Source organism: Comamonas sp. F1-6 (assembly GCF_039581415.1).
GTDB lineage: Bacteria > Pseudomonadota > Gammaproteobacteria > Burkholderiales > Burkholderiaceae_C > Comamonas > Comamonas thiooxydans.
In genome coordinates this window covers 1-56,024 of sequence record NZ_JBCPWN010000003.1, presented here as the reverse complement: position 1 = coordinate 56,024, position 56,024 = coordinate 1, and the positions used below count along the sequence as shown (strand labels likewise).

Annotated in this window: 54 protein-coding genes, 1 pseudogene and 1 riboswitch (1 of these 56 running past the window's edge); of the genes and pseudogenes, 22 read left to right on the top strand and 33 right to left on the bottom strand. The window is 62.0% G+C overall.

From position 1 onward, the window contains the following. A protein-coding gene (locus AAIL66_RS04180) for an adenosylcobalamin-dependent ribonucleoside-diphosphate reductase (RefSeq protein ID WP_045838977.1) crosses the window boundary here: on the top strand, positions 1-902 show its 3' end. 1,492 nt of this gene lie to the left of the window's left edge; the window shows 902 of its 2,394 coding nt (coding positions 1,493-2,394); the start codon falls outside the window, past its left edge; its stop codon occupies positions 900-902. Positions 903-1,132: 230 nt separating this feature from the next. Then, complete coding sequence (locus AAIL66_RS04175) at positions 1,133-1,780, top strand: dihydrofolate reductase family protein (RefSeq protein ID WP_045838978.1); 648 nt, start codon at positions 1,133-1,135, stop codon at positions 1,778-1,780. Positions 1,781-1,917: 137 nt separating this feature from the next. Here the strand turns inward: AAIL66_RS04175 and AAIL66_RS04170 are convergent, their stop codons facing one another. From AAIL66_RS04170 to bla, 9 genes and pseudogenes are all read right to left on the bottom strand, one after another. Then, positions 1,918-2,283 carry a hypothetical protein gene (locus AAIL66_RS04170; RefSeq protein ID WP_343496072.1) on the bottom strand — a complete coding sequence of 122 codons (366 nt, stop codon included), beginning with the start codon at positions 2,281-2,283 and terminating at the stop codon, positions 1,918-1,920. A gap of 359 nt (positions 2,284-2,642) precedes the next feature. Continuing rightward, on the bottom strand, positions 2,643-4,073 hold the full coding sequence (locus tag AAIL66_RS04165) for a chloride channel protein (protein WP_034352091.1): 1,431 nt from the start codon (positions 4,071-4,073) through the stop codon (positions 2,643-2,645). Positions 4,074-4,323: 250 nt separating this feature from the next. Further along, on the bottom strand, positions 4,324-4,680 hold the full coding sequence (locus tag AAIL66_RS04160) for a DUF3325 domain-containing protein (protein ID WP_045838979.1): 357 nt from the start codon (positions 4,678-4,680) through the stop codon (positions 4,324-4,326). After that, positions 4,677-4,994, bottom strand: coding sequence for a hypothetical protein (locus AAIL66_RS04155; protein ID WP_233425131.1), 318 nt, complete (start codon positions 4,992-4,994; stop codon positions 4,677-4,679). The genes AAIL66_RS04160 and AAIL66_RS04155 overlap by 4 nt, the downstream gene beginning before the upstream one ends. Then, entirely contained in the window at positions 4,991-6,631 is a 1,641-nt protein-coding gene (locus AAIL66_RS04150; protein WP_343496071.1) for a PepSY-associated TM helix domain-containing protein, read from the bottom strand. Before AAIL66_RS04150 ends, AAIL66_RS04155 begins: the two co-directional genes overlap by 4 nt. Positions 6,632-6,641: 10 nt before the next feature. Next, positions 6,642-9,229: pseudogene (locus AAIL66_RS04145) on the bottom strand (TonB-dependent siderophore receptor). 90 nt (positions 9,230-9,319) lie between these two features. After that, on the bottom strand, positions 9,320-10,303 hold the full coding sequence (locus AAIL66_RS04140) for a FecR domain-containing protein (protein ID WP_343496070.1): 984 nt from the start codon (positions 10,301-10,303) through the stop codon (positions 9,320-9,322). Beyond that, positions 10,300-10,767 carry a sigma-70 family RNA polymerase sigma factor gene (locus AAIL66_RS04135; protein WP_343496069.1) on the bottom strand — a complete coding sequence of 156 codons (468 nt, stop codon included), beginning with the start codon at positions 10,765-10,767 and terminating at the stop codon, positions 10,300-10,302. Before AAIL66_RS04135 ends, AAIL66_RS04140 begins: the two co-directional genes overlap by 4 nt. A gap of 480 nt (positions 10,768-11,247) precedes the next feature. Next, positions 11,248-12,138: a class A beta-lactamase gene (gene bla / locus AAIL66_RS04130; protein WP_233425132.1), complete on the bottom strand. Its 891-nt coding sequence runs from the start codon at positions 12,136-12,138 to the stop codon at positions 11,248-11,250. A gap of 128 nt (positions 12,139-12,266) precedes the next feature. On the opposite strand from bla, the gene AAIL66_RS04125 reads away from it, so the two are divergent. Further along, on the top strand, positions 12,267-13,130 hold the full coding sequence (locus tag AAIL66_RS04125; protein ID WP_003067957.1) for a LysR family transcriptional regulator: 864 nt from the start codon (positions 12,267-12,269) through the stop codon (positions 13,128-13,130). A gap of 139 nt (positions 13,131-13,269) precedes the next feature. Beyond that, positions 13,270-13,986 carry a glutathione S-transferase gene (locus AAIL66_RS04120; RefSeq protein WP_045838985.1) on the top strand — a complete coding sequence of 239 codons (717 nt, stop codon included), beginning with the start codon at positions 13,270-13,272 and terminating at the stop codon, positions 13,984-13,986. Positions 13,987-14,103: 117 nt separating this feature from the next. Here the strand turns inward: AAIL66_RS04120 and AAIL66_RS04115 are convergent, their stop codons facing one another. From AAIL66_RS04115 to AAIL66_RS04085, 7 genes are all read right to left on the bottom strand, one after another. Then, on the bottom strand, positions 14,104-14,607 hold the full coding sequence (locus AAIL66_RS04115) for a disulfide bond formation protein B (RefSeq protein ID WP_172415194.1): 504 nt from the start codon (positions 14,605-14,607) through the stop codon (positions 14,104-14,106). A 163-nt stretch (positions 14,608-14,770) separates the two neighbouring features. Continuing rightward, complete coding sequence (locus AAIL66_RS04110; RefSeq protein ID WP_003055644.1) at positions 14,771-15,898, bottom strand: sulfate ABC transporter ATP-binding protein; 1,128 nt, start codon at positions 15,896-15,898, stop codon at positions 14,771-14,773. A gap of 29 nt (positions 15,899-15,927) precedes the next feature. Further along, positions 15,928-16,968, bottom strand: coding sequence for a sulfate ABC transporter permease subunit CysW (gene cysW / locus AAIL66_RS04105; protein WP_034379617.1), 1,041 nt, complete (start codon positions 16,966-16,968; stop codon positions 15,928-15,930). Further along, complete coding sequence (gene cysT, locus AAIL66_RS04100; protein WP_034352054.1) at positions 16,968-17,825, bottom strand: sulfate ABC transporter permease subunit CysT; 858 nt, start codon at positions 17,823-17,825, stop codon at positions 16,968-16,970. Before cysT ends, cysW begins: the two co-directional genes overlap by 1 nt. A 167-nt stretch (positions 17,826-17,992) precedes the next feature. Further along, positions 17,993-18,994: a 30S ribosomal protein S9 gene (gene rpsI, locus AAIL66_RS04095; RefSeq protein ID WP_045838987.1), complete on the bottom strand. Its 1,002-nt coding sequence runs from the start codon at positions 18,992-18,994 to the stop codon at positions 17,993-17,995. A 219-nt stretch (positions 18,995-19,213) separates the two neighbouring features. Further along, positions 19,214-19,801 (bottom strand): alpha/beta hydrolase, encoded by a 588-nt coding sequence (locus tag AAIL66_RS04090; RefSeq protein ID WP_034352047.1) that lies wholly within the window; start codon positions 19,799-19,801, stop codon positions 19,214-19,216. Between the two features lie 141 nt (positions 19,802-19,942). After that, positions 19,943-20,884 carry a LysR family transcriptional regulator gene (locus tag AAIL66_RS04085; RefSeq protein ID WP_003067965.1) on the bottom strand — a complete coding sequence of 314 codons (942 nt, stop codon included), beginning with the start codon at positions 20,882-20,884 and terminating at the stop codon, positions 19,943-19,945. A gap of 194 nt (positions 20,885-21,078) precedes the next feature. On the opposite strand from AAIL66_RS04085, the gene AAIL66_RS04080 reads away from it, so the two are divergent. Together AAIL66_RS04080 and AAIL66_RS04075 are read left to right on the top strand one after the other, a co-directional pair. Further along, entirely contained in the window at positions 21,079-21,696 is a 618-nt protein-coding gene (locus tag AAIL66_RS04080) for an FMN-dependent NADH-azoreductase (RefSeq protein ID WP_003067966.1), read from the top strand. A 230-nt stretch (positions 21,697-21,926) separates the two neighbouring features. Next, positions 21,927-22,328, top strand: coding sequence for a hypothetical protein (locus tag AAIL66_RS04075; protein ID WP_059440181.1), 402 nt, complete (start codon positions 21,927-21,929; stop codon positions 22,326-22,328). Between the two features lie 41 nt (positions 22,329-22,369). Here the strand turns inward: AAIL66_RS04075 and AAIL66_RS04070 are convergent, their stop codons facing one another. The 6 genes from AAIL66_RS04070 to AAIL66_RS04045 all read right to left on the bottom strand — a co-directional run bounded on the left by AAIL66_RS04070 (position 22,370) and on the right by AAIL66_RS04045 (position 28,439). Then, a complete protein-coding gene (locus AAIL66_RS04070) occupies positions 22,370-23,167 on the bottom strand; it encodes an SDR family oxidoreductase (protein ID WP_063661040.1) in 798 nt (265 codons plus the stop codon). 145 nt (positions 23,168-23,312) lie between these two features. Beyond that, positions 23,313-24,311, bottom strand: a complete 999-nt coding sequence (locus tag AAIL66_RS04065; protein WP_343496068.1) for an ABC transporter substrate-binding protein — start codon at positions 24,309-24,311, stop codon at positions 23,313-23,315. A 22-nt stretch (positions 24,312-24,333) separates the two neighbouring features. Beyond that, positions 24,334-25,122, bottom strand: a complete 789-nt coding sequence (locus AAIL66_RS04060; protein WP_343496067.1) for an ABC transporter permease — start codon at positions 25,120-25,122, stop codon at positions 24,334-24,336. Further along, positions 25,119-25,856, bottom strand: coding sequence for an ABC transporter ATP-binding protein (locus AAIL66_RS04055; protein WP_343496066.1), 738 nt, complete (start codon positions 25,854-25,856; stop codon positions 25,119-25,121). The genes AAIL66_RS04060 and AAIL66_RS04055 overlap by 4 nt, the downstream gene beginning before the upstream one ends. Before the next feature lie 25 nt (positions 25,857-25,881). Then, a complete protein-coding gene (locus AAIL66_RS04050; protein WP_343496065.1) occupies positions 25,882-27,348 on the bottom strand; it encodes an acyl-CoA reductase in 1,467 nt (488 codons plus the stop codon). Then, complete coding sequence (locus AAIL66_RS04045) at positions 27,345-28,439, bottom strand: long-chain-fatty-acid--CoA ligase (protein WP_034352027.1); 1,095 nt, start codon at positions 28,437-28,439, stop codon at positions 27,345-27,347. Before AAIL66_RS04045 ends, AAIL66_RS04050 begins: the two co-directional genes overlap by 4 nt. A gap of 70 nt (positions 28,440-28,509) precedes the next feature. Next, positions 28,510-28,601, bottom strand: a riboswitch (TPP riboswitch). A 310-nt stretch (positions 28,602-28,911) separates the two neighbouring features. Here AAIL66_RS04045 and AAIL66_RS04040 point away from each other — a divergent pair. Beyond that, positions 28,912-31,041: a TonB-dependent receptor gene (locus AAIL66_RS04040; RefSeq protein ID WP_343496064.1), complete on the top strand. Its 2,130-nt coding sequence runs from the start codon at positions 28,912-28,914 to the stop codon at positions 31,039-31,041. 84 nt (positions 31,042-31,125) lie between these two features. Here AAIL66_RS04040 and AAIL66_RS04035 read toward each other — a convergent pair whose 3' ends face one another. Then, the gene (locus tag AAIL66_RS04035) at positions 31,126-31,281 is read right to left on the bottom strand and encodes a hypothetical protein (protein ID WP_165571813.1); all 156 of its coding nucleotides are present in this window, start codon (positions 31,279-31,281) and stop codon (positions 31,126-31,128) included. A 369-nt stretch (positions 31,282-31,650) separates the two neighbouring features. On the opposite strand from AAIL66_RS04035, the gene AAIL66_RS04030 reads away from it, so the two are divergent. Genes AAIL66_RS04030 through AAIL66_RS04005 form a run of 6 tightly spaced genes read left to right on the top strand, consistent with a single transcriptional unit; the run spans position 31,651 to position 37,066 of the window. Further along, entirely contained in the window at positions 31,651-32,400 is a 750-nt protein-coding gene (locus AAIL66_RS04030) for an ABC transporter ATP-binding protein (RefSeq protein ID WP_034352020.1), read from the top strand. Next, complete coding sequence (locus AAIL66_RS04025) at positions 32,393-32,986, top strand: energy-coupling factor transporter transmembrane protein EcfT (RefSeq protein WP_034352018.1); 594 nt, start codon at positions 32,393-32,395, stop codon at positions 32,984-32,986. Before AAIL66_RS04030 ends, AAIL66_RS04025 begins: the two co-directional genes overlap by 8 nt. A 10-nt stretch (positions 32,987-32,996) precedes the next feature. Beyond that, positions 32,997-33,590: a biotin transporter BioY gene (locus tag AAIL66_RS04020; RefSeq protein WP_034352015.1), complete on the top strand. Its 594-nt coding sequence runs from the start codon at positions 32,997-32,999 to the stop codon at positions 33,588-33,590. Continuing rightward, the gene (locus AAIL66_RS04015) at positions 33,587-35,098 is read left to right on the top strand and encodes an AMP-binding protein (protein WP_343496063.1); all 1,512 of its coding nucleotides are present in this window, start codon (positions 33,587-33,589) and stop codon (positions 35,096-35,098) included. The genes AAIL66_RS04020 and AAIL66_RS04015 overlap by 4 nt, the downstream gene beginning before the upstream one ends. A gap of 5 nt (positions 35,099-35,103) precedes the next feature. Then, on the top strand, positions 35,104-36,327 hold the full coding sequence (locus AAIL66_RS04010; RefSeq protein ID WP_343496062.1) for a beta-ketoacyl synthase N-terminal-like domain-containing protein: 1,224 nt from the start codon (positions 35,104-35,106) through the stop codon (positions 36,325-36,327). Between the two features lie 25 nt (positions 36,328-36,352). Continuing rightward, entirely contained in the window at positions 36,353-37,066 is a 714-nt protein-coding gene (locus tag AAIL66_RS04005) for a nitroreductase (protein WP_343496061.1), read from the top strand. A 233-nt stretch (positions 37,067-37,299) separates the two neighbouring features. Here AAIL66_RS04005 and AAIL66_RS04000 read toward each other — a convergent pair whose 3' ends face one another. From AAIL66_RS04000 to AAIL66_RS03985, 4 genes are all read right to left on the bottom strand, one after another. Continuing rightward, the gene (locus tag AAIL66_RS04000) at positions 37,300-38,100 is read right to left on the bottom strand and encodes a MetQ/NlpA family ABC transporter substrate-binding protein (protein WP_012838141.1); all 801 of its coding nucleotides are present in this window, start codon (positions 38,098-38,100) and stop codon (positions 37,300-37,302) included. A 204-nt stretch (positions 38,101-38,304) separates the two neighbouring features. Continuing rightward, positions 38,305-38,613, bottom strand: coding sequence for a single-stranded DNA-binding protein (locus AAIL66_RS03995; RefSeq protein ID WP_302091101.1), 309 nt, complete (start codon positions 38,611-38,613; stop codon positions 38,305-38,307). A 141-nt stretch (positions 38,614-38,754) separates the two neighbouring features. Then, entirely contained in the window at positions 38,755-39,420 is a 666-nt protein-coding gene (locus tag AAIL66_RS03990) for a methionine ABC transporter permease (protein ID WP_003070061.1), read from the bottom strand. Positions 39,421-39,425: 5 nt separating this feature from the next. Then, on the bottom strand, positions 39,426-40,472 hold the full coding sequence (locus AAIL66_RS03985; RefSeq protein WP_003070063.1) for a methionine ABC transporter ATP-binding protein: 1,047 nt from the start codon (positions 40,470-40,472) through the stop codon (positions 39,426-39,428). Between the two features lie 328 nt (positions 40,473-40,800). On the opposite strand from AAIL66_RS03985, the gene AAIL66_RS03980 reads away from it, so the two are divergent. From AAIL66_RS03980 to AAIL66_RS03965, 4 genes are all read left to right on the top strand, one after another. After that, positions 40,801-41,211: a hypothetical protein gene (locus AAIL66_RS03980; protein WP_343496181.1), complete on the top strand. Its 411-nt coding sequence runs from the start codon at positions 40,801-40,803 to the stop codon at positions 41,209-41,211. A gap of 420 nt (positions 41,212-41,631) precedes the next feature. Continuing rightward, complete coding sequence (locus AAIL66_RS03975) at positions 41,632-43,017, top strand: DUF1329 domain-containing protein (RefSeq protein WP_343496060.1); 1,386 nt, start codon at positions 41,632-41,634, stop codon at positions 43,015-43,017. Positions 43,018-43,141: 124 nt separating this feature from the next. Beyond that, complete coding sequence (locus AAIL66_RS03970; protein ID WP_343496059.1) at positions 43,142-44,545, top strand: DUF1254 domain-containing protein; 1,404 nt, start codon at positions 43,142-43,144, stop codon at positions 44,543-44,545. 17 nt (positions 44,546-44,562) lie between these two features. Then, a complete protein-coding gene (locus tag AAIL66_RS03965) occupies positions 44,563-46,050 on the top strand; it encodes an MBL fold metallo-hydrolase (protein ID WP_343496058.1) in 1,488 nt (495 codons plus the stop codon). Here AAIL66_RS03965 and AAIL66_RS03960 read toward each other — a convergent pair whose 3' ends face one another. Continuing rightward, positions 46,051-46,956 (bottom strand): MBL fold metallo-hydrolase, encoded by a 906-nt coding sequence (locus AAIL66_RS03960; protein ID WP_034351992.1) that lies wholly within the window; start codon positions 46,954-46,956, stop codon positions 46,051-46,053. It abuts the gene before it with no gap. A 94-nt stretch (positions 46,957-47,050) separates the two neighbouring features. Between AAIL66_RS03960 and AAIL66_RS03955 the strand changes: the two genes are divergently transcribed. From AAIL66_RS03955 to AAIL66_RS03945, 3 genes are read left to right on the top strand one after another with little or no spacing between them, the layout of a single operon-like run. Continuing rightward, positions 47,051-47,395 (top strand): metalloregulator ArsR/SmtB family transcription factor, encoded by a 345-nt coding sequence (locus AAIL66_RS03955; protein ID WP_034351989.1) that lies wholly within the window; start codon positions 47,051-47,053, stop codon positions 47,393-47,395. Next, positions 47,392-47,835, top strand: a complete 444-nt coding sequence (locus AAIL66_RS03950) for a YeeE/YedE family protein (RefSeq protein ID WP_343496057.1) — start codon at positions 47,392-47,394, stop codon at positions 47,833-47,835. The genes AAIL66_RS03955 and AAIL66_RS03950 overlap by 4 nt, the downstream gene beginning before the upstream one ends. Before the next feature lie 18 nt (positions 47,836-47,853). Continuing rightward, complete coding sequence (locus AAIL66_RS03945; protein ID WP_059440165.1) at positions 47,854-48,273, top strand: YeeE/YedE family protein; 420 nt, start codon at positions 47,854-47,856, stop codon at positions 48,271-48,273. A 183-nt stretch (positions 48,274-48,456) separates the two neighbouring features. Here the strand turns inward: AAIL66_RS03945 and AAIL66_RS03940 are convergent, their stop codons facing one another. After that, positions 48,457-49,377: a LysR family transcriptional regulator gene (locus AAIL66_RS03940; protein ID WP_003070090.1), complete on the bottom strand. Its 921-nt coding sequence runs from the start codon at positions 49,375-49,377 to the stop codon at positions 48,457-48,459. 177 nt (positions 49,378-49,554) lie between these two features. On the opposite strand from AAIL66_RS03940, the gene AAIL66_RS03935 reads away from it, so the two are divergent. Both AAIL66_RS03935 and AAIL66_RS03930 read left to right on the top strand, forming a co-directional pair. Next, on the top strand, positions 49,555-50,226 hold the full coding sequence (locus AAIL66_RS03935; RefSeq protein ID WP_343496056.1) for a phosphoribosyltransferase family protein: 672 nt from the start codon (positions 49,555-49,557) through the stop codon (positions 50,224-50,226). After that, positions 50,223-51,476, top strand: a complete 1,254-nt coding sequence (locus tag AAIL66_RS03930) for a hydantoinase/carbamoylase family amidase (RefSeq protein ID WP_343496055.1) — start codon at positions 50,223-50,225, stop codon at positions 51,474-51,476. The genes AAIL66_RS03935 and AAIL66_RS03930 overlap by 4 nt, the downstream gene beginning before the upstream one ends. Before the next feature lie 131 nt (positions 51,477-51,607). On the opposite strand, the gene AAIL66_RS03925 is transcribed toward AAIL66_RS03930, so the two are convergent. The 4 genes from AAIL66_RS03925 to AAIL66_RS03910 form a co-directional block, all read right to left on the bottom strand. Beyond that, the gene (locus tag AAIL66_RS03925) at positions 51,608-52,609 is read right to left on the bottom strand and encodes a nitronate monooxygenase (protein ID WP_343496054.1); all 1,002 of its coding nucleotides are present in this window, start codon (positions 52,607-52,609) and stop codon (positions 51,608-51,610) included. A gap of 4 nt (positions 52,610-52,613) precedes the next feature. Beyond that, the gene (locus tag AAIL66_RS03920; protein ID WP_343496053.1) at positions 52,614-53,720 is read right to left on the bottom strand and encodes a CoA transferase; all 1,107 of its coding nucleotides are present in this window, start codon (positions 53,718-53,720) and stop codon (positions 52,614-52,616) included. After that, complete coding sequence (locus AAIL66_RS03915) at positions 53,717-55,858, bottom strand: acetate--CoA ligase family protein (protein ID WP_343496052.1); 2,142 nt, start codon at positions 55,856-55,858, stop codon at positions 53,717-53,719. Before AAIL66_RS03915 ends, AAIL66_RS03920 begins: the two co-directional genes overlap by 4 nt. A 43-nt stretch (positions 55,859-55,901) precedes the next feature. Further along, a partial coding sequence (locus AAIL66_RS03910; protein ID WP_343496180.1) for an acyl-CoA dehydrogenase family protein occupies positions 55,902-56,024 on the bottom strand: 123 nt, incomplete at its 5' end.

Below are 56,024 nucleotides of genomic sequence, written 5' to 3'. Positions count from 1 at the left end.
ACCGCCTGTACAAAGCCATGCACGGCGACGAGGCACCGCTGCCCGACTGCTTTGTCAGTGCGCTGGAGCTGAGCGCCAGCGAGCATGTGGCCATGATGCGCTGCGTGCAGCCCTTTATCGACACATCGATTTCAAAGACCGTCAACATCCCGGCCGACTATCCCTTCGAGGACTTCAAGCACCTCTATATGGAGTGCTGGGAGGTCGGCCTCAAAGGCTGTGCTACCTACCGTCCCAACGACACGCTGGGCGCGGTTCTGTCTACCGATTCAGCCCCCACCCCCTCTCAAGCGCCTACTGGTAAATCGCAGGCTGCTATCAACTCGGTTAGCAGCAGCGGCATGACGGCTGTGATCGAGCGCCGCCCCGAGGGTCCGCTCAATGCCGTGGTGGACAAGATCGAGTATTTCACGCATGACGGCATACGGCGTCTCTATCTGGTCGTCAGCTTCATGGTGGTCGACGGTTTGGAGCGTCCCATCGAATTCTTCATGCCCGTGGGCCAGACCGGGGAGAGCCAGCAATGGATCACGGCCACCATGCGCAGCCTGAGCCTGGCCGCGCGTGGCGGCTTTCTCGACAAGGCCCTGGCCGATCTGCGCAAAGTGGCCTGGGATCGCGGCCCGGTGCGCTACGGCAGCAGGACGCGTGACGACGGCAGCCGCATCCCGCTCTGGCATGACAGCGAAGTGGCGCTGCTGGCCTATGCGATTCAAAGCATCATCGCCAATCGCGGCCTGCCCCAGCCGGCGCCCAGCACGGCGGCCACGCCGGCATCTCCGCCCGAGAACAATGCCTCCGTCAGCGGTCAAAAGTGTCCCGACTGCGGAGCACATGCCATGATCAAAAAAGATGGCTGTCAGTTCTGTACTGCCTGCGGCTTTGTGGGGTCATGCGGTTGAAAAATGGATAGCTTGAGTCGCGATCAAGCTGAGCAGTGCGATGGATGACTGAGTCCGCTGCAGCAGCGTCCATTCAGATGGCAGCCCAAAGCAGCGGTCAGGCGCGGCTTCGGACCCAGCACCCTGAGCTCAACAATGCGACGGGTGACCGAGGCATGTGGAAACGCTAAGTACAGACGTTGATATCGAGGCCATCGATCATCGCTCTCCAACCTGAAAGGTGTTCCGTCATGAAAGTCAAAGTCCTCTGCTTCGGCATCTCGCTGGACGGTTACTCCGCCGGACCCAACCAGGATTTGCAGAACCCGCTCGGCATCGGTGGGCCTGAGATCCTTGAGTGGTTCTTCCCCACCCAAGTCTTTCAGCGTATGCATGGAAGGTCTCAGATCGGCGAAACAGGTGTCGACAATCAGATGGCCGAACGCTCCTTCGAGAACATCGGTGCGTGGATTCTGGGGCGCAATATGTTCGGCCCGATACGCGGCCCTTGGCCCGACGAAAGCTGGAAGGGCTGGTGGGGCGATGAGCCACCCTATCACGTGCCCGCATTTGTCCTGACCCACCATGCGCGGCCCGCGCTGCGCATGCAGGGAGGCACCGATTTTCACTTCGTCACGGATGGCATTGCGTCGGCGCTGGCGCAAGCCAAGGCAGCCGCAGGTGATCGCGATATTCGCATAGGCGGCGGCGTAGCCACCGTGCGACAGTTCCTGCAGGCGCGACTGGTCGATGAGATTCACCTCGCTGTACGTCCTCTGTTGATGGGGGCCGGCGAAAACCTCTGGCAAGGCTTGGACATGCGGGCTCTTGGCTATGAGGTCGCCGAAGTGAGACAGGGCGAACGAGCCATGCATGTGATGGTGCGCAAACAAGCGTAACACCTGAAAACCGGGTCGCACTTGATACCGCAGGCGTACTCCTGACTGTCCGGACTGTCCAAGCCCATGGTCCTGACACTTGTGACGCTCATGTTCCAACCGGGACGGCTAGCGACAGTCGTATCCAGAACGCTTGCTTAACGCTTAGCTTCGGAGGTCGAAAGAGGTGATTTGCCGGAACGATAGGCCAGGCCAGCGCCGCAAGTGGTCTCAGTCGTAGGCCTCGCATACATCACCAATGGCGAGCTCGCCCAACTTCTCGCTCTTTGAATATCACATTCCAGTTCTTGCCTCTCAAGCTCGACCATCAGGTACTCACGGTAAGCATCCACTCGGACTTTCGGCTCGGTGGTCGTGCTTTGAAGCAACTTATTGAGTTGTGGTTGCTCGTGCAGCATGCCCTTCTGGCGGTCGAGCAAAGGCTGGATTCCCGCCTCGACAGGCTGTATTGCGTGAGCACAGCCAGTCCAGGCCATGGCGATAAAAAGAGCGACTTGGCGCATGTTTGTGCTTCGACCCCCACGTAGGTAAAGTGGATGGCATCAACCCCAGACCTTGCCCGATAACACTTGCCACTCTGAGAAGCACTATGGGTCGCCTCACGCCTTTATATAGGGGTTGGCGGAAATACTCCTACTGCCGTCCGGCATCCAGCGTCAATAGACTGCGTGCGACTCTTCGCTCAGGCTAGGGCTTGAAACGCCATGCGCTGCGACTCTCTCAACGAGCCTGCAGGCACGGCTCACCGGTTGCGCCGCGCGCTCAGGATCAACTGAACTCCTGACTTCACCCAAGCATCACCACCGCTGGCCCAAGCTAGTTCAATTCCTCGTAGACGCTGCCCATGGATTCAACTGACAGCCTAGACTTGACGCGATTTTTGCAGTGAGTCAGGCTCGGATGACTCATCCAGCGCCACTGGCTGCGTGGACTCCGCCGGAGCCGCAGCGGCTTCTGGCTCCGGCTCCTTGGGCAAAGAGGCCCTTGCCACTTGGAGCATGTGCAGGGCAAGCGATTCATACAGAGGCCGCGCAATCATGCGCGAGATCATGCTGGCGATCATGGCCGATGCCATGAGGCTCAGCACCAGTGCATGGCCGTCCACCATCTCCATGACGATGATGAAAGCCGTCAGTGGCGCCTGGGTGACCGCCGCCAGAAAGGCAGCCATGCCCATCGCTATCAATGCAGGAGCTATATCCGTAGTTCCAACAATCGATGCAACGTTATTCCCCACGCCTGCACCAATCGACAGCGAGGGCGCAAAGATACCGCCGGGTACGCCCACCCAGGCCGATAGCCAGGTGGCGATGAATTTGAGCGTGACATAGAACTCGGGCACATCGGCCTCGCCCTGCAACATATGCTTGACGGCTTCGGAGCCCGCACCAAAGGTGGCGCCACCGGTGACCACGCCGATGACGGCAATCAGCAGGGCCAGCACTGCGGCAAAGCGGATCGGAAAGCGTGACCTGAGCTTGTTAAGGCGCTCGGTGGACGAGGTCAGCGAGTGGGTCATGAGCTTGGCGAACAGGCCGCCCAGCACGCCGCAGGTCAGCGCCACGGCAAGACAAGGCAGCAGGTCACGCCAGCCGAGTTCGGCCACGCGGATGCGGCCAAAGTAGCTCAGGTTGCCGAAGACCGAGACCCCCATCAGACCGGCCAGCACAATGGCTGCGATGATGAGACCGCTGGAGCGCGACTCCAGCTTGCGCGAGAGCTCCTCGATGGCAAACACCACGCCCGCCAACGGGGCGTTGAAAGCTGCTGCAATACCTGCCGCGCCGCCAGCCACCAGCAAGGCATGGGTATTGATGACGGACTTGGGGCCCAGCCAGCGCCGCGCCGAATGCATGACACCGGCAGCCACCTGCACCGACGGTCCTTCGCGCCCTATCGACAGCCCCGCAAGAAAGCCCGCGCTGGACAGCACGATCTTGGCAAACGACAGCCACAGCGACACAAAGCGCTTGCGCAGACTGGCATCGACCGATGGCTCCAGCGTGGCAATCACCTGCGGGATGCCCGAGCCGCTGGCACCCGGAGCCCATTTGCGCGTGGCCCAGACCGCTGCCGCCGTGATGGCCGGCATCCAGATCAGCACCAGCCAGCCATGGACGCCGTGGTAGATGCTCTCGAAAAAGCCGAAAGCCGCTTCGGCCAGCAGCGTGAAAGCCACCACGCTCAGGCCCGCTGCCGCGGCATAGGCCAGCACCACCGTCCGCTCCAGCCAGCGCTTTCCATCGCGCATCTCTTCATTGAGGTTGTGGAAGAAATCTGGCTCTTGCTGCATGGGCGGGGAATCGTTTCGGGGCGGCTGCAAAAATGGGCGAAGACCCACATTCTGCGCCCGCCCAAGGGCTTGCCAGATCGGCAATAGCCACAACGATTGCCCGAGTCGCACATCTATTGCGAATCACCCGGCTAAAGCCCGAGGGAATGCCCATGCGGTCATGCCGCGCAGGCCCGTCTCCGCCGTGGCAGTGACAGGCCTCTGTGTCCGGGCCTGCTGGCTCCAACCCGGCAGCCCTCATGCCGTAAACTCATCCCGTGAATGCCACCCAAAGCGTCCCGGCCAAGGCGATCAGACCTCCCATGGCCACCAGCACTGCACCGGGCCCAGGCACATAGGCGAGCAGCCATGTGAGTGCCAGCGCGGCCACACTGAGGCAGCCCAGCCAGACGATGGTTCCCACCGCAGCACCCCACAAGCCCATGCACAGCCACAGTGCGAGCAGCATCAGCGCCGCCCCCGCCAGGCGCAGCACGACCCGCAGCGCCGGCCCGGGCTCGCCACGCGATACAAGCTGATCGCAATGCCTGTCCATGGCCTGGCTCAGCACCAGCATGCCTGCCAAGCACAGCGCCAGGGCGCAGGCCATCATCTGCCACAGACTCATGCTACACCTTTCAGCGCCTGCAGCGCAGCTGTCAGCAGGGCTGCCGAGCCCGCCATCCATGCCATCACGCGCAGCAGGCTGCGCACATGGAAGGCCCAGAGCGTCACTGCGGTGTAGAGCACAAAGCTGAGCAAGGTGGAAAGCAGCACGGCAGGTGCACGCTGCATAGCGCCCAAGGCCACAAGCACCTGGGCCATCACGGCGCAGGCCAGCGCCGTGAGCGCATAGCCGCCCAGCGTGGCCATCAGCACGCGCAGCAACACGGCCCAGCGATGGCGCCTGGTCTGAGCCTTGGTCATTGCCGCCGCTTTCATGTGAGACCTCCTGAGACAACGCCACGGCCCGCACGCAACTGCGCCATGTTCTTGCTACGCTGCGACTTTTCATGCCGCCATGCGCCCCAGGCGACCAGCAGGCCCAGCGCCATGCAGGTCAGCTCCAGCCCTGCCCGCTGACCATCGCCCTGCGCCAGGTACAGCAGCAGGTGCTGGCCTGTAGTCATGACATTGAGCAGCGGCAAGCCCAGACACAGCAAGGCCAGCATCCATAGCTGTTCGCACCAGGCCTGGCGCGCCGTGCGCAGCAGCGCATGCAGCAGGCTCAGGACCCAGACCGCAAAGAACACACGGATTTCCCAGCTGGAACGCGCCTCCAGCACCAGAGGCAGCAGACGATTGCCATACAGATAGGCAATGGACGCCAGCGCCGAGCCTGCCAGTGCCGCCACATTGAGCGCATCAATGCAGCGGTACATGGAGGGCGTCGCCGCGCCCCATTCATAACCGCTTCTTGCACGGCGCTTGACCACAAACAAGATCGATCCGCTGGCAATCATTGCCGTGCCGACCAGGCCCAGGACAAAGTACAGCCACTTCATCGCCCAGCCACCAAAGGTGACCAGATGCAGCGCGCTGATGACGGGATAGGTATCGCTTGCAAAACTACTGGACGGCGAACTGGCGGATAGCTGCAGCAGCTCGCCGTCGACGGCATCGAATGTCACTGAATTGGCGCTGTTGACCATTCGGCGCGTCACTGCCGTATCCGGCTTGCCTTCCGTGAAGCGTATCGTGGCCGGCGCACCCTCAGGTCGTTGCACCACCACGCCCACGACAGGCTCCGTCAGCAGGGACTGGGCCTGCTGCGCAAGGCTGACAAGGTCCACAACTGCAATGGCTGGTGCATTCGAGGGTGTATTCGCCTCGGATCTGGCGTTCAACTCGGACTCGTAGCGGCTGTAGGCCGAACGGTCCTGCCCATACAGCGATTGCAGCGGCCAGGGCATATAGCTGGTGTAGAAATGCGCGAGTCCCGTGTAGACGATCATGAACAGAAACGGCAGCGTGAGCACGGCCGACGCATTGTGTGCATCCAGCCAGGAACGCTGGCCCTTGCCGGGCCGGAAGGTAAAGAAGCCCTGAAAGATGCGCCGGTGCACAATCACGCCCGAAACCAGCGCCACCAGCATGCACATGGACACCAGTCCCACCACCCAGAAGCCAGCGATACCGCCCTGCAAGGAATAGTGAAAGGACATGAAATGCCGACCGCCTTCGGTCTGACGCATGGCAGGCTCTGGCAGGACTTCGCCCGTCTGGACATCTAGGCTGGCCTGCAGATCGCCGTCCTGGGCACGCGCGAATACCTTGACCCCATCGCCTGTGTGCAGCGGCAGACCGATGCGCCAGATACTGGCATCCGGCGCCGTCTTGCTCAGATGCTGCTCGGCCAGCAGCAAGGCCTGCAGACGCTCTTGCGGAGAAAGCGCCTGCTGGCCGCTGCCTTCCAGTGGCAGCCCCTGCATCCATAGCGTGATGGACTCACGGAACACGCTGATCGAGCCCGTGAGAAAAATGGCGCAGAGCAGCCAGCCGCACACCAGGCCGCACCAGGTGTGCAGCCATGACATGGTCTGGCGAAGTCCGGGCCCGGATGCTGGCTTGCCGCTCATGTCAGCCCGCTCAGAACGCGCCACGCAAGGTCAACAGCACGCTACGCGGCTCGCCATACCAGTTGCCGCTGCCCGAGGTCCCAACCGTCTTGTAGTAAGTCTTGTCGAACAGATTGTGCACATTGAGCGCAGCCGACCAGTTGCGATTGATGCGGTATTGCACGCTGGCGCCCCAGACGGCGTAGCCGGCCTGGGTGAAGCGGAAGGGAACGGCATTGCCATCGTATTGGCCCGATGCCGGGTTGTAGCTGTTGGCCGTGCCGCTGACATAGGTGGCGCTTTGCAGCGTCACGCCACCGCCCACCGTCCATGGCGAGAGCTGACCCTGCAACTGATACGTGCTCCACAGCTTGAACAGGTGCTTGGGTGTGATGGAGCTATAGACCAGTTGCGACGGGTCGGTCTTGTTGCGATTGTGGTTGTAGGTATAGCCGGCAAACAACTGCCAGCCCTGCGCCAGCTGACCGGTCACTTCCATGTCCAGCCCCTGGCTGATGATCTTGCCCTGCGCGACATAGCAGCAGCTCAGGCCCAGATTCCCCACATCCGTTTCCGGATAACGCGGATCACGCACCGCCTGCCCCTTGCGCTCGATACGGTAAAGGGCCAGCGCTGTATTGAGCTTGCCATCGGCGAGTTCCCCCTTCATGCCCAGCTCGAAGCTGCGGCCTTTGATCGGGTCCAGCGCGGCCCCCGGTGCCGGCCCGGCCAGCATATTGGCCTGCGACTTGTGGATCTCGGTCACGCTGCCATAGGCCGTCCACTGGTTGCCCAGGTCATACACCAGGCCCGCATAGGGGGTGAAGATGCCGCTTTCGCTGTAGTACTCGCGACCGCTGGCCCGAACACTGCCATCGGCGTTGTAGTTGATGTATGGCGTGTCGTAGGAGTAGCTGGCATAACGTCCTCCGACAATGGCAGTGAGCTGATCCGTCAGGCTCAGGTTGGCACGACCATAAAAGCCTTTTTGAGTAGCGCCGTAGCCGGGATAGCTGCGCGTCATGCGTTCGCGTACCGCAGGGGGAATTCTGCCGGGATCGAACTCATAGACATTGGTCAGAGACAGCGGCGTATTCATCTCGGAGTAATAGGTGTCCTGATCGTCACGGACCTTGCTCCAGTCCGCGCCGAGCAGCAAGCGGTGTTTGCGACCGAACAGCGAGAACGGGCCGCTGGCATGCACATCCAGGCTTTTTTTCTCCGAACGAAAGTCGTTGGAAAAGCCGGTCCAGTTGGCGCCAAGACCTGTTGCAGGGTCAACGGCTCCGCTGAGGCTGGCCAGCCGCGCATCGCTGTCCACCTTCTGATAATTGAGCTGGGCCTTTAGCTTCCAGTCTCCCGCCAGCTGCTGGTCGAGCTGCGCAAAGACCTCCTTGGCGCTCTTGTCATAGTGGCTCCAGCCCGCCATCAGCGCAGTTTTGCGAGACAGCTTCAGATCGTCGCCATTGGCGGCACGCGGCAGGCCTTCGCGCCAGGGAGTGGCCCTGAGCTTGTCGTAGCTGGCTCCCAGACTCACACGGGTGGAGCTTGTCACATCGGCCTCCAGAATACCGTAGAGCAAGCTGTTGCGCGATTCCGCTCCGCGATAGAAGAAGTCCTTGTCAGAATGCGCGAGCACAGCACGACCACGCAGGCTCCCTGCTTCATTCAATGGACCCGCAACATCCAGCTCGGCCTGTTTGCGACTCCAGCTGCCGACGCCCACCGAGCCCAGAATCTGCTTTTGCGCCGTGGGACGCTTGCGCACCAGATTGATGGCACCGCCAGGCTCCCCATTGCCGCTGAACAGGCCGTTGGCGCCGCGCACCACCTGCACGCTGTCATACATGGCCAGATTGGGGTCGAACAGTTGCTGGCTGAAAGCGTCCACGCTGGCTCCGTCGATCTGCACATTGCTGATCTCGAAGCCCCGCGACAGAAACTTGGTGGCCGCACCGCCCAACCCTCCCGCACCGCCATAGTCCACCGCCACGCCGGTGGTCTGCTGCATCACCTCCCCCACATTGCTCATGGCCTGATCTTCAATGCGCTGGCGCGTCACCACCGAGATCGACTGCGGTGTCTCGCGGATGTCCTGCCCTTTGCCCAGGGACACATGCGAGGCGGCATACGAGCCGCTGCCTTCCGTGGCTTCACGCTGGGCCAGGGCCGTCACCGTCACCTCGCCCAGCATGCCGGTCTGGCTGCTGTGGCGACGCACGGTGATGGCCGCCCCGACAGGAAAGGCCTCCAGTCCGCTCCCCGCAAGCGCCTTGGCCAGCGCCTCGTTCAAGGTCTGCACGCCCTGCAACGCCGGCGCCGTGCGGCCTTCCACCAATGCAGCGTCAACCGAGACCGACACCCCCAGATGCGGGCCAGTGCATTCAATGCTTGTCCCAGCGGCTGCGCAGGCAGGCTCAGGCTGCGCGAGGTGGACATGGTCTGGCTGCTGGCGACCTGGGCATGAGCCGTCGGTAATACCGCCAGAGCTGACCAAGCCAGACAGGCCATGGCACTGGCCAAAGCCACTGCGCGCAGACCTCCGCAATGCGAACCCGCAGCCATCCCCTCCTCTTGAACAGAAGAAAAATGAGAGTGATTTCTTTTCATCAAATGCATCCTGTGAAGTGCTTGTCTAAGTGCTTTCACAGTGAAGACGCATGAAATAGCTTGTACCGGACAAAAATTTTCATCCGGCCTTGCCGGCCGTCAGCGCCGACGGATGACGGTGCGGCCATCGGCCAGTTGCTCCACGCGCACCGGCAGGGAGCGCGACAGGCTGGCAATGAAGATGGCAGGCTCGCGCAGCTTGAAGCTGCCCGTCAATCGCAGGGATTGCAAAGAAGCCCCATCGTCCAACACCATTGACTGAGCCAGGTAGTCATTCGAACGCGCCACGACTTCGGTCAGCGGCGTGCGGTCGAACACCAGCCAGCCTTCGCGCCAGGCCCCCACATCCGAAGCATTGAGCGAGTAGTGCGCGAGCTCGCCGCCTGCATAGATGCGCAGGCCTTGGCCGGCGCCCAGCATGGCATCGGGGTACTGATCCGCCATGCGGGCTTGCTGCCACACGGCCACACGGCCCTGGGCGACGCTGACCTGCAGGCCGGTAGGCCGAAGGGCCACAGAGAAAACCGTACCCAGCACACGCACCCGGCCCAGGGCCGTGTGGACCTCCAACGGCCTCTGTGCATCATGGGCCACGTCGAGCCGAATTTCGCCCTGGCGCAGATGGATCTCGCGGCGCTGACGGTAGAGCATCACCGAGGCATCGGTGCCAGGCGCCAGATCGAGCTGGCTGCCATCGGCCAGATGGCGGCTCAATTGCTGTCCATGGCCTGTATGCAGCGCGATTTGCTCCAGTGGTTGCAGCCAATGCCAGCGGCCGAGCATGCCGGCAAGGCCTGCCACACCAGCCACCCCCAGCACGGACAGCGCGCGACGGCGCGTCTGCTGCGCACGCGCCGACTGGGTGGCGGGCATGGGCATATCGCCTTGCAAAGCACTGCCATCGGTCTGCGCCCAGCCCGCCATGGCAGCCTGGGCCGCCAGTTCATTCGCGGGCTCACTGGCACGCCAGCGTTCCAGCGCCTCTGCCGCTACCTGCGCTGCTTCGGTACTTGCGCCATGCTGGCGAGCAATCAGCAACAAGGCGTATTCCAGCCGTTTGCGCTCGGGCATCTCGGCCTTCATGACTTGAGCCCCATGCAATCGCAGACGGCACGCACCACATGTTTTTCGATGGCGGCTTCGCTGATACTCATATGCGCTGCTGCCTCGGCATGGCTGAAGCCATAGATGCGCACCAGCACAAACACCTCGCGACGCTTGCGCGGCATGGCTTCCAGGCGCCGTGACAGCAAGACCAGTTGCTGTCGCCCTTGCACCTGACGCTCGGCCGAGGGCACCTCGTCGGCCCCCACCACCGCCAGGGTTTCCAGCATGCGTGCTTCTGCAGCGCTGCGGCGCGCATCGTCGATCACAATGTTCTTGCCGGTACGAAACAGCAGTGCTCGCAAATCCCGTACCGCAAGCTCTCGCGACTGCATGGCAAAGACGCGGGCATAGCTTTCCTGCACGACATCCGCAGCCGCATCCCGGCTATTGAGCGAGCGAGCAAAGAAACTGACGAGTTCTGCGTAATAGTGCGCAACCACGGGTACACCTCGACCTCTTGCGAGGCATGCCGCCCAGGCTCTGGAATCGGCCGCAAAACATGCAGCTACGGAGCGGGAAAGCGCAGACTCTATCAGAAAATGAGAATCAATCTCATTAAATGACAGATCTCGACGCCTCTTCGCATCAATGCAGAGCCGGCGTCGCGACAAACTTTGAGCTTGCGTCTGCATCGCTGGCGCGACTGGGTGAGTTCCGCCCCGGGTCATCTCCTGCAATCAGCCATTCAGGCGCAACAACTGCAGCCGGGCCCACCCAAGTTCAAGCGCAAGGCTCGGACAGGACTTGTGATTGGCCAGCCCCCTGCCCTGCCTGGCAGCAAACCTCAAGCCTGAAAGGCAAGCCCACAGAACGTCCTGCGGACTGCAATCGAGTGGACGGTTAGGCTTCTGTAACAGCGCGACCCCAAAGTCTGCAGGCATGCAAGATCCTTGCCCACGATCGAAATGACCGCCGCTGCTTCAGATCGTGTAATACCAGCGTTTGATCGCTTCGCCAGCCCTGGCCAACACGGCTTCGCGCCCCGCCCCATCGAGCGGGCTGCCGGTTAGATACGCCGTCACCAGCAGCGGCGCAGATTGTGCGGTAGGCCAGACGATGAGAGTGTCGCAAGCCGTGCCCCTCTCGCCGCTGCCTGTCTTGCCGCCCACTTTCCAGTCGCCGGGCATGCCGGCGCGCACGCGCTTGTCACCGGTACGGCTGTCCACCAGCCATTGCTGCAACAGGGCGCGGGCATAGCCCTCCAGCACATCGCCCAGCAGCAGCTTCTGCAGACTTTGCACCATGGCTTGCGGCGTCGTTGTGTCGCGTTCATCGCCGGGCAGCGCAGTGTTCAGCGAAGGCTCGTTGCGGTCCAGCCGGGTGGTACCGTCCCCCAGCTCGCGCAGCCATTGCGTCAGCGCCGCCGGCCCGCCGCTGGCTTCCAGCAGCACATTGGCCGCCGTGTTGTCGCTGACAAGCACCATCGCTTCACACAGTTCCTGCACCGTCATGCCGCCATTGGCACCCGCGCGTTTTTCGGATATCGGCGACCAAGCCACGACTTCGGAAGGAGAGTAATAGAGCTTGCGCCACAGTCGAATTTCATCTCGCTGTGCCAGATACAGCATGCGTGCGGCCAACAAGGTCTTGAAGGTGCTGCACATGGGAAAGCGCTCATCGCCGCGCCAACCCGCCTCGGCGCCGCTGACGGTATCCAGCACATACAGGCCGAATCGGCCCTGGGCCTGAATCTCCAGCGCCGCCAACTCGTCACTCAATGTTCTCGCTGCTGCTGCTTGCTGCTTGGAGATAAAAGCACAGCCGCTCAGTCCCCAGGCCCCCAGCCCCAAGGCCAGTCCTGTTGTCAGCATGCTGCGTCGCTGCATAAGATCCTCTTTTGGTTAACTGTCATGGTTTGAAGCATAAATCGGTAGATTCGTATGAACCAGCAGTAATAATTGACACCATCCATTAGAAAAACTTTTATCTTGTTTGAGATATGCAGCTACCACTGAACGCCTTGCGCATGTTTGACGCGGCCGCCCGTCACCAGAGCCTGACTCGCGCCGCGCAGGAGCTGCACGTGACGCAGGCCGCCGTCAGCCAGCACATCCGCAATCTCGAAGAGCGCCTGGGCAAGCCTTTGTTTCGCCGCCTGCCGCGCGGCCTGGCCCTGACCGACGAAGGCCAGGCCTTGTGGCCCGTGGTGGCACAGAGCTTTGAGCGCATAGAGCAATCGCTGCAGCAGGTGGCAGAGCCACGACCACGCGAAATTCTGACCGTGGGCGTGGTCGGCACTTTTGCCATAGGCTGGCTGATCCCCAGGCTGAGCCAGTTCCAGCAGTTGCACCCCTACATAGATCTTCGGCTGCTGACCAATAACAATCGCGTGGATCTGGCTGGCGAAGGACTGGACGCCGCCGTGCGCTTTGGCGACGGTGCCTGGCATGGCACGCACGCGCAGATGCTGCTGCGCGCGCCGCTCTCGCCCATGTGCACCCCCATGCTGGCACAACAGCTGCGCGAGCCCGCCGACCTGGCTCGGCAAACCTTGCTGCGCTCCTACCGCACGCAGGAATGGGAAGGCTGGTTTGCCGGCCTTGACCAGGCTGCCCCGCTGGCGCGTGGAGCCATGTTCGACTCTTCGCTGACGCTGGCCGAGGCCGCCGCTCAGGGCGCAGGCATTGCCCTGCTGCCCGCACGCATGTTCGAGCACATGCTGCAACAAGGCCGGCTGGTGCGCCCTTTTGCCCATGAGGTCGACACCGGCGCCTACTGGCTGACCTATCTCAAATCGCGTCAGGCCAGTGCCGCCCTGCAAACCTTCAGACAATGGCTGATGACCCAGTTGCAAACCGACTGAAACCAGCGCTCTTTAATGTCTAAAACCGTTTCACTCCAATCGTTTCAAGCTATCAATCCGTGAGTGCTCCAAAACATCTAAGCCGCACAGGTCTGCATGGCTTCAGGGCAAGAGGTACAGTACACGCCCAGCAAGCGCCATGGCGCTTTGGTTTCATTCATCTCATCAGATACCTGCCTTGACTGCCGCCGCCACCCTGCCCGTCCTGTACTCCTTCCGTCGCTGCCCCTATGCCATTCGCGCCCGTCTGGCGCTGGCCCATGCGGGCCTGGCGTGCGAACTGCGTGAAATCAATCTGCGCAACAAGCCACAGGCACTGCTCGACGCATCGCCCAAGGGCACGGTGCCAGTGCTGGTGCTGCAGGATGGAAAAGTCATTGATCAGAGCCTGGAGGTGATGCTGCATGCGCTGCGCGGCAACGACCCCGATGGCTGGCTGCAACCCACGCATGGCAGCCTGGAGGACATGCTGGCTCTGATCGAGCGCAACGACGGCTTCTTCAAACAGGCTCTTGATCGCTGCAAATACCCCGAGCGCCACGATGCCGAGGCCGTGAACCAGGCCCAAGCCGACGCGCTGACCTGGCTGTCGGCACTGAACGATCAGCTCGAGGAAACCGGCTATCTGTTCGGCCTCAACCCCAGTCTGGCCGATATGGCACTGCGCCCCTTTGTGCGCCAGTACGCGCGCATTGACGAGGCGCAGTGGAACGAGCAGCCCTGGCCTCATCTGCAGCATTGGCTGCAGCGCTGGATTGACTCGGCCCTGTTTGCCGAAGTCATGGAAACCTATCCGGGCTGGGTGCCCGGCAGCAAGGGGCCGACATTTGTTGGCGAGAGCGTGGAAAGCCTCTAATGGTGAAACCATGGCTGCAGCTGCTGGAGTGACAGCTACGGCCAGTGTTTCAGAGCCATGAAAAAGCCCCGGCAGCTTACGCTTGCCGGGGCTTCATAGTTTGGATGTCGCCGGGATTCAGCGCTTTACGCCCTTGAGCAACAGCATGGCCAGAATCACGAAAAACGCCACGAAGCAGACAAACGACCAGTTGGCAATGGAGCCGCCCAGCAAAGTCCAGTCAATGGCCGCACAGTCGCCCGAGCCCTGGAAGATCATCGGAATGGAGCGGCTGAAGGAGTAGTGCTCGATCATTCCGTAGAAGTCACGGCCGCAGGTCGCAAACTCGGGTGGATACCACTGCAGCCAGCTTTGGCGTGCCGCCACAAACGCACCGAAACCGCTGGCCAACAGGGCCAGAACGCCAAAGCTCATCCACCAGCCTTTTTGGCCTCTAAAGCTTGCCAGCCCTGTGAAGATAGCTACCAAAATCAGTGCATAACGCTGCACGATGCACATGGGGCAAGGCTCCAGGCCCACCACATGCTGCAGGTAAAGGCCAAACGCCAGCATGGCCACACAGGCGACGCTGATCAGCGCCAGGATGCGCCGCGGCGCGGTTTCAAACCATTGAAGCATCAATATTCTTTCTGCGAAATTTCTGAATCATGCCAGCACCAAGGATAACGCCCTCTGATGCCTGCACGACTCCCTCGCAGGAGACTGCAAGCCAGAGCCGCCTCTCGGCGACTCTGAGACTCCCGCCTGAGAGGCAGGGGTAAGGCGCATAGCGCCTCAGGGGGTATCAAATCCCAGCCGCCTCATCCAGGAACACCTTGGCCCGGCGCGGCGTCACCACCAGGGTTTCACCTTCGCGCAGACCCATGTCCTTGAACTGCTGTGCGGGAATCTGGGCTTCAATCAACCCGTCTTCCCCGGCATGGCTGGCATTTGGTGTGGTCTCGGAGGGAATAAGTTCCAGCCTTGCAATGGGGCCGACCACAATGGCACGCGAAAGCTGAGCCACGATGCCTGTGGGGCGCCCCTGGGCGTCGAGGTTCTGGCCCGGGGAATAGCGCTCCACTTCCAGATCATGGGGTCGCACATAGGCAAAAGCCTGGCTGTCCTGGGCACCGCGCGCATCGCTGCTGTCCAGTTGCATGCCCTCATCCAGATAGACCCGGCCATCGCTGGCACGACCCTTGAACAGATTCACATCGCCCAGGAAGCCATAGACAAACGGTGTGGCGGGGTTGTCCCAGACTTGCTGGGGCGTGCCTTCCTGTTCGATCTTGCCCTGGTTGATGACCACCACGCGATCCGCCACTTCCAGGGCCTCCTCCTGGTCGTGGGTCACGAAGATGGAGGTCACATGCAGCTCGTCGTGCAACTGGCGCAACCAGCGTCGCAGCTCCTTGCGTACCTTGGCATCCAGCGCACCAAAGGGCTCGTCAAGCAGCAGCACCTTGGGCTCGACAGCCAGTGCACGGGCCAGTGCGATACGCTGACGCTGGCCGCCCGAGAGTTGGGATGGATAGCGCTCGGCAATCCAGTCCAGCTGCACCAGCTTGAGCAGCTTCATGACCTTTTCCTTGATCACTGCCTCGCTGGGGCGCTCTTTGCGCGGCTTGACACGCAGGCCAAAAGCCACGTTCTCGAACACCGTCATATGACGGAACAGCGCGTAGTGCTGGAACACAAAGCCTACGTTGCGGTCTCGCACATGCACATCGGTGGTGTCTTCACCGCTGAAGTGGATGCTGCCCACATCGGCGGTCTCCAGACCCGCGATGATGCGCAGCAGCGTGGTCTTACCGCAGCCCGATGGGCCGAGCAAGGCGATCAGCTCGCCCGATTTGATATCCAGACTCACATCGCGCAGGGCCTGAAAATCGCCGAACTGCTTGCTGACATTACGAATTTCGATACTCATGATGAATCTCTTGTTCTGATCCGGGCAGCTCAGGCTGCCTTGGCGGTTTTGTTCGTTGCGAGGCTGATCTGGCCTGGGCGCTCGGGCGGTGCTTCGGCAGCGGCCCTGGCCTGCTGCTCGGCACGCCATTCGGCGAGGGACTTGATCACCAGTGTCACCAGCGCCAGCAGCGCCAGCAGCGATGCCACGGCAAAGGCGGCTGCTGCCTGATAGTCGGCATACAGCACTTCCACATGCAGCGGCATGGTGTTGGTCTGGCCCCGGATATGGCCGGAGACCACAGACACAGCACCGAACTCGCCCATGGCACGGGCGTTGCACAGAATCACGCCATAGACCAGACCCCATTTGATATTGGGCAGGGTGACATTCCAGAAAGTCTGCCAGCCCGAGGCACCAAGCACAATGGCGGCCTGCTCTTCGTCGCTGCCCTGGGCCTGCATCAGCGGGATCAGTTCACGGGCGATGAAGGGAAAGGTCACGAACACGGTGGCCAGCACGATGCCGGGCACGGCAAAGATGATCTGGATCTCATGCTTGGCCAGCCAGGGGCCCAGCCAGCCGTTGGCGCCAAACACCAGCACGTACATCAGACCGGCAACCACGGGCGAGATGGAGAATGGCAGATCGATCAAGGTGGTCAAAAAGGCCTTGCCCTTGAACTCGTACTTGGCGATGCACCAGGCGGCGGCCACACCGAAGACCAGATTCAGGGGCACGGCAATCAGCGCCGTGATCAATGTGAGCTTGATGGACGAGATCGCATCAGGCTCGCCCAGCGACGTGACATAGACATCCCAGCCCTTGCGCAGCGCCTCGCCAAAGACGGACAGCAGCGGCAGGATCAGGAAGATCAGCATGAACAGCAGGGCCACTGTGGTCAGAACCCAGCGCACCCAGCGCGGCTCGGTCGTGGTCATCTTCTCCAGCTTGGCGCTCTTGGGCGGGGCCGTGATCTTGTAGAGCGCGACCAGGACCAGCAGAGCAATGGCGACGATGGTGAAAAGATGCGCCCAGATGGGCAGCAGATTGGGAAACAGCGCCTGAATCGCTGCGTGAATCGAAGACATCAGCGGCCTCCCTGCGCCTTGCGCTGCCATGCCTGCAGTGCGTTAATCAGCAGCAGCAATACAAAAGAGATCAGCAGCATCACCACGGCCACAGCCGTAGCACCGGCTACATCGTGTTGATCCAGCTTGGCCATGATGATCAACGGAGTGATTTCCGAGACCATGGGAATGTTGCCGGCAATGAAGATCACCGAGCCATATTCACCCACGGCGCGCGCAAAAGCCATGGCAAAACCGGTCAGCAGCGCCGGACCGATATGCGGCAGTATGACCTTGTAGAAAATCTGCCAGCGCGATGCGCCCAGACTGGTTGCCGCCTCTTCCAGCTCCTTCTCGAAGTCTTCAAGCACCGGCTGAACGGTACGCACCACAAAAGGCAGACCGATGAAAATCAGTGCAATGGCGATGCCCTTGGGGTTGTAGGCCATCTGAATGCCCAGCGACTCGAAGTACTGTCCGATCCAGCCATTGCCCGCATACAGCGCCGACAGCGAGATACCGGCCACGGCCGTAGGCAGCGCAAACGGCAGATCGACCAGCGCATCCACCACCTTCTTGCCGGGGAACTGGTAGCGCACCAGCACCCAGGCGATCAGCATGCCGAACACCACGTTCACGCAGGCCGCAATAAAGGACATGGTGAAGGACAGCTCGTAGGAAGCGACCACGGCCGGCGCCGATACCGCAGTCCAGAACTGCTCCCAGGTCAATGAGAAGCTTTTGAACAGCAGGGCTACCAGCGGGATAAGCACGATGATGCTCAGATAGAAAATGGTGTAGCCCAGCGTCAACCCGAAACCGGGCAACACTCGCTTGGCACTACGCGCCTTGCGTGGGGCTAGAGCAGCAGAGGACATATTCAAAAGGCAATGTAGAAAAAGTGATTGCAGCCAACATGCCGGGCCTATGAACAGGCAGGCGCCCCACAGGGACGCCGAGCAAGGGCCGCCCCTTACGCTTGGGGCGTCGCCCCCTCCCGCGCAGCGAGAGAGGGGAAAGCGGCATGGCCGCTCAGGGGGGATCTTTATTTACCGGGGGTGTAGAGCTTGTCGAACTGACCGCCATCGTTGAAGTGCACCTTCTGCGCTTCGGTCAGGGAGCCGAAGTACTTGGCCACGGTGAACTGCTTGATGGGCTTGAACTGGTCGGCGTGCTTCTTGAGCACCGCTTCGGAGCGAGGACGGATCGCATGCTTGGCGGCGATTTCCTGGGCCTCGTCAGAGTACAGCCATTGCAGATAGTCGATGGCCAGCTGGGTCGTGCCCTTCTTGGCGACGGTGCGCTCGACCACAGCCACAGGGTTCTCGGCCACGATGCTCACCGATGGGTAGACCGCGTCGACCTTGCCCTGGCCGAATTCACGGTCCACGGACACGACTTCGGATTCGAAGGTGATCAGCACATCGCCGATATTGCGCTGCAAGAAGATGCTGGTCGCATCGCGGCCGCCCTTGCCCAGCACAGGCACGTTCTTGTAGAGCTTCTGCACGAATTCGGCCGCTTGCGCATCGGTGCCGCCCTTTTCACGCACCGAACCCCAGGCTGCCAGATAGGCGTAGCGACCATTGCCGCCGGTCTTTGGGTTGACCACCACGACCTTCACATCTGGGCGCACCAGGTCGGACCAGTCCTTGATGTTCTTGGGATTGCCGTTGCGCACCAGGAACAGCATGGTCGATGTAGTGGGCGATGCGTCATGCGGGAACTTCTTGTTCCAGTCCTTGGCGACCACGCCGTTCTGGGCCAGGAAATCCACATCGGTGGTCGTGTTGAAAGTCACCACATCGGCAGCCAGGCCGTCATTGACGGCGCGGGCCTGGGCACTAGAGCCGCCATGGGACTGATCCACCTTGATGTCCACGCCCTTGGTCTTCTTGTAATGAGCGATGAAGGCAGCGTTGTAATCCTTGTAGAACTCGCGGGCCACGTCATAGGAGACATTGAGCAGTTGAGTCTGTGCCGAGACAGCGCCTGCTGCTGCCAGTGCGATGGATGCCAACAATGTCTTGAGCTTCACGGAATGCATGGTTCGCTGCCTTTTCTTGAGCAATGTGTATAGATGTACACATTGTGCGAACGACTCCTTAAAACTCAAAAGAATATATTTTTCTTTGTTTTTCTGAAATTCAATATAAAGAATAAAACAGCACGCGAGTTCAAGGTAAAAAATAGCCGTAAGCGCTCTACCAGCAAGTGCATGCAGCTATCAAAAAAAGAAGCATCAAAGAGAAACAACCCCGGGATTTCAGGCCGCAAGTGCAGCTGCCTGTAAGGGCCGGGCCGAGGCCTGAGCATTCCAGCCGCCCTGCTCGGTCAGCGACTGCAGCAATGCCAGCCCCAGCGGCCAGGCTCCGAAGCCCGACTCGATATTGATATGTCCGGCGTTCTGCAAACGCACCAGCTCGCTGCCCCAGGCCCTGGCATAAGCGCCCGCACGGCGAATGGGGCAGAACGGATCATTGCTGCTGGCCACCAGCACGCTGCGATAGGGCAGCGGCGCATAGGGCACGGGGGCGAAGTCGGCAAGCTGGGCGCGGCGCTCGGGGTCGGCAGGAGCCACCAGCAAGGCGCCATGAACGCGCGCCGCGGCAGCCTCGCCCAGATGCGCGGTCGTGATGCAGCCCAGGCTGTGAGCCACGATGACGGCAGGACGTTCATCGGAGAGCAAGACTCTTTCCAGCTCCGCCACCCAGGCATCGCGGTGCGGCACCAGCCAGTCCTGCTGCTGCACACGCACGGCGCCTTCCAGCTGCTCAGCCCACAGGCTTTGCCAATGGCCGGGACCGGAGTTGCGCCAGCCAGGCACGATCACGATGCGAAATGGGGATGTCATGCTGCCTCCTGTAATCTCGGAGCGCCAGCCGGGCCAGAGGAAAAAGCCCGGCGTGCTCCTGATCTGATAACAAGGCAGTCATTGTGGGCAAGGCCTGCCCAAATCCCAACGAATGTTTTGTTGTTATCTTATGGGCAGAAGCTAATGCTGCGCCGAGGCCGATGCTGCCTTTTGCACGGCAGAGATGCTGCTGCCCGGCATGCGCTCCCCAAGGAAGTCCAGGAAATGCCGCACCGCCGGTGCCAACCCACGCCGCGAGGGGAACACCGCATGCACGATGCCGCGCGGAGGTGCCCATTGCGGCAGCAACTGCACCAGAGTGCCCCGGGTCAATTCGTCCTGACACATATAGTCAGGCAGCCAGCACATGCCGCTGCCGGCCAGGGCCGCAAATTTCAGCGTCAGCAAGTCATCGACCACATAGCGCGGCTGTAGCTGCAGCCGGTGCTCCTTGCCTTCGGGCCCGACGAGCAGCAGGCTGGAATGGCCGTCGACTGCCGTCATCGCCATGCTGTCCAGCAACTGCAAGTCCTCCAGGGACCTGGGCGTGCCCTGGCGCTGCAGCAGATCGGGGCTGGCCACCAGAATCTGGCGCGAGCTGTCGAGTCGCTTGACGACCATGGAGCCGCTGTCCTCCAGCGTGGCACGCACGCGCAATGCGACATCAACCCCCTCCTCGACCAGATTGACTGGGCGGTTGGTGACCTGCATCTCCACCTGCACCAGCGGGCAGCGCTTGAGGAATTCGGGCATCAGCTCGCCCAGGACGGTCTGCGCCAGCGTCACCGGGCAGGTCACACGAATGGTGCCGCGCGGCTCGGTCTGGACTTCGGCCACGGCATCCGACGCTGCCAGGGCGGCATCGCGCATGGCCTGGCCATGGCGCAGAAAGGTTTCCCCCACTTGTGTCAGAGACAGCTTGCGGGTGGTGCGTTGCAGCAAGCGCACCCCAAGGTGGGCCTCAAGTTCGGCAACACGGCGCGAGAGGCGCGACTTGGGAATACCCAGTGCCCGCCCCGCAGCGGCAAAGCCGCCGCGCTCGACCACTTCGACGAAGTACAGCATGTCGTTGAGATCCACCATGCATATATCCTTGGACTCGATTGAATTGATATTTGGAACGATCTATCGCATTTTTGCAGACTTATTGCCGAATCTAAACAAATCTACAATCTATCCCATTGCAATTCAAAACGAATCACTGTTTTGCCGCAACGCAGCATCTGAGCTGGGCAAGAAGTGCTCTTTTACTCATTTTTAGAGATATAGGTACCAATATGCAAATCCTGCACATCGACTCTTCCATCACTGGCTCCAGTTCCGTTACCCGCTCCCTGACAGCCGATATCGTTGCCAACCTCAAGCAGGCCAACCCCGAAGCCAAGGTGGACTACCTGGACCTGGCCGTGAGCGCCCCCAGCCACCTGAGCGCGCAATCTCTGGGCTTTCGCACCGGCCAGGCCGCTGCCACCGAAGTCGAACGCCAGGAAAACGCCGTCTCCGAAGCGCTGGTCAGTCAATTCCTGGCTGCTGACGTGATCGTGGTGGGTGCCCCCTTCTACAACTTCACCATCCCCTCGCAGCTGAAGGCCTGGCTGGACCGCATCGCCCAGGCTGGCCGTACGTTCAAGTACACCGCCACCGGTCCCGTGGGTCTGGCCGGCGACAAGAAGGTCATCGTCGCTTCCGCTCGCGGCGGCGCATACTCCACCAGCGAAGCGGGCCAGGCCATGGAGCACCAGGAAAGCTACCTGAAGGTGATCTTCGGCTTCATGGGCGTGACCGACGTGACCATCGTTCGAGCCGAAGGCGTGGCCATGGGCCCCGACGCCAAGGCTGCCGCCATGGAAGCAGCCAAGGCTCAGATCGAGCAAGCACAAGCCGTCGCTGCCTGATAGCAGGCAAAGCTGCAAAAGCCGGTACCGCCCAGGGCGTACCGGCTTTTTTGCGCAACAAACTTGCTCACGACCAAGGTTTTGGACATTTCCGACTGAAGTTCTGGAAAAAGCTGCCGATCTGAAGGCCTGAACCCGCTATTTTTGATACGCTGAAAACAGTTAGATACCGATCAGGTCCGAGTCTCGGTTGCTCGGACATGCTTTCCCAGATGCCAGCTTCCCGCCCCATGCCCACCGCCGTCCGTCAATCGCCTCAGCGCTCCGACGAAAACCTCGTCGTCACCGCTATTGCCGCGTTTCTGGTGGCAGCACTGATTCTGGGCACGGTCGCCTATCAATATCTCAAGCATTCGCAGCAGCAAGAGCAGACCCGTACCGACCGTCAGGCCTACAAGCGCTACAACGACTATCTAAAGTCCACCGAGCAAGCCGCTCCCGAGCCGGCCGCCAAGCAGCCCGCCCCAGCACAGGCCAGCGCCGCGCCTGCCGCGCCACCCAGCATGGCCGAGAAGCTGCTCAGCCACCCTGCCGTCACGCCAGGCCCCGGCTTCAACGCTCCCGGCGTGCAGCAGACCGGCGTGGCCATCATCGATGCGATAGATCACGCCCAGGCAACCGCCAAGCAGTAAGGTCAAGAAGGCAGGCAGGCTTTGCCTTGCTGCCCGGCAGCTCAGCGCATCACCAGACCGCCGTCGACAAGCAGCAGTTGCCCGGTCATGAAACCGCTGAGTTCCGACGCCAGAAACAGCACCGGCCCTGCCACATCTTCGGGCCGTGCCAGCCGCCGCAGCGGCGTGGCCGCCATCAGCGATTCACGAAAAGACTCCTTGCTGTCCTGCGTACCCTGCGTGGGATAGACCAGACCGGGCGCCACACAGTTGACGCGGATGCCTACTGGCCCAAGCTCGCTGGCCAGATTGCGGCTGAAGGCCAGCAAAGCCCCCTTGGATGTCGTGTAGTCGTGATAGGCAACGACAGGCTGCTCCACCAGATTGCTGACAATGTTGACAATGCTGCCGCGCGCGCGCTGGCGCATCAACGGCAGCACCGCACGGCAGACATTGAAGCTTGCACCGACGGCCCCGTCGAACTGGGCCTGATAGTCCGCCCATTGCAGATCGTCAAAACGGCTGCGGCGTTCCGGATCGAATGCATAGGGCCTGAAGGCATTGTTGACCACGATATCAATGCCCCCCGCTTCACGCACGATGCCGTCTACCATGCTCTGCACCGCATCGGGCGAGCCCACATCGGCCTTGACCGCCCAGGCATCACCGCCCGAGTCCTTGCCCGCGGCCAGGCAGGCATCCACGGTGCTGGCTGCAGCCTCGTCATTGGACAGGTAGTTGACGGCCACGGTCGCACCCTCGCGCGCAAACGCCAGGGCAATCGCCGCGCCAATGCCGCGGCTGGCTCCCGTCACCAGCACCACCTTGCCGCGCAAGCCCATTGAAGAAGACTGACTCATATTCACGATTTCCGCTCAAACACTGACAGGCCCCAGGCAGGAGACAGCAAGCAAGTGCCTTGGCGGCTCGGCGCCATGCACTGATGCTGTCGTACCCCTCCCCAAAGCTCGGCGCCGCCCAAACGGTGCGCCTCAGGGGGGAGATTTACAGCGGCACAACCACATCCGCCACCTTGATCTGACGCTGCACCATGCCCAGCGCACGATAGGCATCGGCGCCTTTTTGCAGCGCAGCCATATCGAAGCTGCCCAGCGGCTGGCCCTGGACTGCCGGCATGGAAGAGGCGTTACGCAGGCGGATCACATACAGATTGATGTCGCGACGCGTGCCGTCGATGGCATATTTGCTGGCCAGCACCGAAGCCTCCTCGGGGTTCGCCATCATCCAGGCAGCGCTTTCGCGGTAGCCCTTGACGAAGGCCTTGAGCAAATCCTTCTTCTGCTGGAACACCTCCTCGCGCACCACAAACATGTCGCTGGACATATTGAGGTGGTCGCTGACCTGCATCACATTGACATCGCCTATGCCCTTGCGCAGGCCCACGGCCAGACCGGTATCCGTGGCGGCCGTGGCGTCAACCTGCCCTTGCATCAGGGGCGCAAAGTTCAACAGGCCGGTCACGACAATGCTCACATCCGACTCCTTGAGGCCGGCCTGATGCAGCATCACCAACAGGTTCTGGCGCGTGCCGCTGGCAAGGCTGTAGACACCGATCTTCTTGCCCTTGAGGTCTGCGGGCTTGCGAATGCCCGAGGACTTGAGCGAAACCACATTGAACACGTTCTGCGGATAGATGTCGTAGATCGCAACCAGCTTCTCGCCCTTGTCCAGAGCCATGAAGAAGGAGCCGGGATCGGTAAACGCCACGTCGGCCTGGCCGCTAAGGATGTTGCGAATCGCATCGCCGCCGCCTGCTCCGGGCAGATAGGCCAGCTCCACGCCGTTCGCCTTGAAGAAACCCTTTTCGGGCTCGACCAGAATATTGGTGATCTCGCTGATGGGCTTGCTCCAGCCGGCCAGGCGAATCTTGCCCTGCAGAGGAACCGCCATGCTGGTGCCGGTCATGGCAAGGCCGCTCAGGCCTGCACAGGCGCCGAGCAGGCTGCGGCGAGAGATGAACGAAGTCTGGTTGCTGGAGTGCATGACAAATGGTTTGAAGATGCAGTCAGGCCCGGTCGCCCGACTGCGAGGTTGAAAAGTGATGAGAGCGCAGCAAATAGCGCTCCAGAACAAGGCAGGCCTGATACAGCAGCAGGCCCATGGCGGCGATCAGCACCAGTGCCGCAAACATCAGCGTGGTGTCCATCATTCCCTGGGCAGCAATGACCACGGCGCCCAGGCCCTGGCTTGCACCCATGAACTCGGCCACCACGGCACCGACCAGCGCCAGCACGACGGCCACGCGCAGCCCGGCCAGAATCGCGGGCAGCCCGGTCGGCAGTTTCAGGCGCAGCAAGGTCTGCAGCCTGGTTGCGCCCAGCATGCGAAACAACTGCAGGCGCTGGCCATCCACCTGCCGCAGGCCCGTCAATGTGTTTTCCATCAATGGGAAAAAGCAGATCAGCGCCGTGATCAGCACCGTCGGCAACATGCCAAAGCCGAACCACAGCACAAACAATGGCGCCAGGGCCAGCTTGGGCACGACCTGGCTGACCACTACATAGGGCTTGAGCACGCGCTCCAGCAACTCGGACTCGGCCAGAGCCATGCCAGCCAGCAAGCCCACGGCACTGCCTATGAGCAGCCCCAGCAGCAAGGCCTGCAAGGTAGCCCAGAGATGCGGCCAGAAATAGCCGGACGCGAGACCCGACCACAGCGACAGCGCCACCGCCGAGGGCCCGGGCAACACCAGCGCCGACAAGCCAAATTGCCTCGCAGCCAGTTCCCATATTGCGATGACAGCTATCAAAAGCGAGGCAGACAGCCAGTGTGTTCTGTTCAGCAGGCCGTTCATGCGCCACCCCGGTCCATGGATGCGCGAATGCGCGCGCAATAGTCGTTGAACGCCGCGCCATGGCGCAGGCTCTGCTGGCGCGGCTGTGGCAGCTCGACGGACCAGTCGTCCACGATGCGGCCGCCATGCATGAGTGCAATGCGGTCACCCAGATAGACAGCCTCGTTAATGTCGTGGGTAACAAAGAGCACCGTCGTGCCATGGCGCTGGCAGGTGCGCAGCAAATCGTCCTGCAGTTCGGCACGCGTAATGGCATCCAGCGCCGCAAAAGGCTCGTCGAGCAGCAGCAGCGGCGGCTCCAGAATCAGGGCTCGCGCCAGCGCCGCGCGACTTTGCTGTCCGCCCGAGAGCTGCCCAGGGTAAAGCCGGGCGTGGGCGGCAAGGCCCAGTTGCTCCAGCAACTGCATGGCTGCATGTCGGTCCTGCTGCGTGAGTTTGCGCTGCAGCGATACAGGCAGCAGCACGTTGTCGATCACCGTATGCCAGTCCAGCAGCGTCGGCGCCTGGAACATAAAGCCCAGTTGCGGCCCCGGCGCTGCCAGTTCGGTGCCGCGCAGCAAGACATGCCCCGACTGGGGCCTGAGCAGGCCAGCCGCCAGCTTGAGCAGCGTGGTCTTGCCGCAGCCGCTGCGCCCCAGCAGGCAGTGAAACTCTCCAGCCCCGACCTGCCAGTCCACGCCATCCACCACGGGCACTCGTCCCGGGTAGCTGAATCGGGCCTGCTTGAATTCCATGAATGCCACGGCTGTACGCGCCCCCTCAATCCGCATAATCAGCCAGCGGCTGGGCCGCAAGTTCTGCCGACTGCTCGATCTCCGTCATGCGCACCAGATCCAGCAGGTTGAAGCGCCCGTCATGGTGCCATCCCGCCTCGGGCATGCTCATGGAGCCGATGGCGCTGATACGCGTAACGCCAGCCGCACCCAGCAGCCCCGCCAGGCGGTACAGCTCTTCGGGGCCGGCAGCAATGCCGGCGGTCTGCAGATAGTCGCGCTGAGCGGCCACCACGGGCAGCACGGCATCGAGCCGGTCCACGGCCACCACGGCAATCGTGCGGTACAACGCGGTCGGTGCCAAGGGCTGAAGACTCTCGCTGTAGGCCACGCTCCAAGGCGCATCCACAGGCCCCAGCAACTGGTGTGCTTCACCGCCCCACTCCATGTTCTGCTGCCAGCGTGCCAGCGCCGCCCCTTCTTCCAGATCCAGTTCGCGGCGTGCAAATCGTCGCTGCAGATTGGCAAGCTCGGCTGCCAGATAGTCGGCAAAAGCACGCGCAGAGACCGGCGCCCCACGCTGCACATAGAACACATGGGGCGAGTAGCAGCCCTGCTGGTCATAGCGCATCACGTCCCAGGCCGCCTGCCTTGCCATGGCCGGAGCCTTGAGCGTATCCAGCGCCTGCGCGTCGATCAGGCCAAAGCCCAGCTTGTGGCCATGGGGCAAAAAGCGCGTCGTCACGGGCAGGCGACGACGCAACGCATCCAGCGTCTGGTTGCCGCCATAGGCCAGCACCGTATCGGCCTGGGCATAGAGCGCGTCGGCCTCCTCGCCACCTGCACCGCGCCACCACACCACGGCCAGGCAATCGGCCAGCGGCGGGTGGACCTCTGCCAGCAGGCGTGCAAACCATCCCGCAAACAAAGGCTCGGCACTGGCCAGCTTACCAATCGCAGGGGCCTTGACCAGCAAGCCGCAGACCAGGCTCCACAGCGACAGCGCAGGTACGTTGCCGGCCCAGCTATGCACCAGCAGATCCGGGCCGAAAGCACGTACGGCCCCGCCCTTGGCTGCCGGTTGAAAACCATCGAGTACCGCCGGATTGGCAAAATCCTCGGCCACAAAGCGCTTGAGCTGCGCTGCACGAAAGGTCTTGAAAAATCCTGTCAGCCCCAGCCGCACCATATCGGCGTCATAGCCGCTGACCACGGGCAGCCAGGCTTCGGCCTGCTGGCGGTAGATGTCGTTACGGTCAAGCAGGCGGGCCATCGCACGATCGACGGCATCGATGATCTCGGCCACCGGCATGGGGCGCAGATGGGCGGCCGCGGCCTTGCGCACACGGCAGGCCAGTGCCTGCATCTGCGGCGCCGTCAGCACGGGCACGCTGACTTCCAGCCTCTGGCCGTCGCGGGACTCGAAGTCCAGCGTCTGCCACTGCACTTCGTCGTCGCCCAGGCCCGGCAGGTAGCCTGCCTTGATACGCTGCACCTTGCGCTGCTTGCTCATGCGCCGGCAGCTTTCACAAACTCTTCAACCGCCAGCGAGCAACCCTTGGCGGCGGCGCCCTCGGCGCGCCCTAGCAGCAAAAAGCCGTCTTTTTCCTGCGAGCCGGCCCACAGGCCCACATCCTCGGTCAGTATGGTGGTCACCGCGTTGTAGTTGGCCAGATCGCAATGCACCAGAATGCCGCGCTCACCAGCTGCCACGTCCCTGCCGGTGATCGGCTCCACCAGACGCGAACGAATCCAGTGCGGACCGGACTTGACCGAGGGCAGAATCGCATTGCCATCGTCATAGAACTGGGTACTCAGCTCCGTCATGCCATACATATTGATGCACAGACTGCGCGGCACGCCCAGCAGCTGCGAAAGCTCGGCATAGAACTCCTCGAGCGGCAGCTCGCGCGACTGCCCCTTGTAGCCGCCCGTATCCAGTACGCGGCTGCCTGCAGGCAGGCGAAAGCTGCGGCCCTGCGCACGCAGGGCATCCATCACATGGACCAGGCTGAAGCTCGCGCCCAGCAACGCAAACGGCTGGCCACTGCGCTCGGACTCTTCCAGCGCGGCACACAGGGCCGGCATGTCCAGCCCTTCCGAGTTCAGATAGTAGCGGCTGCCTGCCGAGCCGAATTCGGAACAGGCCAGGGCCAGATAGTGGGCCAGCGAGGAATTGGGCATGGCCTGCTCATCGGGAAACAGAATGCCCATGGGCATGCGCTCCAGCCCCTGCATGAAACGTCTGGCGAAATAGCGCTTCATGGACAGGTCGTAGACATCGAGCTGCGGATGGAAATGACGTCCGCGCGCAGCGCGTCCCGTGGTGCCGCTGGTCATGAATACGCGCTCGGCGGACGACGGCGGCTCGCTGCGCAGCTCCATGGCCTTGAAGGCATCGATGGGCACAGCCGGAACATCGCGCCAGCTCCTGACATTGCGCAGCGTAGCACCGCGTCGCTGGCAAAAGCTGCGAAACGGCGCATTGCATTCGTACTGGTAGGCGAAAAGGCGCAGGGCGAGTTGATTGAACTGGTCGTCGGTGCAGTCATCCATTGCGATGAAAGCAAGCAGATCTGCGACCAGCGAAGCGGCCTTGTCCATGAAATTCCTTCGAGAGCGGGGACATCATGCTCCGAAGGCTTGCTGACCATGCGAGAACGCACTGCCCTGAGGTCAGCTTGCAAGCTCTTCTTCCGCCGGTATGAACCGGGTCAAGTTCGCGGGTGTAGATCTCAGCACTGGCGTGCACCCCGGAGCGCGGCGCCATCTTACCCCAACGGCATCACTGCAAGGGGGCTGCACCGCCGCATGAAAGTCGCGTCACTTGTAACCTGGGGTAATGCTCCAGCACGGGCAAGAAGGACATACAGGGCAAAAACATCAAAATACTGCTGCCCAAATACAATCGACCCAGCACCGCAAGCTGCCTGAGACGTAACCTGCCACGGCGCCGACAATCACGCAGGTACGCCATGCCTGAAAGCGCGGCATGTCGCGTCGCTGGACTGCGTCAGCAGAGCTTGCAAGCCATCCAGGGCACTGAACGCCCGCCCCAAGCCCCAGAGATATTCACATGCATTTTTCGCGCCTTTGTCATCTGGCAGGCTGGCCTGTGGCCGCCGCCGGACTGCTGCTGACGGCACAGTCCGCAACAGCCCAGCAAGCCGCCGCCCAGCCGGAACTGCCCCAGTTGTCCGAAGTCACCGTGCGCAGCACCTTGCAGGAGTCTGCACTTGAGCAAACCCCGGCCTCCGTGACCGTGCTCGACGGCGAGCGCATGCGCGAGCGCAATCTGCAGGTCAATCTCTCGGAGTCCCTGAGTGCAGCTCCGGGTCTGCAGCTGCAGAACCGTCAGAACTACGCGCAAGACCTGCAGCTGTCGATTCGCGGCTTTGGCGCACGATCCACCTTCGGCGTGCGCGGCATACAGATCTATGTGGACGGCATCCCCTCCACCATGCCCGATGGCCAGGGTCAGACCAACAATATCGATATCGCCTCGCTGGAGCGCGTGGAAGTGCTGCGCGGTCCTTACTCCGCCCTCTACGGCAACGCCTCTGGCGGCGTGATCAATGCCTATACCGAACGTGGTGAAGGCGCGCCCTCGATGCAAAGCAGCTTTGCACTGGGCAGCGACGGCCAGAAGCGCCTGGGCCTCAAGGCCAAGGGCGAAACCAACGGGATTGGCTATGTGCTCAGCGCCAGCCGTTTTCTCACCGACGGCTACCGGGCCCAGAGCGCGGCGGACAAAAACCTGTTCAACGCCCGCATCGATGTCAAGCCCGACGAATACAGCCAGCTAACCCTGGTCGCCAACCATGTGGACATCGATGCCAAGGACCCCGGCGGCATCACGCCCAAGGACTGGGCGGCAGATCCGAAGGCTGTGGCGTCCAACCCCTTGCTCTACGATTCGCGCAAAAGCGTGAAGCAGACCCAGGCCGGCCTGACCTATGAGCGCCAGCTGGACGGCGGCCAGGCACTGCGCCTCATGGCCTATGCCGGTCAGCGCGAAATGATGCAGTTCCAGTCCACACCCAAGGCATCGCAGACCGGCTACAGAGGCGGAGTGATCGGTCTCAAGCGCGACTATGGCGGCATCGATGCGCGCTGGAGCGGCAAATACGAGCTGGGCAGCGGCAGCCTGAGCCTGATTGCCGGCCTGGCCGCCAACACTGTCAGGGAAGACCGTCAGGGCTACAAGAACTTTGCGGGCAACCAGCTGGGCGTGGTCGGCGAGCTGGTGCGCGACGAGCGCAACACCCTCACCAGCATAGACCCCTATCTGCAAGCCTCCTGGGCCTTTGCACCGCGCTGGAAGCTCGATGCCGGCCTGCGCTGGAGCAATGTGCAGTTCCAATCGCGCGACCATTTCCTGGCAGACAAGAACGACAGCGGCAATGCCGGATTCCATAAGCTGCTGCCGGTTGTTTCGCTCCAGCACGAGCTCAATCAGGACACCAATATCTATGCCTCGCTGGGTCGCGGCATGGAAACACCGACCTTCAACGAGATCTCGTACCGCCCCGATCTGGCGGGCGGTCTGAACTTCGGCCTCAAACCTGCGGTATCGACCAGTGCCGAGCTGGGCATCAAGCAACGCTTCAATGTGGCCGGACTGCGCGGCGACTGGTCTGCCGCACTGTTCCAGACCCAGACCGACGATGAAATTGTGGTGGCCAGCAACGACAACGGCCGCACCTCTTATCAGAATGCCGGCAAGACCCGCCGCCGCGGCATGGAGCTGAGCACCAGCACCTGGCTGATGCCCCAGTTGCGCCTGAGCGGCGCGCTGACCTTGCTTGATGCCAGCCTGCGCAGCGGCTATTGCGACAGCAAGGGCCAGGACTGCACTCCCGCCGGCAACCGTATTGCCGGCACGGCCAGGCATTTGGGCTACCTGGGACTGGAATGGCTTCCCGCCACCGACTGGCGTGTGGGCCTGGACTGGCGTCATGTGGGCCGTATTGCCGCCGACGACAAGAACCAGGTCTATGCCCCCAGCTACAACGTGGCCAGCCTGAGCGTTGGCTACACCAAACGCCTGGGCGCCTGGAAGCTCAGCACTTTTGCCCGCATCGACAATCTGGCGGACAAGAACTATGTGGGCTCGGTCATCGTCAACGAAGGCAACGGACGTTACTACGAGCCCGCTCCGGGACGTCAATGGATGGCCGGCACCAGCCTCAGCTACCAGTTCTAAACATGTCATCCGGCTTTGCCGGACAGCAGAAAGCGGGTCCAGAGCCCGCTTTTTTCACATCCGGATAGATCAAAAGCGATTTTTTCAGAAAAATTCTGGTGCTTGTACATTGCCTGCTTGAGCCCGAAAGCCGCCAATCCCGCCCCGGTTTGCCTGCCAGACGACAGGCGCCGGCAACAAGCTTGCGCTCATCAGCCCTGCAAGCCACGTCAAAACACAGTCAATCACATCAATTTCCATGCCGGTGCGTATGCAGTTTGAGCGAAGTTAGCCCCTGAAGCAGGCAAGAACGGCACACAGAAATTCTTCACTCTGCAACACGCAGTCATCAGGGGTACAACTGCCACGAAATGCGGGCCAAATGACAACAGACATCCGCTCCAGGTAAAGAAATCAATTCTTATAGAAAATTCACATAAAAAGAGCTCAGATGGCGGGCTTTTGAAAGCAAATTCACAGCGCTAGAATCCGCCACCAGCGCTGCCTCGTATGTTTGAAGCCGGGGCACGGTTTCAGATTTCTCCGTATGTCAGCCCTTTTCGTTTCTTGCCATCCAAATTCCAGCCCGGCGCCTTGCAGCCCTGCCATTCCCGCAGTTGGAGCTGATGTATGAGTGATGGATTGCAAAGCCCCGCCCAACAGGGTGTGCAGTTGGTCGATATACGGCTGCAGCGCGGCCAGACCCAGGTGTTTGACGGCCTGAGCCTTAGCCTGACTGAAACGCGCATTGGCGTGATCGGCAACAACGGCGCGGGCAAGTCCAGCCTGTTCCGCCTGCTTTGCGGGCTCGAGCTGCCCCAGGCCGGACAAGTACTGGTGGATGGCATGCCCTTGCTGCAGGCGCGCGAGCACAAGCCCGGCCTGATCGGCCTGATGTTCCAGAATCCGGACGATCAGATCATCTTCCCTACCGTGGAGGAAGAACTGGCCCTGGGCCTTCGCCCCCAGGGCCTGAGCAAGCAGCAAGCCAGAGCCAGGGCGCGCGAGTTGCTGGCCGCACGCGGCCTGGCCCACTGGGCCGAGCGGGCCGTCAGCAGTCTGAGCCAGGGCCAGCGCCAGCAGGTGTGCTGGCTCTCGCTGCTGATTGCGGCGCCGCAACTGCTGCTGCTGGACGAGCCCTTTGCCAGCCTGGACCTGCCCGGTCAGGCCCGCTTGGCCCAGGATATTGCCACCGCACCGCAACAGGTGCTGGTCTCCACCCATGTGCTTGACCATGTGCGCGACTTTGAGCGCGTGATCTGGCTGGAGCAAGGCCGGCTGCGTGGCGACGGCCCTGGCCGCGACATCTGCAGCGCCTACGAGACCTCCGTACAGGAGCAGTTGCTGAAGAAAAGCCCGCACGGAGACCTGCATGGGTAGCCTCTACAGCGAAGTTGCGACCTGGCTGCATCGCTGGTCGGCCGGCCTCAAGCTCTTGCTGCTGGCGGTTTTCGGTACGCTGTTGTTTCTGATAGCCAACCCCTGGGCGTTGGCGTGCTGCGGCGTGGCTTGCCTGGTTCTCTGGATATCGCTGGGCGAGGCCACACAGGTGGCGCGCCGGCTGATGCGCTCGGTTATCGTCGCGGCGCTGCTGGTGGCGGGCTTTCATGCCTTCATGGGCAACCCTTTGCTGGCAGCCGTCAGCAGTCTGCGGCTGATCTGCGCCTCGACCCTGGGCATTGCGCTGACCATCACCACCCGCCCCAGCGATCTGGTCGAGGTACTGGAATGGCTGCTCGCCCCGCTGGCCCGCTTGGGCATCCCCACCGAGCGCGTGGCCATGCAGCTTGCACTCATGCTGCGCTTTACCGAACATTTCTTTGTGCAATGGACAAAGCTGGACGAGGCATACCGCCTGCGCACCGGCAAAAGCGGCGGCCTGCGCCTGATTGCACCGCTGACGATTCATATGCTGCAGGCCACGCGCCGTGTGGCCGACGCCCTCTGGGCAAGACTGGGTTTCTAGGAGAGCATTGATGACTACCACACCCTCTCACACCGTATCGCGCGGCGGCGCACGCTCCATGGCTCAGGTATCGCTGTTCGCCGCCCTGATGGCCGTGATGGGCCTGATTCCCAAGATCGACCTGCCGTTCGGCGTGCCCATCACCATCCAGTCGCTGGGCGTGATGCTGGCAGGCGTCATGCTCGGGCCCTGGCGCGGCCTGCAGTCCATGGCACTGTTTCTCGCGGCCGTGGCCGTAGGTCTGCCACTGTTGTCGGGCGGTCGCGGCGGCATCGGAGTCTTCATGGCACCGTCTGCCGGCTATCTGATCGGCTACATGCTGGCCGCAGGCATCACTGGCGCCATCATGGCTGCCCTGCCGCAGAGCACGCCGCGTCGCACGGCGCTGAGCGCCTTCATCGCCTCCTTGATCGGCGGCCTGCTGTGCCTGCATGCCTTTGGCGTGCTGGGCCTGATGCTGATCGCCAAGATGAGCCTGAGTCAGGCCTTTGCCGTGACGCTGGCCTTTGTCCCCGGCGACTTCATCAAATGTGTTCTCTGCGCCATCATCGTCCACACCGTGGCACGCGGAATGCCTGACTGGCGTTTTGGCGGTCGCCGGTGAACGCGCTGTCCGCGGCGGCACCGCTGCAGGGTTTCTGGCAGCTGGTTCATGGCCCGCTGGCCTATTGGGCGCAACACCGGCCCGATGTTGTGGCCTTGCAGAGCGAGGCCGGCTCCTGGACCTTTGGCGATCTGCATGCCGAGGTCGAGCAGCGCTCGGCACGCCTGGTGGCGCAACGCGCACCGCAAATGCTGCTGCTGGATGCCAGCCGCTCAACGCTGGAGCGGCTGGTGGACTTTCTGGCCGTGATCCACAGCGGCCGCTGCGCGGCGGTTGCCGACCCCGACTGGCAACCTGCCGTGCGCCAGCGCATTGAAAGCTGGCTGCCCGCGCAGCCCTGCGAGCTGGAATCGGCAGCACCGACGGCAGCCTTTTATACCGGCTTTACCTCGGGCAGCACTGGCCTGCCCAAGGGCTTCAAGCGCCACCATCTGTCGTGGACGGAGAGCTTTCGCGTCGGCCTGCAGGATTTCGGCCCCGTCGTCGCCCAGCGCACGCTGGCACCGGGGCGCATCTCGCATTCGCTGTTTCTGTTCGGCGCCATGCAAGGCATCTGGTATGGCTGCGGCGCCGTCATGCAGGAGAAGTTCTCGGCCTCGCGCTGTCTCGCAACCCTGGCGCGCGGCGATACCCCCTGTCTGGTCGCCGTGCCCAGCCAGTTGCTGCTGATGCTGCAATGGGCCGAGCATCGGCAGCTCGCACCGATTCCCGAGGTCGAGCTGATCACCATCAGCGGCGCGCGCTGGATGCGCGCCCACACGCCGGCGCTGCGCGCTCTGTTCCCCAAGGCCCGCATCATCGAGTTCTATGGCGCCTCCGAAGCCAGTTTTGTCGCCTGGATGGATGCCGACGAAGCCAGCGGCCCGCAGGCAGTGGGCAGGCCATTCAGCAATGTGGAGCTATCCATTCGCCCCACCGGCAGCGATGCCGCAGAGAATGCGCTGGCCGAGCATGACACCAGCCATGCCAGCGACGGCCTGATCTATATCCGCAGTCCCATGCTGTTCATGGACTATGTGGGCGACGCCCATGACGCCACGGCCGTGCTGCGCGATGGCGACTGGCTGTCCGTGCGCGACATGGGTCATATCGACGAACGTGGCATGCTGTGCCTGGCAGGCCGCCAAAGCCGCATGATCGTCACCCAGGGCAAGAACCTGTTTCCCGAGGAAGTGGAGAACCTGCTGGCCAGCCACCCGGCGATTGTCCAGGTCTCGCTGCACGGCCAGGCCGATGCGCTGCGAGGCCTGCAGGTACACGCTGTGCTGCAATGGAGGCCGCAGACCGAGGCGCCTTCGGCCCTGGAGCTGAACCAGTGGCTGCGCGAGCGCACCGAAGCCTTCAAGGTGCCGCGCCAGTGGTGGGTTTGCGAACACTGGCCGCAGACAGCCAGCGGCAAGACCGACCACGGCCAACTGGCCCAGGCCCTGCGCGCCAGCATGGCCGGGCCTGCGGGAGCTGCCATATCCCCTGCCCTGCTCCCCTCATTGCGGCCGTGGCAGAGTTGAGGCCCATGCCAAGCAAGACCCCCATCATTGCCTGGGCACGCAGCCCGGTGGCTCCGCTAGGCTCGGCCCTGGCCCAGCTCAGCCCTCATGAACTGGGCCGGCCGCTGCTGCTGTCACTGCTGCAGCAAAGCGGATTGCCGGCCCATGCCGCGGATGCGGTCGTCGTCGGCAACGCCCTGGGAGCTGGCGGCAACCCGGCGCGCATGCTGGCACTGGCCTCAGGCCTGCCCGATGGCTGCGCCGCGCACACCATCGATACCCAGTGCTGCTCGGGCCTGGATGCGGTGGCCATGGCCGTGGGTCTGCTGCAATCGGGTCAGGCCGAGGTGGTGATTGCCGGCGGCATCGAGGCCTGGAGCCGCGCCCCCATTCGCCAGACCCGCCCGCAGCTCCCAGGCGAGCAACCCCAAAGCTACGAGCGCCCGCCATTTGCGCCCGATCCCGAGCGCGATCCCGATATGTTGCAATCGGCGGCCGACTATGCGCTCGCGCATGGATTCAGCCGCAGCCGGCAGGAGCAGTACGCGCTGCTGAGCCACAGCCGGGCCCTGGCCGCCCAGGCGCAACTCGCCCCGGAAATCGTGCCCATGGCAGGACTTGAGGCCGATGCCTATCCGCGCGCGCTGCAGCCTGCACGTGCCGCGCGCATGCCGACCCTGGCCCGGGGCAGCTGTGAGGGCGCGAGTGCCGACGATATCGCGGCCCACGCACTCAGCCCCCTGACCGTCTCGGCCAAGGCCGATGGTGCGGCCCTGATCCTGCTGGCCACGCCCGAGGCCTGCGCCCGCTGGAATCTACAGCCCCGCGCGCAATGGCTGGCCAGCGCCAGCGTGGGCGCTGCGCCAGAAACACCGCTGCTGGCGGCCATTGCGGCGGCGCAGATGGCGCTGGCCCGTGGCAGCCATGCGCTGGCCAGGCCGCACAACTCACCGTTGCTGGCCCGGGATCTTTCGGCCATCGAACTGCATGACGCCTTTGCCGTGCAAGGCCTGGCCTTTTGCACCGCCATGGGCCTTGCGCCCGAGCAGATCAACAGCGCAGGCGGCGGCCTGGCGCGCGGTCACCCGATAGGCGCTTCAGGCGCGATTGCGCTGGTGCGCTGCCTGGCTCAGCTTGAGTATCAGGCCCGGTCATCGACACCCAAGGCCGGACTCGGCCTGGCGACCATCGCCGGAGCCGGCGGCATCGGAGCGGCAACCCTGGTGCAATGGCTGCAAGCCGCTCCCTGAATTCATTTTTGATAGCTATTACCCCATGTCCAGCAACGGTTCAGTCGTAAAAACATCTGAAGGCTTCGACTTGCCGGCAGGCATGGCGCTGATGCAGCAGCGCCGCTCCACACGTGCTTTTCTGCCCGATGCCGTGCCTGACGCGCTGCTGGAGCAACTGCTGTTGACGGCGCGCCAGGCGCCCAGCGGCGGCAATCTGCAACCAGGCCAGCTGATCGCGGTACGCGGCAAGCTGCGCGAGCAACTGACTGCCGCCCTGCTGCAGGACGTTGAAAGCCAGGTGCCCGAATGCGAGGACTACGCCTACTTTCCGCGCCCCATGCCCATGCAGCTGCGCAAGCGCCAGGTGGCTTCGGCACAAGCGCTTTACGGCGCCCTTGGCGTGGCGCGCGACGACCGCGCCGGGCGCGAAGCGCAGTTTGCGCGCAACTACCGCTTCTTCGATGCACCCGTGGCGCTGGTCGTCACCATCGACGCCCATTACGGCCCCGGCGGCTATCTGGATCTGGGCATGACGCTCTACGGCCTGCAACTGGCCGCCGCCGCCATGGGCCTGGGCAGTTGCGCCATCGGCGCCCTGGCCTCGTACCCGGCCACCGTGCGCCGCGTGCTGGGCCTGGCCGAAAACAAGCACATCGTCTGCGGCCTGGCCCTGGGCTGGGCCGACGAGTCCGCCCCCGTCAACCAGACCCAGACCACGCGTGCGCCGCTGGGCGAGTGGTTTCAGGCAATGGAATAACTAAAAAAACGATAGCTATCAGCACAATCCATCAATAGATCTGAAGGTATTTTCTACCTAAAACAAAATACCAGCGAGCGCTAGCAGCTATCCATTGGAGAGCAGTAAAAAAGCGCTGCAAGTGCAGCGCTTAGTTCGATGCCCGTCAAACAGGCGCCGCCCCGCAGCGAGGCTATCGTCTCCCTTGGGGCGCGCGGCCAGGGCAAGGCGCGAAGCGCCTCAGGGGGTAGTCATCAGAACGCCGGGAAGACCGATCCCTTGAATTCCTTGTCGATGAACTGGCGCACCTCATCGGAGTGATAGGACTTGATCAGCTGGGCGACCCATGGCTGATTCTTGTCGGCATCGCGCACCACCATGATGTTCACATAGGGGTTCTTGGCCGACTCCAGCGCAATCGCATCCTTCTTGGGGTTCAGACCAGCCGAGATCGCGAAGTTGGTGTTGACGGTGGAGGCATCCAGATCGTCCAGCGAACGTGGCAACTGGGCCGCATCCAGCTCGACGAACTTGAGCTTCTTGGGGTTGGACACCACATCCAGGGGCGTCGCCTTCAGGCCAGCACCCTCCTTGAGCTTGATCAGACCCTGGGTCTGCAGCAGCAGCAGCGCGCGGCCGCCATTGGTGGGGTCGTTGGGGAGGCCGAACTTGGCGCCGGTGGGGAGCTCGGACAAAGCCTTGATCTTCTTGGAGTAGATGCCGATAGGGAAATTCACCGTGTCGGCCACCCAGCTGATCTTGTAGCCACGATCCTTGAGCTGAGCATCCAGATAGGGGCGGTGCTGGTAGCTGTTGGCATCCAGGTCGCCGGCTGCCAGCGCCGCATTGGGCTGGACATAGTCGCCGAACTCGATGACCTTGAGGTTCAGACCGTTCTTGGCAGCAACCTTTTTGACCACCTCCATGATCTGCGCGTGAGGGCCGGCGGTCACGCCGATCTTGATGGTCTTGTCCTGGGCCTGGGCGGCAAAACCCAGGGTGGCCGCCGCAGCCACAGCCAATGTGGTGCGCAAAAGCGAGCGCTTGTTCAACATGCAGATTCCTTGTGCCAAAGATTGAGAGTGGCTAAGACTGTAGCGTCAGTTTCATGTGCCGGAGCGCTGTTTCTTAGACAGATTGCTCAGATGCAAACTACAGAATGGCAATACAAGCCGCAACGGCTTGCATGCGGCAACCCAAGCGCCCACAAAAAAAGCCCGCTCCTTCACGGTGGCGGGCTTGTCTGCATGCGCAGGCTGTCAAAGATCGGACATCGTGGGTGCTGCCAGCACCTGCTGGGCCACCACGTCGAGCACAGCATGGGACTCGTCCTGCCTGTCGATCCAGACCTTGGGCGTGAAGCTGCCACGCAAGGCAATCGCATCTCCTTCGGAGAGACTGCGCAGCACGGCGCAGGGTGCGTTGTCGAAAGCGACGATATTCACGGGAATCGAGGAGCCGTCGCCGGCATTGGCTCGCATGCGGGCCACCATATAGGGGCGGCGGTTGCGGTCTACGCGACTCTCGGGGACGCCGGTCAGTCGGCCGGTAATCAAACCATCCATCATTTGCTGTTATCTACCCAGAAAAAATCATGGCCGCCCTTGAGCAAGAGCGGCCTTTCAAAAAATCTCGAACCTGCATTTTAGGGCGGCGCCTGTTTCCAGGTAGCAGCCCTTTTCTTAATTTTTTGTAATGTACGCCAGTGCTCAGCGATGGCTCAGACGGCGCACGGCCCAGTCGCCCAGGCTTTGAATGGCTTGAACAAAGAAGATCAGGATGATCACCACGACCAGCATCACGTCGGGCAAGAAACGCTGGTAGCCGTAGCGAATACCCAGGTCGCCCAGGCCACCACCGCCGATGGCACCCGCCATGGCCGAGTAGCCGGTCAGGCTGACGAAACTGATGGTCAGACCCGCGACGATGCCAGGCAGCGCCTCGGGCAGCAGCACCTTCCAGACGATCTGGCCGGTGGTCGCACCCATGGACTGGGCCGCTTCGATCAGGCCTCCATCGACTTCACGCAAGGCAGTCTCCACCAGACGGGCCACAAAAGGCGCCGCCGCAATCGTCAACGGCACCACGGCCGCCCAGGTGCCGATGGAGGAGCCGGTGATCAGACGCGTCAGCGGAATGATGGCCACCAGCAAGATGATGAAGGGGGTGGAGCGCAGCGCATTCACGATCCAGCCGACAACCTTGTTGGCCGGGCCGTTCTGCAAGATGCCCCCATGGTCGGTCAGGCGCAGGAAAACGCCCAGCGGAATACCGATCAAACCGCCGATCAGGCCCGAGACGCCAACCATGATCAGCGTCTCCCAGAAGGAATCCAGCAGCAGCTGGAGCATCATTTCCGAAAAATTCTCAAACATCGCTCTCAATCCTTGCTGGACACGATCTGCACTTGCACACCGCTGGCACGCAGGTGCTCCACGGCCGCGTCAATCTTGGCGGCCTCGCCGCTGGCATACACCGCCAGCGAACCAAAGGTCTGCTCCTGGATCTCGTCGATCTGGCCGTGCAGAATCGATAGATCCAGACCCAGTTCGCGAATCAGGTGCGACAAAATGGGCTGATAGGCGCTCTCACCCGCATAGGAAAGACGCAACAGCTGGCCTTGCTGGCCGGGCTGCAACTGTGCTGCCAGCTGGTTCACACGCGTCATCACCGACTCGGGCAGTTGCTGCGGCACGATTTCGTCGATCAGGCTCTTGGTGATCGCCTTCTGAGGCCGGGTGAAGACATCGATCACAGGCCCCAGCTCGGCGATCTCGCCGCCGTCGATCACGGCCACGCGGTCGGCAATCTGCTTGATCACCAGCATCTGGTGGGTGATCAGCACCACGGTAACGCCCAGCTCACGATTGACCTTGCGCAGCAGGTCCAGAATGGAGCGCGTGGTTTCGGGGTCCAGTGCCGACGTGGCTTCGTCGCTCAGCAGAACCTTGGGGTTGCTGGCCAGCGCCCGGGCAATGCCCACGCGCTGTTTCTGCCCGCCGGAAATCTGGGCCGGATAGCGATCGGCCAGATGATCCAGGCCCACGAGCTCCAGCAGCGGCGTCACGCGCTGGTAAATCTCGTCCTTGGAAATACCGGCCAGCTCCAGCGGCAGTGCCACGTTGTCATACACAGTGCGCGAGGACAGCAGATTGAAGTGCTGGAACACCATGCCGATGTCGCGGCGCGCAGCGCGCAGCTCGCCGTCGGACAGCTGCATGAGGTCGCGTCCGTTGACGATGACCTTGCCTTCCGTGGGGCGGTTGAGCAGATTCAGGCAGCGCACCAGCGAGCTTTTGCCCGCGCCGGAGCGGCCGATGATGCCGAATACTTCGCCCGAAGCGATTTCCAGATTGATGCCACGCAAGGCGTGCACCGGGCCCTTGGGGCCTTGGTATGTCAGGGATAAATCCCGAATTTCTATCATGAAAAATATCGCGAATCACGCATGAACAATGCGATTGACGCTATAAAAAGTGATTGATCCCATCCCAGCTGCAGCGCTGCCGGGCAGCGGGCAATGCAGGCCTTCGTTCTGGTAGATGCCGGCAGATCAAGCCAGCCTACTTTTAGTAGTAACCCTCAATAATGCCTGAGTCTAGGCAAACCTGAGAGCAACTGGGACAAGTGAATTCACTTATGGCACCCCCAGCAAGCCATCAAACGCAGGCCTTGCCCGGGCCTGTCCCCACTGGCGGCACGGCACTGCAGGCCTTAGCATGCTTGCATCTGCCTCTGGTTTTCTCTGCCACCCTATGCAGCCGCTCCACCTGCCCATCCGTGTTGAATGCCCACCCGGCGCCTGCGACTGCCGACGGGAGCAGTTGCTGAGCACGCCAGATGCGGATCTGCGCATTCTGCAGCTCACGCGCGAAGAGGAGAAAAAGCTGCTGCAGCGCCTGGAGAGCATCAGCAGCCTGGTTGATCTCGAGCATATGCAGCAGCGCATTCACGCGCTGCTGGGCCTGGAGATACGCATCACCCCAGGCAACAACGAGGTTCGCACCATGCGCGGCATCCAGATCGATCTTGGCGACCTGCCGGGCCTATGCCGCAAAACGCGCCAGAGCATTCCCGCCGCGATCCGCAAGGGACTGGAGCGCAAGCCCGAGATTGCCTGGGCCCTGCTGGATGCTCATGACCTGTTTGGCATGGCCGGCAACTGAGCCAAGCAAGGGCAACGCCCGGCAGCAAAGCAGGCACTTCGTCACTTGAGCCTTGGGACACCGGTAGTCCTTACGGCCTACGCCGCCCGGCCCATGGTGGCCTTTCGCTTTCAAAAGCATCACGCTTGATATTCCTCAAGCGCATTTTCATCTTGGTTTTCCCTAGGTCAATCACCACAGGTTTTCCCTTGCTTGCCCGAGTCGGCGCAGAGCTGGAGCAGCAGTCTGTCTCTGAGGTGACTTCGATAGACCTTACGGGCTAGTCCAAACGAGCGATGGTGAGCCGCAAAGCTCGCTTGAACATTGAATTCATCGACAGGCGTCAAGTCAGCGACTAGCTGACCTGGACTAGACCTTGGCCCGATTCGCGGGCAGATCGATAGTGCAAATGCTGCACACATACATCTTTGAGGATTCGTGATGGAAAGCAACCTGAGCTACCGCGCCCTGATCGCGCTGACCGTGACCAGCGTCATGGCTGGTGCAGCCGCCGCCAAAGGCAGCCCCGAAGAAATTGAAAAGCTGGGCAAGTCCTTGACCTGTATCGGCGCCGAAAAGGCCGGCACCGCCAGCGGCGTGCCCGAATACACGGGCAAATGGCTGGGAACACCACCTGGAATTCAGTACACGCCGCATGCGGGTCAGCACCCTGTGGACCCTTATGCCAGTGAAAAGCCCCTGTTCTCCATCACGGCCGAGAATGTCGCCAAGTACGCCGCCAATCTGACCGAAGGCCAGAAGGCCATGTTCGCGCGCTATCCCAAGACCTTCAGCATTCCCGTGTATCCGGGCCATCGTGACTTCCGCTATCCGGACTTTGCTTGCGCCTCGGCCAAAGCCAATGCGCAGAACGCCGTGATCAGCGCTGACGGAATGGGGGCTGACAACGCGGTCAAGGGAGCCATACCGTTCCCCTTCCCCAAGACTGGCATGGAACTGGCCTTCAACAACCTGTTTCCGCTGCGCTCGTTCACCGAACACACACTGCGTGACAACGCCTACGTGATGCAGGATGGCTCCACCGTCTTCGGCCGCGCCGACAACCGCAGCATGAGCTTGCTGAACTCCCCCGAGCAGGCCGGCAAGCCGCTGGAAGGCACCATGGCCCAGGGCATGAATGCGGTCAAGCTGCCCGAGCGTGAGAAAGGTGGGGTCAGCGTCAGCAGAGAGCCGGTCAACTTCAGCAAGGACAAGCGCCTGGGCTGGAGCTATGACCCGGGTACACGCCGGGTGCGCCAGATTCCCGAGTACGGCTTTGACCAGCCCATGGGCGGCGGCGTGGGCGCCAAGATGACGATTGACTCCGACCGTCTCTTCAATGGCTCGCCCGAGCGCTACAACTGGAAGAATCTGGGCAAGAAGGAAATCTACATTCCCGCCAATGCGTACAAGATTCACGCCAATACCGTGAAGTACGCCGATCTGCTCAAGCCCGGCCATGCCAACCCCGACTACATGCGCTATGAACTGCGCCGCGTCTGGGTGCTGGAAGCCACGCTCAAGGAAGGCTATCGCCATCTCTATGGCAAGCGCGTGCTTTTCCTTGACGAAGACACCGGCCACGCCGTGATGAGCGACTTCTACGATGCACGCGGCAATCTGTGGCAGCAAGGCCTCATCAATTACTACTACGCGTTCGACTCCAACGCCTGGCATGCAGGCACGGCCTTCTACCACGACCTGATTGGTGGCGGCTACGTGGCCTACAACATGTTCCAGGAGCGCCCCAAGGGCCCCGTGCTCAACAAGGGAGACATGAACCCATCCATGTTCACCCCTGAAGCCACGCGCAACGCCGGCACCTGAGCACGCCCGGCACCAAGACCATCGCCTGAGCATGCGTCACCAACTGCTCGCGGGAGACAAGTCCGGGCCTCGATGAAGAAAGCGCAGGCCCCGGACATCACTGCAAAAACACTATCTCAATCACATGTCAAATTTGAACCGCGCTGGGCTGCGCGCCATGGCGACTGCTGCATTGGGCCTTTGCCTGGGCATGGCCCATGCCCATGCCCAGACCTCCGCAGCCACCGAAGACCAGGCTCTGGACAGCCTGATCCGCGAGGCCATGCTCTACGCCTACCCCTATCAGGAATTCATGAAAATGCGGCATGAAGCCCTGGAGGTCAAAGACTCACCCACCGCCACCACGCTCAACCACTTCCGCCACTCGCGCCACCTGGCCACGCCCAAGGACCGCTGGGCCAACGGCCCGATTCGAGACACCTTCTACTCCACCTCCTGGCTGGATCTGGAGAGATCTCCACTGGTGCTGTCCCTGCCCGAAACCCATGGCCGCTATTACGTGATTGCCATGATCGGGGCCGACCTCAACACCTTCTCCTACGTGGGCAGGCGCATTGGGGGCACAAAGTCACGCAAGGTCGCCCTGGTCGGCCCGCGCTGGAGCGGCAAGATTCCGCAGGTGGATCAGATCGTCAGAGCACCCACACGCGATGTCTACCTGAATCTGCGGGTGCTTGTCACCGGCGAAGACGACCTCAAGGCCGCCCATGCTGTTCAGGACGGCTTTCGCATAGCGCCGGTGTTCCCAACGACCGAGGACGGCCCGCGTCTCAAGCCCCGAGCGCAGGACTGGGGCCGCTTTGTCGATGTGGCCAACGAGGCTCTGGTGCGCAACCCTCCTCCCGGCACGGAACAAGAGCTGCTTGAGCGCTTTGCCCGCGTCGGCATCTGTGGCGCGGCCTGCAGCTGGGACAAGCTGCCAGAGCCCGTGCAGCAGCGCTGGCTGGCACTGGCCCCCGAGATCGAGAAAAACGAGCTCAAGAATCGCCTGAATGCCGACCGCAAGACGGCAGACCCTAGACGCAGAAACGGCTGGACGCCTTATCGCCTGCCTGACGGGTTTGGCAGCAACTACGCCATGCGTGCCCAGTCGGCAGCCATGTCGGGCGGCATCCTGGGCCTGGAGGCCGCAGAAGCCACTTATTTCGCTGCCAGTGTGGACGGTAACAATCAGGCTCTCGGCAAGGGACAGGCATACCGCCTGCATCTGCCCCAAGGTCGCCTGCCCGCCGATGCCTTCTGGTCCATCTCTCTCTATGAATTCGTGACTGGTGGTCAGTACATGGTGGACAACCCCATCAACCGCTACTCCATTGGCGACCGTACCAAGGGCATGAAGTTCAATGCCGACGGCAGTCTGGACATCTGGCTGCAACCCGCGGACCCCGGCCCCGAAAAGCGTGCCAACTGGCTGCCGACACCCAAGGAAAACCTGTTTTACCTGATGGCCCGTGCCTACCAGCCTTGGCCCGAGGTGCTCGATCCCTCCTGGATTCTGGAGCCCGTTCAACCCATCAAGCCCGAATAGTCGCAAGAGGTCTCTTCATGAAAAAACACTCACAACATTGTTTGAGCATTCTGAGCATGGCGCTGGCACTGAGCCAGCTGGGCATGGGCACTGCACAAGCCCACGAGCCGGATGATCGCGCTGTCTCGGGCATCCAGAATCCGGCCTATATGGCAGCACGGGCCCAGGTCTACAAAGCCAATCCCCAGATGGTCCAATCCATCAAGGAAGGCGGAGGCTTTGGCGCCGAGCTGTCCATCGCAGTGGCCAACAATATGTGCAGTCGCACCAACCAGAACGCGATTGCCGACGCACGCGCCAAGCTCAAGGTACAAGAGCTGGCCCCGCGCACCTGGCTGCTGCGCTTTCCCATCGTCAATGTGGTGGTGTTTGAGACCGATGAAGGTCTGGTACTGGTCGATAGCGGCTATGCACCCGCCGGTCCCGCGCTGGCAGAAACGCTGAAGAAGCTCAGCAACAAGCCGCTGCACACCGTCATCCTCACGCATTTCCATGCCGACCATGCCTTTGGCGCCTGGGCCTTGATGGACCAGAAGCCACGTGTGGTCACCGAGCAGCGCTTCATCACGCAGATGGAGCTGGACATGCGCAGCAACGGGCTGATTGCGCGCAACAATCAGCAAGGCGCGGCCGATGTGCCCCGCACCTGGGCAGATGCAGTTAGGCCCACGCAGACCTTCCACAGCAAGACCACACTCAGGATCGGTGGTGAGGACTTTGTGCTGACCCATGCGCGCGGTGAGACCGAAGACCAGATCTGGGTTGCCGTGCCGGGCCGCAAGATTGTGGCCAGTGCAGACTACTTTCAGGACTTCTTGCCCAATGCCGGCAACGGCAAGCGCCGCCAGCGCTACCCCGAGGAATGGGCCCAGGCTCTGCGCGATATGGCAGCCCTCAAGCCCGAGCTGCTGCTGCCTGCCCATGGCCCGGCCATCACCAAACCCGAGGAAATTCAGGACCGACTGCCCGCCCAGGCCCAGATGCTGGATAGCATCTCCAAGCAAGTGGTGGCTGGCCTCAACAGCGGAGTACGCCGCGATCAGGTCATTGAAAAAGTGGCGCTACCGCCGGAGCTTGCCAAGCGCAGCGATGCGCGCGAGCTCTATGTCTCGGCCAAGGACATAGGCCGCATGGTGGTCAGCGAGTACAGCGGCTGGTGGGACGATATTCCATCGCACTGGCGCCCGGCGCCCCTGGCCAATGAGGCCAAAGAAATCGTGCAGCTAGCCGGCGGTGCCAGGCCGGTGATTCAGCGTGCAGTGGCGCTGGCAGACAGCAATCCGGAGCTGGCCTCCCATCTCGCCGACTGGGCCTGGTATGCGGACAGCGATGACCCCGAGGTGGCTCAAGGCGCACTGAAAGTCTATTCCGCGCGTGTTGCCAAGCCTCTGCCCACGCAGGAAGTGCTGGTTTATGCCGAGCACATGGTGCGCCTGCAGCTCAAGCTCAATGAGCTGAACAGCACGCGCGCGGCCAGCGCCAGTCAGAGCAGCACAGCGCAATAATCACTGCTGCAGACCCTGCGGAAGCTGCCCATTCTTGGCAAAGGCATTGATGGGCAGCTGAATATAGGTACGGCCATCGTCCTGTGCAGGCGGCAGCTTGCCGGCACGCACATTGACCTGCACCGAAGGCAGAATCAGCGTGGGCATATCCAGCGTGGCGTCGCGTGCAGTGCGCATCTGCACAAACTCCGCCTCGCTGACGCCATCATGCACATGGATGTTGCTGTCGCGCTGGGCCTGTACCGTGGTCTGCCATTGCGGCTTGCGCCCAGCCGGCGGGTAGTCGTGGCAGACCCAAATGCGGGTCTGTCCAGGTAGTTCCAGAATGCGCCGAATCGAACGATAGAGCGTCGCCGCATCGCCGCCGGGAAAGTCGGCACGTGCCGTGCCCACATCGGGCATGAACAAGGTATCGCCCACAAACACGGCATCCTCCACACGGTAGGCCATATCGGCCGGAGTATGGCCGGGCACATGCATGGCCAGCAACTCCAGCTGACCCAGCGGCAGACGTTCGCCATCCTGCACCAGATGGTCGAACTGGCTGCCGTCAGGCAAGAAGCTGCGCTCGAAGTGATAGATCTTGCGAAACACGGCCTGCACATCGCGGATATGGGCACCGATCGCCACCTTGCCGCCCAGATGGTGACGAATATGCTGGGCCGCGGAAAGATGATCCGCATGAGCGTGAGTTTCCAGAATCCACTGCAGCTGCCAGCCATTGGCTCGCACATAGTCGATCAGCTTGTCCGCGGAGCGGCTGCTCAGGGTGCCGGATTTGGGCTCGAAATCCAGCACCGGGTCAATCACTGCCGCCTGACCACTGATCGTATCGGCCAGAACATAGCTCACGGTACCGGTAGCCGCATCAAAAAACGGCTCGATATGCATCACATTGGCTGACATGGTGACTCCTAAAACGATGTACCCGAAACACCGAAGCACACCAATTAATTTACTTTTTTATATAATATATGAAAATATTTTGAAAAGTGAAACAATGAGCTCATCAACCTTTGACGAAGCACAGGCCACGCTGGATTTGCATGCCATGCGAACCCATGCAGGCGAAGCTGTGGCCATGCTCAAGCTACTGGGCAATGAAGACCGGCTGCTGCTGCTGTGTCAGCTCTCCCTGCAGGAGCGCACCGTGGGCGAGTTGGAGCAACTGACAGGCGTGTCCCAGCCTACCTTGTCCCAGCAATTGGGCATTTTGCGGCGTGAGGGTCTGGTCACCACCCGCCGCGAAGGCAAATTCATCTGGTATCAGTTGGCCGATGCCCGCGCCCTGCAGCTGATGCAAACCTTGTATCAATTGTTCTGCCAATCAGGAGAGACAGCATGAATATCTTATGGAGTGAATTCACACCCTGGACATCGCTGGTCGGCGGCCTGCTGATCGGTCTGTCCGCCGCCCTGCTCATTGCCTTGCTGGGTCGCGTGGCCGGCATCAGCGGCATTACCGGTGCATTGCTGCAGTTGCCGACCTGGTCTTCCGTCAAGCAGTGGGGCTGGCGCCTGGCATTCATCCTGGGCATGGTTGCCGCGCCGTTGGCCTGGTCGCTGTTTGCCCCGCTGCCAGCCATGCAGCTGCCTTCCAGCCCGGCAATCATCATCGCCGCCGGCCTGCTGGTGGGCTTCGGCACGCGCATGAGCTCGGGCTGCACCAGCGGCCACGGCGTGTGCGGTCTGTCACGCCTGTCGCCGCGCTCTCTGGCCGCTACGGCAACCTTTATCGCCACGGGCGCCATCACCGTGTTCGTGATGCGCCATGTCATTGCTTGAGTCAGCAAGGAGAACATCATGATCATCAATATTGCAGCCTTGCTCTGCGGACTGGTGTTTGGCCTGGGTCTGATTCTTTCGGGTATGGGCAACCCCGCCAAGGTGCAGAACTTTCTGGATTTTTTCGGTCGATGGGATCCTTCGCTGGGCTTCGTCATGGGCGGAGCCATCGCCGTAGGCTTGATTGCCTTCACCTGGGCCAAGCGCCGCAAGACCGCTTTGCTGGGCGAGCCCATGCAACTGCCCACCAGCACCGTCATTGATCGCAAGCTGCTGACAGGCTCAGCCCTGTTTGGCATAGGCTGGGGACTGGCAGGTTTTTGCCCCGGCCCGGCGCTGATGAATCTGGCGACCCTTGCACCGCAAGTCTGGCTGTTTGTCGCCGCCATGCTGGCCGGCATGTGGGCGCAGCATCTGTGGGCTGCAAAGAAAGGCTGAGACCTGGCGGCGATCCGCTCAGGAGTCATCCACAAACCGACGTGCTTGGGCCGTGCAGGCTGTCTGCGTCACTTGCCCATTGCTTTGCAGGCACGCAATTGCAGACAGCGGCCGACCGACTGAAGTAACTCCAGCAAAGGCAGGCAAGCAGCGCCCATATCGCGTCATGCCATCCGCTCTGCCTCACTCCTTCGGCATCAGTGCCTGCGCAAAATGTCTGGCCGGCGCAGGCAGGTCGGCAAAGCTATTGGCATACAGCTTGAGGCTGCGCTCTGCCCAGGCATCGGTCAGCGGCACCGCATGCAGAGCACGAGCCTCGCCCAGTCTCTGGTACGCGCCTTCAGGCATGACGCCTACACCCAGCCCGCATTCGATCATTCGGCACATGGCACTCAGGCTGTCGACCTCGATGCGCTGGCGCAGCATTCGTCTGCCGGCGCGGGCTTCCTGATTGAGCACCTCCTGAACGATGCTGCTGTCGCGCAAACCGATCTGGGCATAGTCCAGTGCTTCTTCATAGGCCAGTTCCTGATGATGGGCCAGAGCGTGGTCATTGGGCATGATCAGTACCATGCGTTCATGCCGGTACGGCATGGACTCTAGGCCCTCGACTTCGTCGCTTGGACTGCAGACCCCCAGATCAGCCATGTGATCGCGCACGGCACGCGCTACCGAGCGACTGGTTGCCTGACGCAGATCGATGCGGATATCGGGATGATGCTTCACGAAGACAGCAATATCCTCGGGCAAGAACTGCTCCACGGCGGAGGCATTGGCACTGAGACGCACCAGCCCACGTACGCCCCGCGCATATTCGCCAAGATCGTCACGCAGGTGTTCGACACCCAGAAGAATCGTGCGCGCATGCGCGAGCAGCAACTCTCCGGCTGGAGTCGGGCGCACCCCGCGGGCATGGCGCAGCAGCAAGGGAGTGCGGGCCAGGGATTCCAGTTCGGCAACACGCTTGCTGACCGCCGAGGCGACCATGCCGCCCTGCTCGGCCGCCCGCGCAATACTGCCGTGCTCGCAGATCAGCACGAACAGATCCAGCGATGAAAGGTCTATCTGGCGCAGAAAGCTGCGCGGCGAAGTGAAGTCGGACATGGGGCGATGACAAGCAGGCGCACAGAAGCGCAGCCAGGGATTTCAAACAGGACGCAGCGGTCAACACCCAGATGCGCAGCTCAAGCCATCACGTTTTGGAACGGCTCGAGGAATTTTAGCCACTTCTTGCCACAAGCCTGCCTACTTAACATGCCCACTTTGCCAACATACACGCTCATGCTTCTTTCCACTTCCGACGCGCCACGCGTTGCCCGGGCCCTGGTCGGCCTCGGCGCTGTACGCATTGCTTCGCATCAACCGTTCATCTACACCTCGGGCTGGGCCAGCCCGGTCTATGTGGATGCCCAGGTCCTGATGTCCGATGTCGCTCTGCGCAGCGAAATCATGGACATCGCAGCCCGCTGCATGCGGCCACTGATTGCAGCTCGCGGCATCAATGCCATCGTGGGAACCGAAAGCTCGGGCATTGCCTTTGCGGCATGGCTGGCCGAGCGACTTGAGCTGCCCATGCTCTATCTGCGCAAGCGTCCTGTCGGCTGGGACATCACAGCCCAGCTCGAAGGCCGCCTGCCTGCCGATGCCAAGGTCCTGCTGGTGGATGACGTCACCACAGACGGTCGCTCCAAGGCCGGGACGGTTACCGCCCTGCGCCGCGCCGGTCCCGTGGTCGAGGACGTGCTGGTTCTGCTCGACTATGCGCTCTATGCCCCCCAAGCAGGCACCCTGGCCGATCACGCCTTGTCCCTGCATGCTCTGGCGACCTGGAATCAGCTGCATGAAGCGCTGCTTGCGAGCGGACAGCTCAGTGCCGAGCAAAAGGCCACGCTGGCGGACTTCTCGGCCTCGCCTGTGGACTGGTCCATCCGACATGGAGGTAGCGGAGCATGATGGCCTGCAACACCATGACGGATACCAGCGCACTGGCGCAAGCCCTGCTCTCTGAAATTCGCGATGCCACCCGCGACGGCCTTGGCGTCACCCGCGCAAGCTACGGCGAAGGCGAGACGGCTGCGCTGCGCATACTTGAGGAGCGGGCCGAAGATCTGGGCCTGAACCATGAATGGGATCGAGCCGGCAACCTGTGGTTGAGTCTGCCAGAGGAAAACCGGACGGAACCCTACGTCGTCGTTGGCTCTCATGCCGATTCCGTGCCGCAGGGCGGCAACTTCGACGGACTGGCAGGCATTGTCGCCGGCATGCTAATGCTGCTTCAGCTGCGCGGCCGCCACGAACAGGCTCCGCCACTGCGCGTTCTGGCCCTTCGCGGCGAGGAAAGCGCCTGGTACGGAAAGGCCTACCTCGGCTCTCTGTCCCTGCTGGGCAAGCTGCCCGCCGCCACATTGAAACGCCCTCACCGCGATGGCGCAGGCGTGTTGAGCGAAGCCATGTCGCGCTGCGGCGCCGATATCGACGCCATTCAACGCGCCGAGCCGCTGCTGGATCTCGCGAATATATCTGCCTATCTGGAGTTGCACATCGAGCAGGGGCCGGTCATGGTCAATCGCGGCTGGCCGGTGGCCCTGGTCACAGGCATCCGCGGCAACGTCCGTCACAACCTGATCCGCTGCATCGGCGAAACCGGCCACTCGGGCGCCGTGCCGCGCTGGCTGCGCAAGGATGCATTGCTGGCGGTTGCCGAGCTGCTGTCACGCATGGACGAACACTGGCGCGTGCTGCTGCAGATGGGCATGGACATGGTGATGACCACGGGCATCTGCTCCACCTCGGCGCAATCGCATGCCGTTTCCGTCATTCCCGGCGAAGTGGCCTTCAGCTTCGAGGTACGCAGCCAGGACACCCAGACACTGGAGCGCTTCTATACCCTGATGCGCGAAGAGTGCCAGGCCATAGAGCGCGCCCGCGGCGTGCGTTTCGAGTTCGACGAACGCCTGTTCACGGAACCGGCCACCATGGACGCCGATTGGCTGAACCGTCTGGAAGCAGCGGGGCAAGACATCAAACTGGAGCGCATGGCAAGCGGTGCCGGTCACGATGCGGCAGTATTTGCCAATGCGGGAGTACCGTCGGCCATGGTCTTCATTCGCAACGAAAATGGCTCGCACAATCCGCATGAAGCCATGGACATCGGCGACTTCCTGGCAGGAGTGGATTTGTTGACTCGCGCGCTGATTACCTGAAGCACGCCCGGTTCAGCTTGGCATGCCTGGGAGAGCATGGCCGATAGCAGCATATGGATTGCTCCTTGAACTGCTATCAACCTGATCACCATTAGAAGCTGTTGTCTATTTGGCGAATCCAAAGACCGCCGTCACGCTGCTTTCGACTCATAAAGGGTCGGCAGCCGACCAAGCGCTGTCCGAGTCTCTGTCATCAGCTGAGCTACGATCTGGCGCATCGGCTCGATACGCCTAGCGAAGGCGATCGACGGCCCAAGCGACAGCATGCCGCGCTGCCAGTCGCCCTTTTCATAGCAATGATCGCGGGCATGCCGACCGCTGATGAGATCACCGAAGGCCGCATGGTCCGTGGCCCCTGCTCGTTCGATTTCATCGATCTGACAGGCAGTTTCGTTTCTCAGCACGCGCCAGGTGTTTCCCAGCGTGTGCAGCAGACGCACCGTGGAGTGCTCATCGCAATCCAGCAGGTGCTCCTTGTAGCGTCGATGGGCGTTAATTTCTTCACACACCAGAAAGCGGCTTCCAATCATTACGCCCTCCATCCCTTGGGCCAAGACTGCCGCAATCTGGCGTCCATGGCCTATACCGCCGCCTAGTACAACAGGCACGTTGAACTGCTCGGCGGCCAGCGCCCCCATCAGCATAGTAGGCAACTCATTGGTGCCAGGGTGACCGCCTTCTTCCATGCCGATCAACGCAATGGCATCTGCTCCGGCGCGCTCTGCCGAGAGGGCATGGCGTATGCTGGGCGCTTTGTGGAGCACTACGGCGCCGGCAGCGTGCAACGTTTCGATGACGTTAGTAGGCGCATAGCCGGCAGTCTCGAAGAAGCGCACTCCGTGGCTCAGCGCAATCTCCAGCCAGCGCGTGACAGCGTGATTCGCCTCCGGCCGGCTGGAGAGGGTCAGGTTCACGCCGAAGGGTCGACCGCCAGTGAGTTCGGCACAGCGCATCAGCGCTGCGGCGAAATCCTCATCGCGCTCGAAGGAGCGAGGGGTGATGAAGCCCATGCAGCCTGCGTTGACCAGTGCGGCAACATAGTCTGCGTCGGAAAGCCACATCAGTCCGCCCCCTAGGATCGGGTGCTCGATCCCGAAGAGCTCAGTGATGCGCGTGCGAAAGACCTGCGCCATGGTCTCAGGTCCTGGCATTGTCGAGCTCGGGCGCGGGGCCAAGCGAGCCAGAGTGCACACCGACCATGGGCACCGGGTAGCGGACCAGCGTCATCGCAGCGCCGGCATCGAACTTCCCGCGCTGCGCGAACTGCGGCAGCTCGGATACAGCGGCAGGTTCGACCACCGGGGCGACCGGCACATCATGCTGCTCTAGCAGGGCGAAGGCTTGAGCGGAGTCCAGGGCTTGCAATTGCTGTGCGATGCGCTGATTGATGGCGGCCGCCACTGGCTTGCGAGCCTTATGCGGTCGATAGTCTTCAGCGGCGAAGGGCCCGAGGTCCAGTGCTGCGCATAGTCGTTGCCAAAAATGGTCCTCCAAAGCCGCGATGGAGACATATGATCCGTCGCGGCAGCGGAAAGCTCCATAGGCGGCTTTGAGCAGTGTTGCCTCCCGTTGGGTATCCAGCGAAACTGCACCGGCTTCGCTATACGCGCCTAGCCGGGGATTCATCCAATGCAAAGCACAGTCGGCGAGTGCCACGTCCAGGTACTGACCCTCACCGGTATGCCCGCGCTGTAGGAGTGCTGCAAGTGTCGAGGAGAGCGCGTACATTGATCCACACAGGTCTGCCACCGGTAGGCCGAAGCTCTGCGCAGGACCGCCTTCTGGCGTGCCAGACACAGCGAGGACACCGGCGGCGGCGAGGTAGTTGATGTCATGGCCCGGCAGTTGAGCCCAGGGCCCTTGCTGGCCATAGCCGCTGAGCGACACATACACCAGACGCGGAAATTGCGCGCACAGGCTGGCTGCATCCAGCCCCAGGCGCTTCATGACGCCAGGCCGATACGACTCAACCACCACGTCGGCGGTGGCGATGAGAGCCAGCACCTCACGCCGTTGTGTCTCGTCCTTGAGATCGACCAGCAGGCTCCTTTTGCCCCGGTTCACGGCTTCGAAGATGCCTGGCCCCATGTGGCGCACATTGTCGCCGCCGGGTGGGCGTTCGATCTTGATAACCTGCGCACCTAGTTCGGCCAAGCTCTGCGTGAAGAAGGGGCCCGGCAGCAGTTCGCTGAAATCGACGACCGTAATGCCATCCAGCGGTGGACGCATAGCCGTGGCATTCATTTGGGGTTCCCTTCCTTTTCGGTCATGCGCTCAATGATCACAGCGTCCAGCGGCATGGCACCTTCGCCGGCTGCCCCTACCCACACCGGGTTCAAATCCATCTCCTCGATTCGGTGTGCGCTCTCCATCACAAAGTCGGAAATGCGCAGCAGTAACTGTTCCAGCGCCGCCAAGTCGGCCACTGGCCGACCGCGTGCACCGTTCAGTAAAGGGAAACTGCGAATCTCGCGCACCATGGCTGCAGCGTCAGAGGCATCCAGCGGCAGCATGCGGCGCGACACATCGCGCAGGATCTCCACGTAAATGCCGCCCAGCCCGAAGGTCATCATGTGGCCGAACACCGGGTCGCGTGTGACGCCCACCATCAACTCCACGCCGCCGCGTGGCGCCATTTTCTCGATGAGCAGGCCGTCGATCGTTGCCTCCGGCTGATGCCGTTTCACGGACGCCATGATGCTTTTCCAGGCCTGCGCCACCTGCGCTGCATCTTGCAAGTTGATTTGTACGCCGCCGATGTCGGACTTGTGGACGATTTGCTCGCTGGCGATCTTGGCCACCACCGGGTAGCCCATCTCCGAGGCGAGCGTGCAGGCTTGCTGCTCGGAACTGGCCAGCGCATTGGGTAACAGCGGTATGCCAGCGTCACGTAACTGTTGCTTGGCTTGCGATTCAGACAAGCTGCGCGTTTCGAAGTTACCTGCAGGGGCCGTTTTAGGAAGCTTCACACGCGGAGTAGGGTTTGCACGCTGCCAGCGTCCGTATTCCACCCAGCGCGCAATGGCCGTGATGGCCTTGCCCACCGAGCGTGGCGGAGCAAACCCTTCCCGCACCAGCAGTTGGTAGCCATCACCCATACGATCGCTCATCCAGATCGGCACAATGGGCGCCCGGCTGCGTTTTTGCACATTGATGATGTTCTGCGCCATGCGAGTAGTGGTCTCGCCGTAGTCCAGGGCAATCGGCACGATGGTCAATGCCAGGTTAGCGTCAGAGGCCACCGCGCCCAAAGTCGTTTCCACCACGTTCTCATTGCTCAGCACCACGGTGGTCGTGTCCACGGGGTTGCCGATAGCAGCGTAGTCGGGCAAGTTAGCGCGCAGCACGGCCGTGGTCTCGGCAGTGAACGGTGCCAAGGTAAGTCCAGCCAAGCCCACCGCATCAGCCGCCAGCGCGGCAGTACCGCCCGACGAACAATAGATGCCGATGCCATCCTGCTCAGGTGGCATGGCTCGCGCGAAAAGCCAGGCGGTGTCCACCAATTCATCAATGTCACCCACCTCTATCACTCCGAATTGACGGAATACCGCGCTATTGACCTCGGCCGACCCGGTGAGTGAGGCCGTGTGTGACTGCGCCGCCTTGGCGCCGTATTCTGACTTGCCAACCTTCAACCCGATCACCGGCTTGCCATTGGCGGCAGCTCGCTGTACCGCTGCCGCGAACTTGGCCCCGTCCTTAATGCCTTCGAGCAGAGTGACAATGACGCGAATGTCTGGCGCGTCGGCCATGTAGTGGATGAAATCAGCAACCTGCAGATCCACCTCGTTGCCGGTGGAGGCCCACATGCCGATGCCGATGCCACGGTCCATGGCCTGCATCACGTTGCGGCCTAACCCGCCACCTTGTGTCGCCAGACCGATGGGGCCTTTGACCAGATCGTGTGGAAACGATGGCGAGAAGGTCAGACCTAAGCGCGCATTGACGTTGACCAAGCCCGGACAATTGGGCCCATACAGGCGCAGGCCACTGGCGTCGGCAATCTCCTTCATACGCGCCTGGGCTTGCTCGCCTTCGGCCCCGGCTTCGCCGAAGCCTGAGCTGAGGATGACGGCAAACGCGACCTTGCGTGACGCGCATTCTTCAATCACTCCGAGCACTCCACTTGCAGGAACGGCCACCACCGCCACGTCTGGCGTTGCCGGAAGTGCGCTGATGCTGGGCCAGCACTTGTGACCGCGGATTTCGGCTTTGCTTGGATTGACTAAATAGACCTCGCCTTGAAAGTCGGAGTGGGCTAACAAATTGGTAAGAGTGCGTTCTCCGATGCTGCCCTCTCGGTCGGAGGCGCCTACCAGAGCAATGGAGCGGGGATTCATCAAGCGCGTCAATTCTGCGGGCTTGGCGGAGGCATTCTGCATGGAAGTGTCCTTGGTGCGGAGGCTATCGTTCATGTCAACACGCTCAGGAAATAGCAGACATGCCGAGAATCTCGCGTCCGACAATCAGCGTTTGCACCTCGGTGGTTCCCTCAGGAATGGTGCCACCACGGGTGTCACGGAAAATGCGCTCGATGGGGTAATCGGT

Coding starts and splice junctions, on each gene's coding strand:
- AAIL66_RS04020 (WP_034352015.1), top strand. CDS start 32,997: ATGACTACCACACCCTCTCACACCGTATCGCGCGGCGGCGCACGCTCC.
- AAIL66_RS04150 (WP_343496071.1), bottom strand. CDS start 6,631: ATGAGCGGCAAGCCAGCATCCGGGCCCGGACTTCGCCAGACCATGTCA.
- rpsI (WP_045838987.1), bottom strand. CDS start 18,994: ATGCATTCCGTGAAGCTCAAGACATTGTTGGCATCCATCGCACTGGCA.
- AAIL66_RS03990 (WP_003070061.1), bottom strand. CDS start 39,420: ATGTTTGAGAATTTTTCGGAAATGATGCTCCAGCTGCTGCTGGATTCC.
- AAIL66_RS04070 (WP_063661040.1), bottom strand. CDS start 23,167: ATGAGTCAGTCTTCTTCAATGGGCTTGCGCGGCAAGGTGGTGCTGGTG.
- AAIL66_RS04080 (WP_003067966.1), top strand. CDS start 21,079: ATGCAAATCCTGCACATCGACTCTTCCATCACTGGCTCCAGTTCCGTT.
- AAIL66_RS04125 (WP_003067957.1), top strand. CDS start 12,267: ATGCAGCTACCACTGAACGCCTTGCGCATGTTTGACGCGGCCGCCCGT.
- bla (WP_233425132.1), bottom strand. CDS start 12,138: ATGCTGACAACAGGACTGGCCTTGGGGCTGGGGGCCTGGGGACTGAGC.
- AAIL66_RS03945 (WP_059440165.1), top strand. CDS start 47,854: ATGATCATCAATATTGCAGCCTTGCTCTGCGGACTGGTGTTTGGCCTG.
- AAIL66_RS04170 (WP_343496072.1), bottom strand. CDS start 2,283: ATGCGCCAAGTCGCTCTTTTTATCGCCATGGCCTGGACTGGCTGTGCT.
- AAIL66_RS04075 (WP_059440181.1), top strand. CDS start 21,927: ATGCCCACCGCCGTCCGTCAATCGCCTCAGCGCTCCGACGAAAACCTC.
- AAIL66_RS04010 (WP_343496062.1), top strand. CDS start 35,104: ATGCCAAGCAAGACCCCCATCATTGCCTGGGCACGCAGCCCGGTGGCT.
- AAIL66_RS03955 (WP_034351989.1), top strand. CDS start 47,051: ATGAGCTCATCAACCTTTGACGAAGCACAGGCCACGCTGGATTTGCAT.
- AAIL66_RS03965 (WP_343496058.1), top strand. CDS start 44,563: ATGAAAAAACACTCACAACATTGTTTGAGCATTCTGAGCATGGCGCTG.
- AAIL66_RS04165 (WP_034352091.1), bottom strand. CDS start 4,073: ATGCAGCAAGAGCCAGATTTCTTCCACAACCTCAATGAAGAGATGCGC.
- AAIL66_RS04090 (WP_034352047.1), bottom strand. CDS start 19,801: ATGACATCCCCATTTCGCATCGTGATCGTGCCTGGCTGGCGCAACTCC.
- AAIL66_RS04160 (WP_045838979.1), bottom strand. CDS start 4,680: ATGAGTCTGTGGCAGATGATGGCCTGCGCCCTGGCGCTGTGCTTGGCA.
- AAIL66_RS03925 (WP_343496054.1), bottom strand. CDS start 52,609: ATGGCGCAGGTCTTTCGCACGCGCATCACTGAGCTCTTCGGGATCGAG.
- AAIL66_RS04030 (WP_034352020.1), top strand. CDS start 31,651: ATGAGTGATGGATTGCAAAGCCCCGCCCAACAGGGTGTGCAGTTGGTC.
- AAIL66_RS04055 (WP_343496066.1), bottom strand. CDS start 25,856: ATGGAATTCAAGCAGGCCCGATTCAGCTACCCGGGACGAGTGCCCGTG.
- cysW (WP_034379617.1), bottom strand. CDS start 16,968: ATGTCTTCGATTCACGCAGCGATTCAGGCGCTGTTTCCCAATCTGCTG.
- AAIL66_RS03950 (WP_343496057.1), top strand. CDS start 47,392: ATGAATATCTTATGGAGTGAATTCACACCCTGGACATCGCTGGTCGGC.
- AAIL66_RS04140 (WP_343496070.1), bottom strand. CDS start 10,303: ATGAAGGCCGAGATGCCCGAGCGCAAACGGCTGGAATACGCCTTGTTG.
- AAIL66_RS03975 (WP_343496060.1), top strand. CDS start 41,632: ATGGAAAGCAACCTGAGCTACCGCGCCCTGATCGCGCTGACCGTGACC.
- cysT (WP_034352054.1), bottom strand. CDS start 17,825: ATGTCCTCTGCTGCTCTAGCCCCACGCAAGGCGCGTAGTGCCAAGCGA.
- AAIL66_RS03985 (WP_003070063.1), bottom strand. CDS start 40,472: ATGATAGAAATTCGGGATTTATCCCTGACATACCAAGGCCCCAAGGGC.
- AAIL66_RS04060 (WP_343496067.1), bottom strand. CDS start 25,122: ATGAACGGCCTGCTGAACAGAACACACTGGCTGTCTGCCTCGCTTTTG.
- AAIL66_RS04000 (WP_012838141.1), bottom strand. CDS start 38,100: ATGTTGAACAAGCGCTCGCTTTTGCGCACCACATTGGCTGTGGCTGCG.
- AAIL66_RS04085 (WP_003067965.1), bottom strand. CDS start 20,884: ATGGTGGATCTCAACGACATGCTGTACTTCGTCGAAGTGGTCGAGCGC.
- AAIL66_RS03915 (WP_343496052.1), bottom strand. CDS start 55,858: ATGCAGAATGCCTCCGCCAAGCCCGCAGAATTGACGCGCTTGATGAAT.
- AAIL66_RS04175 (WP_045838978.1), top strand. CDS start 1,133: ATGAAAGTCAAAGTCCTCTGCTTCGGCATCTCGCTGGACGGTTACTCC.
- AAIL66_RS03935 (WP_343496056.1), top strand. CDS start 49,555: ATGCTTCTTTCCACTTCCGACGCGCCACGCGTTGCCCGGGCCCTGGTC.
- AAIL66_RS04005 (WP_343496061.1), top strand. CDS start 36,353: ATGTCCAGCAACGGTTCAGTCGTAAAAACATCTGAAGGCTTCGACTTG.
- AAIL66_RS03980 (WP_343496181.1), top strand. CDS start 40,801: ATGCAGCCGCTCCACCTGCCCATCCGTGTTGAATGCCCACCCGGCGCC.
- AAIL66_RS04045 (WP_034352027.1), bottom strand. CDS start 28,439: ATGGACAAGGCCGCTTCGCTGGTCGCAGATCTGCTTGCTTTCATCGCA.
- AAIL66_RS03940 (WP_003070090.1), bottom strand. CDS start 49,377: ATGTCCGACTTCACTTCGCCGCGCAGCTTTCTGCGCCAGATAGACCTT.
- AAIL66_RS03930 (WP_343496055.1), top strand. CDS start 50,223: ATGATGGCCTGCAACACCATGACGGATACCAGCGCACTGGCGCAAGCC.
- AAIL66_RS03960 (WP_034351992.1), bottom strand. CDS start 46,956: ATGTCAGCCAATGTGATGCATATCGAGCCGTTTTTTGATGCGGCTACC.
- AAIL66_RS03995 (WP_302091101.1), bottom strand. CDS start 38,613: ATGATGGATGGTTTGATTACCGGCCGACTGACCGGCGTCCCCGAGAGT.
- AAIL66_RS04050 (WP_343496065.1), bottom strand. CDS start 27,348: ATGAGCAAGCAGCGCAAGGTGCAGCGTATCAAGGCAGGCTACCTGCCG.
- AAIL66_RS03920 (WP_343496053.1), bottom strand. CDS start 53,720: ATGAATGCCACGGCTATGCGTCCACCGCTGGATGGCATTACGGTCGTC.
- AAIL66_RS04120 (WP_045838985.1), top strand. CDS start 13,270: ATGGCGCTTTGGTTTCATTCATCTCATCAGATACCTGCCTTGACTGCC.
- AAIL66_RS03970 (WP_343496059.1), top strand. CDS start 43,142: ATGTCAAATTTGAACCGCGCTGGGCTGCGCGCCATGGCGACTGCTGCA.
- AAIL66_RS04040 (WP_343496064.1), top strand. CDS start 28,912: ATGCATTTTTCGCGCCTTTGTCATCTGGCAGGCTGGCCTGTGGCCGCC.
- AAIL66_RS04155 (WP_233425131.1), bottom strand. CDS start 4,994: ATGAAAGCGGCGGCAATGACCAAGGCTCAGACCAGGCGCCATCGCTGG.
- AAIL66_RS04065 (WP_343496068.1), bottom strand. CDS start 24,311: ATGCACTCCAGCAACCAGACTTCGTTCATCTCTCGCCGCAGCCTGCTC.
- AAIL66_RS04110 (WP_003055644.1), bottom strand. CDS start 15,898: ATGAGTATCGAAATTCGTAATGTCAGCAAGCAGTTCGGCGATTTTCAG.
- AAIL66_RS04025 (WP_034352018.1), top strand. CDS start 32,393: ATGGGTAGCCTCTACAGCGAAGTTGCGACCTGGCTGCATCGCTGGTCG.
- AAIL66_RS04035 (WP_165571813.1), bottom strand. CDS start 31,281: ATGGAAATTGATGTGATTGACTGTGTTTTGACGTGGCTTGCAGGGCTG.